The organism is Candidatus Nitronauta litoralis (genome assembly GCA_015698285.1).
Lineage (GTDB): Bacteria > Nitrospinota > Nitrospinia > Nitrospinales > Nitrospinaceae > Nitronauta > Nitronauta litoralis.
The window spans coordinates 3,745,633-3,803,303 of record CP048685.1 but is presented as its reverse complement, the minus strand read 5'-3'; the positions used below and the strand labels follow the sequence as shown (position 1 = coordinate 3,803,303).

The following is a 57,671-nucleotide window of genomic DNA, read 5'->3' as shown; positions in this document are numbered from 1 at the left end:
TTCAGGTAGCTTAAGCCTTTTTCGAAAAACTCGGTCTGCAGTTTCACAATACTTTTCCCGACTTTATAGATAGTTTGTCTACGCTGGTCAATGCTTTTAATTAACCATTGGGCTGCCCGGTATTTGCTTTCCAGATATTCCTTTGTCTGGTCTTCTGATGTGCTTTTCAGAAGGTCATGGTAATACGAACTGATCCGGACCTTGGGAACCCCTTCATCATTCAGAAGAACTTCATAGCCATCCTGAGTCAAGACCACGATGATGTCCGGCACGATATAGTCGATGCCCTCGCTCTGGAATTGCAGGCCCGGTTTGGGATCAAGTTCCTTTAAAGTTTCGAGGGTTGAAATGAGAGAATCAATGGAAATCTTAAGGCTGTTGGCAATTTTCTGAAAATGCTTCTGGTCCAGTTTTTCCAGGAAATTTTCAATCAAGTCAATCAGAATAGGGTTTTTTTCGGGCAAAGCATTGGCCTGGATTAAAAGGCACTCTTTAAGGGTTCTAGAACCAACGCCGACAGGGTCAAACCCCTGAATCACTTTCAGGACGGATTCAATTTTTTCAATTGGTGCCTTACTTATTTCAACAAGTTCTTCAAGGCCGATATTCAGGTAGCCATCGTTTTGGATATTGCCAATAATGCATGAGCCGATAAATTTTTCTTCATCGGTATCTACTGATAAATTGAGCTGCCAATGGAGATGGTCGTGCAGGGTGGGTTCTTTTTTGCATGTGGCTTCAATACTGGGAGGCTCGCTGGAATGGTCCGCTGGAACGTGTGGCTCATAGTTGTCCTGAAAATATTCCTCCCATTCCATATCCTGGTCTTTTGATGATTCACCTTCCTGTCCTATGTCTTCGTGTACAAGAGGCTCGGTATGTTCAGAGCCCGGATCCAGTTCCTGGGTTGCCGTAGCGTCGCCCTCCAGATCTGACAAGCCAGGTTCAAGTTCTTCCTCAGTTTCCTCGGGTAAGGTCTCGTCTTCGTCTTCTTCCAGAATTTCTTCCAGAACGGGGTTTTCAATCATTTCCTGCTGGACCAGCTGGGCCAGTTCAAGACGAGCAAGCGGCAATAGTTTGATTGCCTGCTGAAGCATGGGCGTCATGACCAGCTTCTGGCTCATTTTGAGGTTGAGCTTTAATTCCATGCCCATGTCAGGTCATCCTCATAGAGAAAACTGCTCCCCGAGATAAATCTGTTTTACTTTTTCATCCTGGGCCACAGCGTGAGGCAGGCCTGAAGCAATGATCTGGCCTTCACTGATGATATAAGCTCGATCAGTGATGCTGAGTGTTTCCCTGACGTTGTGGTCCGTAATCAGAACTCCGATGTTGCGAGCCTTGAGTTGCTGCACGATTCCCTGAATATCCGCAACGGCAATGGGGTCGATTCCAGCAAATGGTTCGTCCAGCAAAATAAAACCTGGAGAGGTAGCAAGAGCCCGGCTGATTTCCACACGGCGTCTCTCCCCACCCGACAGAGAATAGCTCTTGGCATTTTTTATATGGAGGATGTTGAATTCACGAAGAAGGGAGCGGGCCATTTTTTTCCTGTCATATTGGCTGAGGTCCTGGGCCTCCAGAACGGCAATGATATTTTCTTCAACTGTTAGCTTGCGAAACACAGAAGGCTCCTGGGGGAGATAACTGATTCCACGCTTGGCCCGCTGATACATTGGAAAGGCGGTAATATCTTCATTGTCCAGCAAGACCTTGCCGGAATCCGGACGGGTAAGCCCTACCGTCATATAAAAGGTAGTGGTTTTTCCAGCCCCGTTAGGCCCGAGGAGCCCTACGATCTCTCCTTGTTTAACCTCGATACTGATTTGATTAACGACGCGTCGTTTCTTATAGGCTTTGACTAAATTAACCGTTTTGAGGGTTTTCACGACTAGCGAGGGTTTAACGCCGTTTTACCCCGGGGGTTGGATCGGGGTTTTTGCGTTGGATGGTTGTTTGGATAAGATTTAATACGGACCTGACCGTTTGCCTGAAAACGGTCAGTATCCAGAAAAAAAATCATTTCCCTGCCCTCAATGATACTGTCGCCTTCCCAGGCCTTGGCCCGGGGATTTCCTTTCAGGGTTATAGTCTGCTCTTTGTCTAAATAGGTAGCTCGATTCCCTTTTGCCCGACGGTCACCACGCCGGACATCAACATTTCCAATAGCGATGATTTTATCCAGTTGTTGGCCTTCCCCTAAAGATGCGGTGCTGGGATTTGTGTCTTTTTTGTCGGAATGGTTATAGATTTCAAGAATATCCGATCGTATAGATAGATCTCCCCAAATAGCGAGTACATTTCCGGAAAATATAATTTTTTGCCCCCGTTCTTCCGAGCGCATGCGGTCCGATGTTATTTCAATGGGTTCTTTTTTTTCGGAGAGAGATGACTTTAACCCTCTATCCTGAGCATTTACTGGAAGAGTGAGGAGGAGAATAAGCCCCCCCCAGAGGAGGCAGGTGATTATTTTAAAATAAATTGAGGGCTTCATTTAAATATTTTCTGATCAGTTTTGTTAAACCGGGTCTGGAATTCCTCAAGAGTGGCCGTGAAATGGACATTGCCTTTGAGATCAATCTCCTGTGTGTCATTGTTCATATAGCCCGAATCCGCTGAAATGGTGGACTGTTGATCGTTTTCCATATTGAGAACGACCTTGACATTTTTTAGCTTTGTGATTTTTTTCTCAGTATCTATCTGAGCAAAATCTGCCTTTAATTCCCAGTCTTTACGGCCAAGTATCTGATGTTCAAGTTTAAAGTTTTCGATTTCAACATCGACCCCTTTTTCTTTAATTTTGACTTTTACAGGCGATCCGGACCCTTTATAGTTTGCAAACAGGTTATAACCGGCATAGCCGCCAACACCTAACACCAGAAGAACCAGTAACAATCTGATTTTATTGAGCATGGGAATCAGACCCTTTTTATGCAAATGGTGTACCTAGCAAAGAGGATGCCATAGGGGGAAATCATTGTAAAGAAAAAATGGGATGGGTATCGGACTGGTAATTTATCGGAGTAATCTCAAATTTTCTGGCTTCATCTTCCATACATTGAATATCAATCTCCAGCCTTGACTGGATCCCAAATGGAAGGAGGTTATTGTCCTGATCACCGGGAGGTTTTAATTTTTCTGCCCACTCGACGATGCAAACCCCCTCATCCGAGAATACCTCATCCAGTCCCAGTTGGTCGAGTTCTTCGAAAGATTCGATTCGATACAGGTCCAGGTGGAAAATTGGGTAGCGCCCTTCATATTGATTGATAAGGGTGAAAGTGGGACTTCTGACATATTCTGTTTCCGGAAGTCCCAGACCTCGTGACAAGCCCAGCGTCAGCGTAGTTTTTCCCGCACCCAGATCTCCGAACAAAAGGACGCAGTCTCCCGGCTCGAGGCATTTCCCAATTTGGATTCCCAGGTCAATGGATTCTTCTGCCGTTTTCGTTATGAACTGCATCAGCCCAAGGCCTCTTTGATGGCAGTCGGCAGGTGATCAATAAGGTCTCCTGCAATAAGTGATCGTTCTGACAATTGACGAGTGTAGATATCCCCAGACAGCCCATGCAGATACACTCCCGCCAGGGCAGCTTTTTCAGGCGGCAAACCTTGTGCGAGGAACCCGCCAATTAAACCTGTCAGGACATCTCCCGACCCTCCAGTGGCCATCCCGGCGTTTCCCGTAGGATTGATCCGAATACGACCATCCGGTAGGCCGATAAGGGAGTGTGCTCCTTTTAGAACAAGGATGACTTTAAATTGCGTACAAAAATCCTGAACGGTTTTTAGGCGGTTCTTCTGGATAACGGGTGTGGACAACCCTGTGAGGCGCGACATTTCTTTTGGATGTGGAGTCAGGATAGTGCCCTTTGGTAGCTGATTGAGCAGAGACTTTTTCTTTCCCAGTAGATTGAGCCCATCGGCGTCTATGACCATAGGGCAGCTAATTCCGGGCAGCAAGGCTTCCAGATATTTCAATGTGGAAGGCGAGGTCCCAAGCCCAGGCCCGATCGCCAGTGCATTTTTTCCTTTCAGAGCCTCAAGAGTTGGTTCGGCTGCTTTTTCTGCCATTGCTCCTGTCCCCGTTTCAGGCAAAGGCAGGGACATCACTTCCATGGGATGCCATTCCTGCGAGGGAATCATAGATTCCGGACAGCCCAGAGTGACAAGCCCTGCGCCTGAATGTAACCCGGAGAGTGCAGTCAACCCAGCGGCTCCTCCCTTACCCTTTGATCCTGCAAGGATCAGAAGGTGTCCATAGGTCCCCTTGTGACTGTTTCGTTTTCTTTCAGGGAAACAAGCCAGGATGTCTTGCGCTTCCAATAACGAAACGCTTTCTTCAAAACCGTCCATAACAGAGTGAGGAATTCCAATGTCGATCAACTCAAGTTGTCCCATAGCTTCAGCCGCCGGAAATAAAAAATGGCTGCGTTTGTAGGCTCCCAGCGCCAGTGTCAGATTTGCCTGGATATGCGGGCCGGATAACTGACCCGTATCAGAGTCGATTCCTGACGGGATATCGACGGCTACGGTGAATTTTCCCAGGGTATTCAATTGCCGGATTACTTTGGCAGCGGGCCCCTCAACTTTTCGAGTGAGTCCTGTTCCAAAAACCGCATCGACTACTATTTGGGTGTGGCGCATGGCATGAGACAGTTCCCGGGAATTTCCTTTACCCGTTTCATACAATGGGACTTTCATATTGCGGGCTACCTCGGCGTTGGTGCGCGCATCCCCTGCAAGGTCCTTGATTTCCCCAAGTAGAACCACCTGGACATGAAAGCCTTTTAATAGTAGGAGGCGGGCGATCACAAAGCCATCGCCTCCATTATTGCCCTTCCCACACACCACCAGCACTTTTTTTCGTTTGAGATTATCTATCTTTTTTTCCATAGCACACACGATTCCGGCTCCCGCATTCTCCATAAGGACAATCCCGGGGATTCCAATATCCCGTATGGTCAAAGAATCGGCTTTGCGCATTTCTTCGGCTGTGAAAATATTTTTCAATGGAAGACCTTAAAAAATTTTCTCTCTGAGTTTTGCTGGTTTATACACCCATGGTATAGGAAAAACCGGGTTCAGGTAACAGTTTCATTTCCTCCAGGTTTGGGATAAGACCATGGAGGACACCGAACTCGCTGGGGCAGGTGAATCCCAACTCTATTTTATCCTCATGGCTCAGGAAATCATATTGTTCCTTGTCCATTAGAAACACTGTATTAAAAAACAGCCTCTCGATTAATTTTTCGAACTGGATGTTTTTACCTTTCATTTCTGGGCACAGTCTTAGTTTTTTTATTAAGTCATCTGTATTGTACAAATATACTTGCCGTTTCAGACAATCATAGAGCAGGCAAAAGTGGTATGTGTTCATCCTGTACCAGGTTTTTTGATCATTCAGCCCTTCAATTAAGATGGCGAGAAGTCTTTGGACCATTGAAGACTTTGCGAATTTGTGGGCTTTCGGGTAAAAATTTTCCAACTCTTCAGGGGGGAGACCTTCCTGGCAATGGTCAAAGTTTTCGAGATAGCTCAGGTCGTCTTTGAGTGACGACTCAATAAACTTTGACAGGTGTAAAGCCTCGTTTAATGATTTCACCGAATTTGAAAAGGGGTTGGGAGATGATTCATTTTCGTAGATATTGGTTTTGAAGATGAGCATGGTTTATTGATTATTAACGACGCCTGAAAACAGTGAACCTCTTATGAAACGGGAACTTTAAATGAGAGGTCAGCGTAAATAGGGGTTTCCCGGGTAGATATCAAGTTCCATTTCTGCTGGAGTGGGAGGAATTTTATTGATGACTTTCTGCAGGGTTACATCTTCATCATCCGGTGATGCTTCAGGGATGGGTAAGACACCCAGCAGGCTGTGGTCAATTTTACCCAGGCGTAACCGGTCTTTTGTGGACATGCTGTTAAAGCGACCCGGGTCAATAAGAAATGCAGTGTGGAAAAAATATTCGTTAAGGAATTGATTAAAGTTAATAGGTTGCCCCTTGAGTTCAGGCATCAGGTTTTCCCTGAAATTTCGGTCACCATAACTGTAATCCTCGACCAGTTCCATAAGCGTGTCGTAAAGATAACAAAAATGATAGCAATTCATCTGGTACCATACCCTGTGATTCAGGAGGGCTTTGAGCAATCGCTTCGACATCCGGTTTAGAATTGCCGGGGTTCCGAATCTGCTGGCATTGGGGAAAAACATTTTGATGCGCTCAGCCGCCAGGGGGGGCGGCATTTTCTGGAGTTCAATGAACAGACTCCGGTCATTGGCAAGAGAAGAAAAAATGAAGTTGTAGGCTATTGGTTTTGGGCCCTCATTATCACCTCTTTCAATTCCAAAAGGAGCCTTTCGATTGAATGAGTAATTGATAAAATAAATGTTTTTTTTGAAAATCAACATGTGGGAATTGGCATTGAGTTACATCAAAAATTAAAATGACGGACAGTTAGTATCCTACAGGTTTTTATTCCAGTTTTGAAGGTGAGGTCGATTTGATCGATTCCAATGTAAAGAAGGCATTAAGTGAATTGGGGATGCCGAAGCAGGCTTTGGACCAGTATTTACGTTTGTACGGAAAATTTCTTTCGGGACCCTCGTTGGTGCAGGACTGGTCAGCTGTTTGTACACCGGACAGTTCCCATTTATTTCCTTATGAGAATCTTGAAGACCCTGATGCCGGCAAAAGTACTGAACTCCACAAGAAACTGGTGGTGCTGAAGTTAAACGGTGGACTGGGAACGAGCATGGGATGCCAGGGGCCCAAATCTGCAATTGTTGTTAAAAATGGAAAGTCGTTTCTCGAGCTAATTGGAGATCAAGTCAGGCACCTTCAAAGTAAGGCCTCTGTAGCATTAAGCTTGATGAACAGTTTCTACACACACGATGAAACTTTAAAACTGGTTGAATCTTTTTTTTCAAAAATCCCCCTGACATGTTTTCAGCAAAACAGGTTCCCAAGGATTGATGAAAAATCACTTTTGCCCCTCCAACTGGAAAGTTTTGGAGAGAATACCTGGTACCCTCCGGGACATGGGGATTTGTATTGTTGCATTGAGGAGCAGGGGCTTTTGGACGGCTGGCTCGATGAGGGGAAAGAAGTTTTGTTTGTTTCAAACGCGGACAATCTTGGGGCAGCTGTAGACGAAAAAATTCTAAACCATATTGTTAAAAACAACATTCCCTTTCTTATGGAACTGACCCCCAAGACCACTGCTGATTTAAAAGGCGGAACGGTTTATCAGGATCAAGGTCGTTTGAAACTTCTGGAATTAGGAAACGTTCCTCCGGAGCATGTGAAGGAATTCCAGGGGATGGAAAAGTTTAAGGTTTTTAACACCAATAATATCTGGATTCATTTGCCCTCACTAAAAAAGAGACTTAATGAGGGCTTGATGGATTTGCCGATTATTGCCAACCGTAAAACAATCCAGGGTGAAAAGGTGATTCAACTTGAAACGGCAGTGGGTGCCGGGTTGGAGTGCTTTAAAGATTCGGTGGGGCTGGTGGTTTCCCGCTCCCGGTTTGCTCCAGTAAAAACCACCAGCGATTTATTGCGTGTGCAATCGGATATTTATATTGAAAGAGAAGGCAACCTTGAACTCAATCCGGAAAGATGTCTTGAGGGGTTGCCAGAGGTTTCTTTAAATGGTCCCCTGGAAGATACCCGGGATTTTGAAAAGCGGATCCCGGTAATTCCCGGGATGCTGGAATTAAAAAGGCTGGAAATAGAAGGGGATGTGATTTTCAAAGGTAGGGCCACCTTACAGGGGGTGGTCCAGTTGAATGGAACTACGAAGCCCCTCGTAATTGAGGAAGGGGCGGTTCTAAAGGACTGTGTATTGCGAAACTAGCCAATATCAACCTAACTTATTCATTTTAAAAGGGCTATCCTTGTTTCTGTGGATGAAGATTTGGTTTTTATTGTTTTCTTTTTTTTTGGCGGGGAATACGTAAGGTATATGAGGGAAATGCGATATATTGAGTAGGTGTTTGGTTGGTTAAAAATGTAGGAAAACGGGAAGAAATGGGTTGACTTGATCCTACGTAAAAGTATACTGATTTATATTTTTCTGTTCCGCTTGGATTATTAATCCAGGTTGAAATGCAGGAAAATTAAAACAATTAAGGCTATATTTTTCCGGAGATTTTGATTCCGGGGAATTAACTATAGTTGAGGATTCTGATCTCAATCTGGACTGAACGTGAGGGAATGTCCTGAAAGGTCAATAAGAGTCCGATCGCTACCTCGTCTTTTTACTAATTATGGGTAAGGGAGGAAACTATGAAAAAGTTCACGTTGGTTTCTATCATGACGGTTGTTGCTCTGTGTTTTGCTATGACGGCATACGCTGGTACCATCAATCCTGGGGACAAAACCGAATGTAACAATGCCAACAGCATCACTCTGGAAGCCCAAGGAACATCTAATGCTGGCGACCGCAGTAATGCGAACGCAGTGGTTTGGAAATCTGTAAATGCCACTACTGTTCCGATCACCTTGGGACCGGCTGAGCACAATGGTTTTGAAGGTGAGCGCAAAGTGGGCATGGCCAACAAGCACAGCATGGGCCATAAAAAAGTTGTCCTGACCAAGCAGAATGAGTTCAGCCGTGGCGACTCCATCGGCGATATCAGTGGTCTGGTTCGGATCACAAACACCGGTACGGTTCCGATTTCTGTAACCTGCGGTTAACTCCTAAAAAGAAAAATCAGCCGATCTGCCGAAAGGCAGGTCGGCTTTTTTTTATTCTTTTTCTTACCAGAAGTAAAACCCGATAAAACCCGCCAGCAGGATTCGGTAATAGATAAAAGGTGTGAGTCCTACCCGTGCTACTACTTTCAGCAATAAATGAATGGCCAGATAACCCACCACAAACGAAACTGCAAATCCAAGGAAAAGCTGGTAAGAGGAAAACAGGAACTCTGTTGACTCTGATTTAAAAAAGAATTCGAAAGTTTTTAGCGACCCGGCTGCTGTGATAATGGGAGCTCCCAGCAGAAATGAAAAACGTGCAGCTGCCTGATGATTCAACTGCGTCAACAGGCCGGCCGCGAGGGTTACACCAGATCGGGACGTTCCTGGAAACAAAGCCAGGGCCTGTGCGCATCCGATAAAAAAAACCTGCTTTGGAGTAAGACGATGCACATCAGGAGTTCCTTCCTGTAATTTTCCACGTTTGTCAATTACCCAGAACACAATAGACCAGGCAAAAAGGCTGCAGGCGACAAACATGGGTGACCGCAGGTTGGCTTCGATCCAATCGTCGGCTGCCAGACCTAATATACCTGCTGGAAAGGATGCCGCGATAATAGACCAGGCAAGTACCCGGTTTTTTTCGCCTTTTGGGCCGGGCAAGAGACCCAGGAACAGCCCCCACAGATCCTTTCTGAAAAAGATTATAATGGAGAGCAGGGTGCCCAGGTGCAGCATCGCATCCATAGCGAGTCCCTGATCCTGGAACCCGAGAAGTGCAGGTGCCAGTATTAGGTGACCGGAGCTGGAAACAGGGAGAAATTCTGTTAAGCCCTGAACCAGACCGAGTATAATGACATTCCAATCGTTCATATAGTCCCTTAAAAAATCTGCAAAAAAGTTTTAGGTTTTATAATATTTGAAATTTTGAGCTCCGGGTTAATTTTTTTTCCACGCTCTGCTTTTTTCGAGAGTCAAATTGAACTTACCTGAACAGAAAAAGAAAAATATTTGGGTTGCCGTCATCGTTATTGTCGGTTTGATCGCTCTCAGTAATCAGGCGTTAACGATGAAGGACCCGGAAAACACTTATCCGAAGAGAATTAAAAGAGCACTTCGTCTGTTTTTTAATCCAGCCGAAAATAAACTTGAAGAACATTTAATTGGGAAGGGGATCGACTGTGAAAACCCGGCCGATCTTTATCGTGAAGCGGCTGCTGCAACGGTTGTACTAAAGACCGAAGAAGGGCTTGGTGCCGGGGTTTTTATCGGCCCGGAGTTGATCGTCACCGCCAAACATGTTGTTGACAGTCCAAAGGTCACAGCAAATCTTCCCAATGTTCTGGATGATAATCTTGCGAGACCTGGACGTTCTATTCCTGTTGAACAGGTGATTCCTGTCGACGGCCTGGATCTTGCCTTCATCAAGACACGCGGCCGAAGCTCCAATTGGCTTCTTCTGGAAACGGGGATACCAAAAGATTCGGAGCTAATGGTTGTTGGGCATCCCAATGGGAAATACTACTCCCTGCAAAAAGGGAGGATCAAGAAAAAAGGGAGAATTGAGAAAACTCCTTTTATTTTCTTCAAGGACAACGAAGTGTTTTTTGGGAATTCCGGTGGCACTATTGTCAGTTGTGAAGGACGATTAGTTGGAGTGGTGAGTATGATGTCGGACTATGATAACAATCTCCTGAAACAGGGGATAGGAATCAATGCGCGAACGATTGCCCAGTATGCAGGAAAAAAGGGTTTGCCACTTCCTTCCGGATCGAAAAGTATGGATACGGAGCCCACAATTCGATAACAATTGCCGGGATTCGGTAATTGTGCTAAGGTGACTTCGTTTTGTGTTAAGCTTTAAAAATAAAGGGTTAGAGCTGATTTTTTTGCATTTTGCTTTCCGATTTCCCCCAGAAACAATCTTAGACAACGGCGCCCCAAAAAATCTTTGAGATTCTGGTTTAATGTTTGAGCCAGAGTTTGAAAGGGAAGGGGAATTGATATATTCAATAAATTGGTAGTGTGTCCCTGAGCTTTAACAGGGAATCTTTAGAAAATAGACCTTAGCAAAAACAATGAAAGAATTTCCAAGAATAAAACGCCTCCCTCCCTACGTCTTCAATATTGTCACAGAACTTAAAATGGCGGCCCGAAGGCGGGGCGAAGATGTGATCGATTTCGGGATGGGAAACCCCGATTTGCCCACTCCCCCACACATTGTCGAAAAACTGGTGGAAGCCGTACAAAAGCCACCGAATCACAGATACTCGCAATCAAAAGGAATCCCCAACCTTCGTCTGGCTATCTGTAACTGGTACAAACGAAATCATGGGGTGGAACTGGACCCCGAAACGGAAGCTATTGCGACTATTGGATCGAAAGAAGGGATATCGCATTTAGCGATGGCCGTATCGGGACCCGGGGACTCAGTTCTGGTGCCGACCCCGACATACCCAATTCATACCTACGCTTTTATTCTTGCGAATGCCGATGTGGTGAGTGTTCCGCTTAGCCGGGATGTCGATTTCTTTGAGGAACTGCTTAAAGCCTTCAAGGCTAATTGGCCACGTCCGAAAGCACTCATAATCAATTTCCCGCACAATCCAACGACCACCTGTGTTGATCTCGAATTTTTTGAAAAAGTCGTTGATTTCGCGCGGGAACACGAATTAATCGTGGTGCATGATTTTGCCTACGCAGATCTTGTTTTTGATGGTTACCGGGCTCCAAGCCTCCTTCAGGTTCCGGGTGCCAAGGAAGTCGGGGTTGAATGTTTTACCCTGTCAAAAAGTTACAACATGCCTGGCTGGCGAGTCGGTTTTATGGTCGGAAATCGTGATATTATCCAGGCACTGGCACGGGTGAAAAGTTATCAGGATTACGGCATGTTTCAACCAATTCAGATTGCTGCAATCATTGCACTTAACGGTCCGCAGGATTGTGTTGAAGAAATCCGGCAGGTCTATAAAACCAGACGCGATGTTTTGTGCGAGGGCCTGAACCGCATTGGCTGGAACATTGAACCTCCCAAGGCATCTATGTTTGTCTGGGCTGAAATCCCGGAAGGCTTTCAACATATGGGGTCTCTGGAGTTTTCAAAAATGCTGATCGAAAAAGCAGGTGTGGCGGTATCACCGGGTATCGGGTTTGGAGAGGGTGGGGATCAATTTGTCCGCATTTCTCTTGTAGAAAATGAACATCGAATCCGACAGGCGGTTCGGGGTATTCGTGAAGCGCTTTAATATTTGTGAAAGAAGAGATGACGACTATTTATCTTTACAGGAATTTTGATGGACTCAATTAAACTTGGAATTATTGGATTTGGTACTATCGGTTCCAGTGTAGTGAAAATTCTCCAGCAGAATGGGGATCAGATAAGCCAGCGGCTGGGAGCAAATCTTGAGCTTGTAAAGGTTGCAGATCTTGATATCACGACCGACCGGGGGGTCGCACTTCCTCCTGGAACTCTGACAACTCAAGCGGAGGAGGTGTTCGACTCTCCAGATATCGATATTGTGATTGAACTGATGGGAGGTTATGAACCGGCCCGGACTTTTGTACTCAAAGCCATGGAAAATGGAAAGCATGTTGTGACTGCCAACAAGGCTCTGCTTGCCTTACATGGCGACGAATTGTTTGGGGCAGCAGAAAAGTCTGGGGTTGCACTTTTATTTGAAGCGGCTGTAGGTGGGGCAATACCCATTATCCGTTCTATCAAGGAAAGTTTTGTTGCCAACAAGATTCAGGCGATAGAAGGGATTGTCAATGGTACTGCCAATTACATCCTCACCAAAATGTCCGATGAAGGGTTGCCTTTTGACCAGGTGTTAAAAGAAGCGCAGGCCAAGGGGTTTGCGGAAGCAGATCCAACCTTTGACATTGAGGGGATTGACTCTGCGCATAAAATTGCAGTGCTCACGCGGCTGGCCTACGGAACTTCTGTCAAGTTTGATTCCATCTACACGCAGGGAATTAGCAGTATCAGGCAGGAGGATATCGAATGTGCCAGTCAATTTGGCTACCGTATCAAGCTGCTGGCCATCTCAAAATACGACGGCAAATCTATTGATGTCCGGGTACACCCCGCTATGGTGCCTCAGGGTAAACCAATTGCAAATGTAAACGGGGTATTGAATGCGGTGCTGGTGTGTGACGATTGTATGGAAGAAAACATTCTTGTAGGTCATGGCGCAGGTGGACTGCCAACAGGTAGCGCCGTTATTGGAGATGTGGTGGATATCGCACGAGATGTGATCGCGGGTTGTAAGGGCCGCGTTCCACCCCAGTCTTATCCAATGGGATCACTAAAAGAAATTCCCCTGAAAAATATTAATGAGATTGAAGGGGAGTATTTCCTGCGGTTTGTGGTTAAGGATCAACCGGGAGTATTGTCGAAAATTTCAGGGATCCTGGGACAACATGAGATCAGTATAAGAACCATGATCCAGCGTGAGCGGTGTATAGAAGGTAGCGGGGTTCCTTTGGTGCTGATGACACATCAGGCTCTGGAAAACAATGTCCAGAATGCACTCAAGGAAATTGACGTCCTTGACATTGTTAGTGAAAAAACAGTTTTAATTCGAGTTGAAGAATGAGTGAACCGACTGAGGTATCAAAGGGAGTTTTCAATGCCTGGTTTCAATGTATGAACGGGTGTTCAACCCGGCATGCATTGACGGAGATTATTTACAAATGTCCGGAATGCGACAGCCTGCTTGAAGTCGTTCACGATATGGAGGCGTTGAAGACACGGTCAGCTACTGATTGGAAGAGGTTGTTCGAAGAGCGTTATCGAAAAAACGACTGGCCTTACGGATCTTCTGTTTGGGGGAAGAAAGAGTTGGTTTGCCCGGTTGTGGACAATGAAAATATTGTTTCAACATATGAGGGAGCAAGCAATCTCTTTTGGGCAGAACGCCTGGGGAATGAGCTGGGAATGAAGGACTTGTGGGTTAAGCAATGTGGTATGTCTCACACGGGTTCTTTTAAAGATCTGGGTATGACGGTGCTTGTTTCTATGGTCAAGCAGATGCGTTCCGAAGGTCAGAATATCAAGGCAGTTGCTTGCGCTTCGACTGGCGATACCTCGGCTGCCCTCGCAGCATATTGCGCAGTTGCGGATATCCCTGCGATTGTTTTCCTCCCAAAGGGAAAAGTTTCTTTGACCCAGCTTATCCAGCCGATTGCACACGGAGTTTTGACCTTGTCTCTGGATACAGATTTTGACGGATGTATGAAGGTCGTCCAGCAGATAAGCGCCGGTAATGAGATTTATCTTGCCAATTCGATGAACAGTCTACGAATTGAAGGGCAAAAAACCATCAGTTTCGAACTGGTCCAGCAATTTGACTGGGAGGTTCCGGATGTCGTCATTGTTCCAGGGGGCAACCTGGGTAATGTGAGTGCAATTGGTCGAGGATTCAAAATGTGGTATGACCTGGGGATTATTAACAAGCTGCCACGCCTGGTGTGCGCGCAGGCTGAACGGGCAAATCCTTTGGCGAGGTGTTTTAAAACAAACTATGAAAAATTTGAACCAGTGCAGGCACAAACCACGCAAGCCAGCGCGATTCAGATTGGCAATCCTGTAAGTGTTATGAAGGCGATCCGTGCTCTTAAAGAATTTGATGGGGTAGTGGAAGATGCAACGGAGAATGAATTGTCCAATGCAGTGGGACGTGCCAACCGAACGGGGCTTCTTTGTTGCCCACATACCGGGGTTGCTCTGGCGGCTCTTGAAAAACTGGTTAAACGGGGTGTGATAAAGAAAAACGAACGTGTGGTTGTTATCTCCACTGCCAATGGTTTAAAGTTTACCGACTTTCTGGCTAACTACCATGGAGAGAGAATAAAAGATGTCAAAACCGAATTTCCGTTTAATGAAATCAACTTACCGCCGGACATTGATGTTATCCGGAAGACTATAAGTGAAAAACTGGAGCGACGGAATTAACCGGGATCCTTTGGGTCCTCTGAAATAATTAATTACATTCCTTGATTAACAGGGATTAAAATTTGGAAAGAGCAGGTTTTCCTTGGCAGATGAAATTGAAAATTTAGCGATCATTGGTTCGGGACCGGCGGGTCATACTGCCGCAATCTATGCAGCACGTGCAAACCTTAATCCTTTTATGTATGAAGGGTATGTTAAAGGTGGATCGGCTGGAGGGCAATTGACAACAACTACGGATGTAGAAAACTATCCGGGTTTCCCTGAAGGGATCAATGGCCCTGAACTCATGCAATTATTCCGGAAGCAATCCGAGAGATTCGGCACCCGGATGGTGGGAGAAGACGTGCAGGAGGTGGACTTCCAGAATCGGCCGTTCACCATAAAAGGTGACTCCACAACGGTCAAAGCCCATTCCGTAATTATTTCAACCGGGGCCACTGCCCGGCGTCTGGCAGTCCCTAGTGAGGAAAAACTGTGGAACCAGGGTATATCTGCCTGTGCGGTTTGTGATGGGGCTTTGCCTTTTTTTAGAAACCAACCTCTGGTGGTTATTGGTGGGGGAGATACGGCCGTTGAAGAAGCAACGTATCTGACAAAATTTGGCTCAGTCGTTTACCTTGTGCACCGTCGCGACGAGCTTCGTGCTTCAAAAATCATGCAGGAACGTGCGCTTAATAATGAAAAAATTGAAATGGTATGGGATTCAGTTCTGGAAGATGCCATTGGAGATCAATTTGTTACGGGTGCAAGATTAAAAAACCTGAAGACCAATGAACAACGAGAACTGGAAGCCGCTGGAATATTTTATGCCATAGGCCATACTCCTAACACTGAAATCTTCAAGGGGAAAATTGACCTTGAGGACTCCGGTTACATAAAGATCAAACCGGGAACGCAGGAGACCAGTGTTGAGGGTGTTTTTGCTGCGGGGGACGTACATGACCACAAATACCGACAGGCCGTAACAGCCGCGGGGACCGGCTGTGCTGCGGCTCTTGAAGCGGAGAGATGGCTGGGTGAAAAGGGTCTTGCCTGATTAATTCCATTTTATTTCATTTTTGACCCAGACTTTTATCGATATATATTTTGTGCTTGAACCCTAATTGATCTGGTGCCTATGGCCGACAAGCGTGCATTTCCCAGGAAAGCCATTGAAGCGAAGGTGGCTTTGGTAATGGATGGCCGGAAATTTTCCGCTGTGGTTATTGATATTAGCGTTAAAGGTATGTTGCTTGAGTTCGACCAGCCTTTGGAAATTGAAAAATGTTTACAACTGAATTTACTTGAGCACGAGGAGATAAGCTCCTGCATCCTTGAGGGACAAATTGTTCGTTGTGAAAGGAGGGAGCAAGGTAAGTTTGTTGTGGCTTTTTCACTCCTGAACCCCGATGATAAATTTATGATGGATGCCCTGGCTTATATTCATCAAGGTAAAATTTAAAAATGTGCCGTGAAAAATGGAAGCCAACTCGTTACTTGAAGATATAGGGGGACGTCCCACCCTGGAGCGTGTCCATAAAGTTTTTTACGATAAATTGTATGCACACCCCTGGCTAAAACAATTTTTTGAGGGGATTAACCAGAAGGTAATCGAAGATCAGCAAACTGATTTTATGGTTTCGAATATGGGGGGAGGCAAAGTGTATAGCGGACGAATCCCATCCATGGCTCACCGGCATATGTTTATCACGGAAGAGTTGTTTGATCTTCGTTCCAATATCCTAAAAGATAGTCTTGAAGAGTGTAATGTGCCTGTTCCATTGGCAGAGAAATGGATTCGAATCGATTACGCCTTTAAACATTCCCTGGTGAAATCTGATGTTTCAGAATGTGAGCCCAACCTCACCCCCAATGGGTACGGAATCATCGATATTAAAAAGCCCTGACCCGAAAACGTTCTGTTTCCAGAGAAGCCTTCCCCGTATTTTATTCCCTGATTTCTCCAAAAGTTAAAGTTTATTTTTCCCTTGCTTGACCGGGAGACGAGTGGGTTTTATTTATTTTTAGGCAAACAAAAATGATCCAGGAGATCGATTATGCGATTTGATAAATTAACCCTTAAGCTACAGGAAGCTGTGCAAAAGGCGCAGGCCCTTTGCGAAAAAGAACGGCATCAGGCCATGGAAGTGGAGCATCTTACTGCCACTTTGCTTGAAGATCCTGATTCATTAGCTAATGTTCTACTGAAAAAAACAGGCATTGAAGTTGCCCGTATCAGTGAAGAACTGGGCTCCAGGATCGCAAAATTCCCTCGCCTTGAATCTTCCAACTTTCAAGTCTACCTCTCTGACTCGTTCAAAAAAATAATGGATCATGCCTTCAATGCAGCCCAGCAATTGCATGATGAGTTTGTCAGTGCGGAGCATGTCATTATTGGCATTCTTGAAGAAAAAAGTCATCCAGTTGCCAAAATTCTGTCTTCCCATGGTTTGACTTCTGAGAAAGTTCTTCAAGTACTCACAGAAATCAGGGGATCCCAGAGGATAACCGACCCGTCTCCTGAAGAAAAATTCCAAGTCCTCGAAAAGTATTGTATCGATTTAACAGAACGTGCACGATCTGGAAAAGTGGATCCTGTAATTGGTCGAGATACTGAAATCCGGAGAGTGGTCCAGGTATTGTCTCGCCGGACAAAGAATAACCCGGTATTGATTGGTGAACCCGGGGTGGGCAAGACGGCAATAGTTGAAGGGCTTGCTCAACGGGTGGTTCATGGCGATGTCCCCGAAAGCCTCAAGGACAAACGAATCATCTCCCTTGACCTCGCATCTCTTATAGCGGGAACAAAATATCGCGGGGAGTTTGAGGATCGACTAAAAGCCGTTCTAAAAGAGATAAATGGGTCCGACGGTGAATTAATCTTGTTCATTGACGAACTGCACACTCTGGTTGGAGCGGGTTCGGCGGAAGGTTCCATGGATGCTTCCAACATGCTGAAACCTGCATTGGCAAGAGGCGAACTGCATTGTGTTGGTGCGACAACTCTGGATGAATACAGAAAACACATTGAGAAAGATGCAGCGCTGGAGCGGCGTTTCCAGCCTGTCAATGTGGGTGAGCCCAATGTGGAGGACACTATTTCAATTCTCCGTGGGCTTAAGGAAAAGTATGAAATTCATCACGGAGTCAGGATTCAGGATGCTGCGATAATTTCAGCAGCGAAACTCTCGCACCGTTATATTTCTGATCGCTTTCTTCCTGATAAAGCGATCGACCTCATTGATGAAGCGGCTTCCAGTTTGAGAATGCAGATCGATTCTGTTCCTGTTGAGGTAGACCAGGTTCAGCGTCGTGTGACTCAACTTGAAATTGAGAAAGAAGCCCTGAAAAAGGAATCCGACGGAAAATCGCTCGAGCGGATAAAATCAATTGAGGAAGAAATCAGGAAACTAAATGAAGAGGGCGACAAAAAACTAAAGCAATGGGAAGAAGAGAAAAAACTGATTAGTGAGATCAGGGATTTGAATGAACGTATGGAATCGGTGAAACTGGAAACCGAACGTGCTGAGAGGGAAGGGAATTTGGAAAGTGCCGCTGAACTGAAATACGGAACTCTTCCTCGGTTGCAAGGAGAATTTGAAAAAGCCAAAGCACACCTTGCCCAACTGCAGTCTCAAAATAAAATTCTGAATGAAGAGGTCGGGGAAGATGAGATCGCAGAAATAGTTTCGCGATGGACGGGCATTCCTGTTGAAAAGATGCTTCGGTCTGACAAAAAACGGTTTCTTGAAATGGAGCAGGCCCTTCATAAGCAAGTGGTGGGGCAGGAAGATGCTGTCCGTCTTGTATCCCATGCCATTCGTCGGGCACGTGCCGGTCTTCAGGATCCAAACCGGCCCATTGGTTCCTTCTTGTTTCTGGGACCGACGGGTGTGGGTAAAACCCAGTTGGCACGATCTCTTGCTGATTTTCTGTTTGATGATCCCCAGGCTATGGTGCGGATTGATATGTCCGAATTCATGGAAAAACATTCCGTTGCCCGGCTTATTGGGGCCCCTCCCGGTTATGTGGGTTATGACGAGGGTGGCTACCTGACGGAACGAATCAGGCGAAAACCATACTCTGTCATTTTATTTGATGAGATCGAAAAGGCGCATCCCGATGTCTTCAATCTTTTTCTCCAGATTCTGGATGAGGGACGTTTGACGGATGGGCAAGGGAAGACGGTCGACTTTAAAAACACAGTAATTCTGATGACATCCAACATTGCAGGGAAAATGATTCAGGATGCTGGATTGCAAATGGCTCATCTAAAAGAGGATGATGTGGATGAATGGGATGCCGGCTATGAAAAAATTCAGGAGTCGGTTCGGCAGGAATTACGGAATCATTTCCGGCCGGAATTTCTCAATCGCATAGATGACATGATCATCTTCCGGAGCTTGAGGCGGGAGCAGATATTCGAGATAGTCGATATCCTGTTGGTTGATCTTCGCCGGAGGCTGGCGGAGCAATCCATCACGCTCGAGTTAACGAATCGATTGAAAGAGTTTCTTGCAGACAAAGGATTCGATCCGGTTTTTGGGGCGCGTCCTCTCAAGCGGGTATTGCAAAAATTTGTCCAGGATCCACTTTCCGTGAAGATGCTGGAGGAAGAGATTGGTGAAGGTGATTCTTTGTCCGCAGACCTGGAAGGAGATAAAGTGGTTTTCTCAAAGGTTTGACGGAAGCTGATCAAACTTCCAGCAGGCGTTGGTAAAAGGGGTGGTAAATGGCTTTCTTTATGGGCCGGGTTTCTCCAAAGTTTCTTAGGGCTTTTTCATAGCCGTCCAACTGCGGCCGGTGGCGTTGAATTTCATTTTTTAAAAACGCCTCCAGGTCGCTGCCTTCGTGGAGTCCTGTTTTATAATCTATAATCCACCTTATATTTTCTTCAACAAAAGTTCTGTCCAGAATACGTGTTTCAATTGTTCCTTTATTTGAATAGGTTAGTGCGTATTCGTTTTGTGGTTCGTCATGTTGATCCAGGACCCAGCGACCTGTTTCGTCTTCAAGGGTGGCCTTCAGGGCATTCAGACATTGTTCATTGGCCCAGTTCAGGTCACGGTGAGTTAACCCCATTCCCTTGAATGCAGTGTTCACCCTGGGTTCCCACATCCCCAGTTCCTCTTCCGTGTTTGGGCTGAATCCATTTTCTGCAAGACTTTGCAGGCATCGATGAAGCACTGTGCCAAGACATCTGGCCCGCAACCCAGCCCATTCAAATGAAGGCTCTTCCACTTCTTTTATGAGTATTTCTTTTCCCGTGGGGAGAGTTTCAGGAATTTCAGGGAGCTGAAACAAGTCGGGCATTCTCTTTAGAACATTTGGGTAAACTGGCCTGCCATCTTTCTCCGCAGTGCTGGCTGACGTATCCTCAGTTTTTTGCCAGTGTTTTGAAATGTATGGCCACAGCAGGCCAAGAGGAGATCCCGAAGATGGAGTCGTGTCTTCTTTTTTAGTTGGGGAGACATTGCCAAAAAGGTGGAGTTGACATTTAGCGCGCGTGGTTGCGACATAAAGAAGGCGAGCCGCTTCTGATAAATCCTTCTGAGAGTTGATTTTTTTAATATAGCGATAGAGGAGAGACGGGTCTGTCCCCGTTTCTTCTATCGGTGCCAATAAGAGCGATTGCTTGTGTGGAAGCCAGAAAACAAGTCGGTTTTTATCTGGTTGCGTTTTCCTTCCAAGTCCTGGGAGAATGACAAAATCAAACTCGAGACCCTTGGCTTTATGCATGGTGATCAATTGAAGATTACTTTCATCTGAGGCGGCTTTTGAAAAAATAGTCTCGAGCCGGTTTTCAAAAGCCTGTAAATTTATTTCGTCCTGGGAGTCCAGAAAACTTTCCAGTTCATCAAAAAAAGTTTCGATATCCTCCTGTGAAGTGCCGGGTATGCAAGCGGGTCCCCCAAGAGAAATCCACAAAGCTTCCAGGGTATTTCTCACGCCGGCCGTTGACAGGTTTTCCAGAGCAGGTTTCATAGTATGGACAAAATGCTCAGCACGCGTTTTTCCATCGTCCGTGAGTTTGTCAAGCCTCTTTGAATCCAGCAAAAGAGACCAGACCGACATCCCCTTGGATTCCACACAGAGCTCATGCAGATCCGTCATAGTTAAACCAACCCAGGGTGTTCTCAAAACAGAAAGCCAGGCGATCCGGTCCATTGGCTTGAGAATGGCGCGTAATAGTGACAAAAGGTCGAGGACTTCCCAACGCTCTGATAGTGGATCAATATCCTCAGCCCGGTAAGTGATTCTCCGATCACGCAACGTTCTTATGATTTGCTGTAAATGCCGTTTGGCTCGGGCCAGAATTGCTATGTTTTTACCGGGATATTCTGCTGAAAGGGTCTGAATGAGGTCCGCCACATCACAAGCTTCTTTTTCGAAGTCACCTTCCTCATAACAATGATATTGCACACCTGGTATTCCAAGTTCTTCCTGAAAAGCCTTGGAGGGGGAGTAACTGATTTTTCCGGAATCCGGATTTTCCTTTTTTGGGAAAACTTGCTGGAAACAGTCATTCACCCAGGCCACCAGATTTTTTTGTGAGCGAAAGTTTGTCGTCAACGTCAGTTTTTCGAGTGGGTAATCCCCAATGCCTTCATTCTGGGATTTAAGAAATATTCCAACCTCTGCATCTCGAAAACGGAAAATGGATTGCATAGGGTCGCCCACAATAAACAGACTTCGGCCGTCATCCGCTTGCCATCCCGCGGTAAGCCGTTTTAGTAGTTCGTACTGCTTAAAGGAGGTGTCTTGGTATTCATCGACCAGAATATGCTGGATTTTATAATCAAGATATTCAGTCAGGTCAGTAGGTAGCAGGTTGCCGTCCTGGTCGTAATCTCCCAGGGCATCAATGGCGGCCAGAGAAATTTCGGTGAAATCAGTCACTTCGTTCTTTCTGAAAATTTCACGAAGGGTGTTTTCCATGGGTTTCAGAATTTTGAACGTGGCTTCGAGTATGGCCCAGTCTTTGTTTGAAAAAGAAGAGTCTGGAATTTCTCTGAGATCATCCAGAACGGATTCAAGCTCCCGGTTATCAGACAAGTCTTCGAGAATTGCTTTGAAGGATTCTTTTTCATTTTTTAACTCGGTAGGAAATCCATCCTTTTTGTTTGGCTTTTTTCGAAAAGTTCCGCTTGAAGTGATCAATCTGTTGGCCAGCTCCCTCCATTTAGGAATATTGTCGGGCGTTGGATCTGGAAAAGATTTCAACCCGGTTAAAGAGGAAAGGGTATCCGGGTTTTGTTGATTGAGGTTCTCCGCACTTAAAGCAAGTAATGGGGGAAGAGTGGCTTTAACGGAGGCGGGAAACAATGCATCAGCAAGTTTCAATTGATCGCGCAAAAGATCGCTCAATGTGTTTTCAAACCAACTTCTATGGAGGGAAGTGAGCTCCATAGAAGAAAAAAACGGGATAATCCATTGGTCGCGTTTTTCAAGGAGATACTGGATGCGATTAAGAAAATCGAGCTTGTTGTTATCCAGGTGCTTTAAAAGGGTTCTTATGTTTTCTCCTGTTTCGGAGTTTTCTTCCGCCATTTCCAGGATTCTTTTGGCAGCTTCTGCATAGGTTCCTCTTGAGAATTCTTCGGGATTCAGGCTCCCTCCCAACCTGGACTTAAGAGGCATATGATGGACAATCCAGGCGCAGAAGGAATCGATGGTTTGAATCTTTAGACGTCCAGGGTTATTGAGCAGGTTCCAGCCACACTTTCTATCTTGCTCAAGTACCTTTAATGCAAGTTCCCATGATGTTTGGAGGTGGGGCTCGGATGGTTGTTCTCTTTCTGCAGCTCTTTCAAGAGCACTGAATATGCGGGATTGCATTTCACCCGCGGCTTTTCTGGTGAAAGTCATGCAGACAATTTGTTCGGGTTGTTCCACCTGGCCTAATAGATTTAGGAAACGCTGGATCAATAATTCCGTTTTTCCCGATCCCGCAGGAGCCTGCACAATGAAGGACCGCGAAAGGTCGAGTGCCATTTTTCGAACTGTTAGATCGGCAATTTCCGGCATTTTATGCGGGGTCCTCCAGTCGCTGTTTAAGTTCTTCAACACGACAAAGTGAGGCGTGCTGACAATTTCGGCATGTGCCTTCATCGTCAATGGGGGAAATATCTGTTCTCCCGCTTTTAAAATCAAGGACGATTATCTTTAATTGGGTATGCCACCGCTCACACAATTCTTCCCAGTTTTCACATTTTGTTTGTTTCTTGATGGAAAGGGCTTTGAGGCCTTGAGATGGGATGAATTCTGAAGCCGCCGTGTGGATATTGAAGTCCCCTTTTTTGACTTGTCCGAAGGCAATGCCGTCTGGATTGAGGTGTATTGCGTATAAAGGGAGTTGGGGATCTCTGACAGGTTCTTTGAACCAGTTGCCGGGTGTGACTTTGCCGGATTTATAGTCGATTAATAATTGTCGGCCATCGGGAAAGGCATCGATGCGATCCGCACGATAGCTGAATCTTAAACCTTCAAAGTTGAATTTATTTTTTTTCTCCAGGGCGGATACCTGGAAGTCCTCACGATTCAATTCAAACTCCAGCCAACCTAAAACCAGATCCGTAACCCTCTGAAATTCCATTTCCTTGAAATGGGGTTGGTCTTTGAGAATGCGAATGTAATCATCTTTGACCAGAATTTTTTTTATTACATTTCCAACCAGATTGGATAAAGAACCCGAATTAAATAATTGTTCGAGTTTGCTGCGTGTTTTTATTTCTTTCCATACCAGCTCTAATGCCAGGTGAATAATGTTTCCTCGCTCCATAAGGTCGAAATCAGTTTCTGCAATTAAATACCGGTCTGCCAGGAGCCTGTAAATCGAGAAGGCACGGAACGGGCACTCCACCTGGTTTTTGAGTATTCCATACCCACCTTGAAAGTTTTCTAAAAACGCAGAGCTCGCCTGTATTTCGGGTGTGTCAGAAATGGACTCAAGAGGAGTGACCTTGATCTGGTCCTTGAGTCTGTGTGTCTCCTCAGAGATCATTTCTATTTCATGCAGTCCGGATAGTAATGGACTTGGTCTTTTCGGCTCCTGATTTTTAACAAGTGAATAACTGAAAACAACATGAGGTGAGGACTTGACAAGTCTGGAGATCAAGGTCTTCGCAAACCTGAATTGTCTTTCAGGAGAAGCATAAGGAAGCTCCAGTTTTTTCTGGAGTCTTGCGGGAAGGAACGGGTTGGGCCTTAAAGGTTCCGGTAATATATCGGCCTCACAACCGATGACCCAAAGGCTGTCAAACGTCTGGCCAGAAGACTCCAAAAGCCCCATCAGCTGTACAGGGGAATCCTCTGTCGATTGTTCCTGAAATGGCCGGGCCGGGTTGGCCACCATATTGATCAGGTAGGTTGCAGCCTCGGTCCTTGAGATATGCCCGAGGATAGGATCAAGCGTTGCCAATTCATCCAGACGACTTTCCCATTCCAGGTAGGCCTGAATTTCCCGTGAACTTAATTTGCGAAACTTTGCTGGCCAACCAATTCCTGCCAATACTTTTACGAAAACACGAGCCCATTCACTGGGAAGTTTTCTTGATTGGTATTTTTTGTTCTGTTGGAATTCTATCCATTTAGCCAAAAGTCTTTTAATGCTTTTGTACTGGAGGGAATCTTTCTGGGTTTTTCCTGCTGCCGGGAGGGTGAGATTGCGCAAGTTGGCGAGAGTCACCTCCTGTAATTTTTTATTGATCAGACGGGTTTCCAAATCTTCGACGACATTTTCATCATCAACTTCTGGAACAAGATAAGGGCTTTTTAAGGTCTGCAGCAGCCTGGGAAACGGGGCTGGAATTGAGGCTGAACTCAGGATGGTCAAGGCAGGTGGGAACATGGACTCTTTAATTAGAGGTTGTCCCAGAGAAACGTTGAAGGGTAGTTTGACCTCTTCCCAGGGAAAAATCGAATTGGGAGCAAGCTCCGCCATCAACTCTCGCTCAAGCGGTACTTTGACTTCGTCCAGACGGGTCGCAACCACTCCAATCCGACGGCCTTCCTTGTATTGTGACCGTATCCACCGTGCGCATTGGATGATTTCTGTTTTGAGGTCGCTGAAACGACGGACGCTGGCATTTTCACTGTTTGGAAAATCGGTGGGGGAGTGGTTTGAAATTTCTTCAGGAAAATAACTGACCTTATGGTCATCCTTTTCAAGAGCCAGAATCAGGCTTTTTGTTGCAGGTATTATTTCATCAAAGCCGGCCAGTATAATTTGATCAGGCAGTGTGATTTTCCCGGAAACGATGAGTTGAATAACTCTACCCATGACCTGGCTTTGATCAATGGCTCCTTGTTGTTGAAGAACACCTTCAAAAGCATTTTTCCAGCGAAAAAAGGATTGGGTCTCCTCGGTACCGGAAAAATTTCTTTCAGTTGCCGGGATTTCATATTGGTGCAGGAAGGCGTAAGCTTTTGCTGCATCTTTGGCTGCTCCCTTCAGGGTAAGCGGGTCGAGGGCGACAAACTCCCGGTCCGCTTCAAGCAGGGTTTCCCAAATAGTCTGGCTTTGCAGGGAAGATAAAATCCACCGGTCAGGCCAATTGGCTTGATAGATTTCATTCAACCAGCTTTGAATGGAAAAAATGGGTGCGGTGAGCCAGATGGTTTGGCCGTTATTTTTTCGTGCGTCTGCGTCCTGTAATTCAAGGTGCCGCTTTAATCGGTTGTTTACGGTAAGTACGAGGTGGTTTTCAGGGAGGGGAAATTTTAGGGTCATAGAAATATGATAAGGATACCTCTAAAAATGGTGTTCCAGGCAAAACGCTAAGGAGTGGCCTGGACCCAGACTTCCCCCTTGGTGGTGGTTTCTTTTTTCCATATGGGAGTGGTGCGCTTCAATTCCGCAATGGCCCATTCGCAGGCATCAAAGGCCTCTTTGCGGTGTTCACCAGCAGCAATTATGAGAACAATATTTTCACCAATATCGATGTGGCCGATGCGGTGGATGATGCTCATGTCGATGATTTTGTAATCTTGAATGGCTTTGACCCGTATTTCCTCCAGCTTTTTCTCGGCCATTTTAGGGTAATGCTCGAAATTCAGATCTGAAATACTTTCGCCTTTGTTCAATTCCCGTCCTGTACCCAGGAAGACAACAATCCCGCCGATATTCTGGGAGGATTTTTTAATCGTTTCGATTTCATCCGTGACGGAAAAATCTTCACGTTGAATCCTGACTTTGCGTTCCAATGTGGTGCTCATATGTTTACCCTTAATAGTGAATTAAATCCCGCCTGAAAACGGAGGGAGCAGGGCGACTTCATCCCCATCTTTGAAAATGTGGTCCGAGGCCACTACATCGTGGTTAGCTGAGACCATTATTTTTTTATCACGTACCAACTCTCCGATTTTAGGAAGGCTTGTTCCTATGGCATCACTCAGTTGATCCAGAGTGACCTGGGCGCCGAGATCGAACTGGTCTTCATCCTTGCCGGCCATTTGCCTGAGTTGGGCGAAATACTTAACTGTGATCATGAGTCCGTCCCCGTTTTATCCCGCTGGAAAGTGCCGGATTTACCTCCTGCTTTATAGGCGAGGCCGACATCTGCAATTACCATTTCGCGATCCGCTGCCTTGCACATATCGTAAATCGTGAGAGCTGCAATGGAAACGGCGGTGAGTGCTTCCATTTCCACTCCTGTTTTTCCACTGATTTTAACCGTGGCGTTGATGTCAATTGAAACGAGACCGGATTCCGCCTCGGGTTCATCGTTGATTTCAAAACTGATGTCGACACCGGTCAGGTTGAGGGGATGGCACATGGGGATCACTTCGGGAGTCTTTTTAGCTCCCATAATTCCTGCCACTTGAGCCACCGCCAGGACATCACCTTTTTTGATTTCGCCTTTCTGGATGAGCTCCAGGGTGGCGGGTTTCATGAGTATGCAGCCAGTAGCTGTGGCCACCCGCTCAGTGACGGATTTCTCCGAAACATCCACCATACGGGCGCGGCCTTGATCGTTGAAATGCGTCAATGGATTATTCATAGGGACATTTTACCTTAAAACCAGCTCTCCGGCGAGTTTGAAATGTTTTTTCAGTATTGGTTGATAGAAATGTGGGTTTTGTAAAGATTGGCCTATAATACAGCGTTTTTGTTTGTCTAAACTTATTTTGGGTTTTCGATTTGGCCATTGAGCACATTGCTATTGTCTTCTTGTCCAGTCTGTTCCATGCCATCTGGAATATTCTCACCCAGACCAGTCAGAATTCCCAGTTTTTATCCGGTTTGAAAGGGGTCTGGATCATGGGGGCCGGGCTGGTTCTCATGACCGTCAATGGTGTCGGACATCTACCACCGGAACTTTGGAAATGGATCATCATCTCCGGGGTCCTCCATGGCACCTATATCCTCAGCCTGTCCAAAGCCTACAACACCACCGACATCTCCTACGTTTACCCGATAGCCCGTTCTGCCCCTGTGTTTGTTCCCCTGTTTGCCTGGTGGTGGCTGGATGAACGCATAGGGCTCACCAGTATTCTGGCTATTGGAGCAATCCTTCTGGCGGTCTACATTCTGCATTTCAAAGGTAAACTTCTGGAAGGTTTCAAAAATGTCTGGGATGCCTTATGGCATAAAGACCTGCGCTGGGCTTTTATTACCCTGGGGTTGGTGGTGTCTTACAGTCTGGTAGACAAAAGGGGAATGGACCTTTTTCTCCACCAGTTTCCCGACCGCTCTTTTATGAACGGGATGGAGTTTTTCTTTTTTGAGGCCACCATAGGGTTTACCCTGTGCAACCTGTATCTGTTCATGAAACACAAGCCGCGAGAAATCTTTGAGGCCTGGGGGCAGGAGAAGGTTAAGGGGTTTATTGCGGGAATCACCACCGTTGGATCTTATGGTCTGATTTGCGTGGTTCTGCAGTTTGAGGCCGTCAGTCAGGTGGTGGCGGTGAGGCAGGTCAGTGTCATGATGGTGGTGTTGTGGGGAGTTTTCAAGCTCAAGGAACCTTTTGGCCCGCAAAGGATTCTGGCCGGAGCCCTGATCGCTGGAGGTGTTGCCCTCATTGGCCTTGATTGATTGTTGGACTTGAATGAAAAACCAAAATAAAGAATAAGGGACTGCCAAGATTAAAAAAGTTTAATGCATCTGTTCCGTTTGTGGAGATATCATATATAAAGGAATGGGCTTCTAATCACCTTTTAAGGAATTTGCGATGACGACGCGGAATATTTCAAAACATATATTTTCACTTGGACTGGCCGCTCTGGCCTGCGTGATGCTGGTGGCATCCCCGGCTGATGCGAAACGGGACCGAAAAACGAAAACCCTTGTGTTGGAGAACGGACTGGCTGTTTACCTGATGTCTGATAAGGACGTGACTCGCAGTGCTGCCGCTTTGTCCGTAGGAGTTGGCCATATTTACGACCCAATGGAGAAGCAGGGACTGGCACACTATCTGGAGCACATGTTGTTTCTTGGAACGGAAAAATACCCGGATGTTGAAGATTATAAAAAATACCTCAATGCCAATTCCGGTGCGAGCAATGCCTACACCAGTGATGACATCACCAATTACTTTTTCCAGGTTTCTCATGGTGCATTTGAAGGAGCCTTAGACCGGTTCAGCCAGTTTTTCCAGGCCCCATTGTTTAATCCGAAATATGCCGAACGGGAAGTTCATGCGGTAAACAGTGAATTTGATAAAAACAGGTTGCAGGATGGATGGAGAGCCAACCACCTGGCGCATCAAGTAACGGAACCCGGGCATCCCATGCGGAAATTTGGGATCGGAAATAAAGACACCCTCGCGGGGGATAATCGACCAGCCCTTCTGGATTTTTACGAGAAGTACTACTCTGCAGCGATTATGAAACTGGCAGTGTTGTCCAACCTTTCCCTGGCTGAGCAGGAAAAACTGGTTCGCCAGTTGTTCTCAAAAATTCCCAATCGGCCGGTCAAACTTCCAGAAATTGACCCCAATTTCAGGAAGCCTTTAAAAGATAAATACCGGTTGTTGAAAATTAAGACCATCAAAGATACTCGCAGTTTGAGTCTTGAATTTGCCACTATCAGATTATTTGATCTGAAGGAAAGTCGTCCGGCTACAATCGTAGGGTCTGTGATTGGGCATGAAGGTAAGGGGTCCCTGCTGTCCAAGCTCAAGGAGGAAGGGCTGGCGTTGGGACTTTCAGCAGGCGGTGGATATTCCCATCCTAATATCAATACATTTGATATCAATATCAGTCTTACACAGAAGGGTGAGAAGGAATATGAACGTGTCCTTGAGTTGGTTTTTTCTTACCTGAAGATGCTGAGGGAAGCGAAGTTTCAACATTATACTTTTGCCCAGAATCAAAAAATGATGGAAATCAATCACAAGTGGCGGGAGTTGCAGGAGGGCATGGGCTATGTCGCGGGTCAGGCGTCCCTCATGCAACGCTACGAACTCGAGGATATTGAAACCTTGCCATATCTCTTGATGAAAGAGGACCAGAAAAACTACATGGCGATTCTGGATACATTGCGTCCGGAAAATATGCTGGTGGCTTTAAGCACACAGCATGTTGAAACCAATAAGAAGGAACATTTCTTCGGGACTGAGTATTCACTGGAGCAGGTAGGCGGAGAAAAATTCAACAAGCTGAAGAATCCCGGACAGGTGGAAGGGATACATTATCCTCTTGAGAACAAATTTATTCCCAATGACCTGGTGTTGCATCCTGAAAACCCGCACCTTATTCGAGATGACGATCTGGCACAGGTCTACTTTCAGTATGACAACAGGTTTGAAAAGCCAAAAGTGTATCTCAAGTTTTTAATTGAAACGCCTCATGTCTATGACAATCCTGGAAATCTAGCCCGATCAAAATTGTACGAAGCGGCCATTATGGAAGGCTTGAATGAGATCACTTACCCGATCAGTCAAGCTGGCTTGTCCTACGCGCTTAGCCTTGAGAAAAAAGGAGTGGTGTTGGTCGTTGGTGGCTATTCTGAACGGGTGCAGGATCTGTTGAAATTAGTGGTTGGAAGCTTGCGTAAAATTACCATTGACGAAAACAAGTTTCGGGATTTAAAAGATGAATTTGTCCGGGGTGTTCAGAACAAAAAACTGGGACAAGGTTATAAACGGGCTTCCTATTTCAACAGACAAATCTGGCTGGCCCAGCAATTTACTGAAGAACAGCTTCTTGAAGGCTTGAAGGCAGCGACTTTTGATGAGATCAAGCAATATGCCGGGAAACTGTTCGACCGTGTGTATATCACCTCAGTTATTTATGGCAACTGGACAGAGGAGCAGGCGCGTGAATCGGTGAACCTGGTCATTCGGGAAATGGGCAGTAAGCCCTTGCCTAAGGAAGACAGATTTGAAAACAAGGTTGTCGTTTTGGGTGAATCGGAAAAGTTTTTATACAGTGAACAGGTTCCGGACAATAACAACGCGTTGTTTTATACCCTTCAGGTTGGCCCGCACAGTATGGAAAACTATGCTGTTTCCCAGCTTGTTGCCTCTGTTATTGAAAGTGATTTTTATACCCAGATGCGAACTAACCAGCAGTTGGGATATATCGTCTGGAGTTTTGGACAACGCCTTGAAGAAAGGCTGTTTTTAAAAATGATCATTCAGTCTGCCGGGTTTGGCCCTTTTGAACTGCAAAAAAGGGTGGAGGCCTGGATGGCGGAAGCAACAAAACTGTTCGATGGGTTAACTGATGAAGAATTCAACAAACACCGAAACAGTCTTGTTGTATCTCTTGAAAAGAAACCAGACAGTATCGCTGAAATGGCAGGAGAGCTGTACTATTTCGCGGCGGAGGAAGATGGAGATTTTGATTACAAAAGGAAATTGATTGAGGTTGTGAAGAAAGCTAAGAAAAACGATGTGGTCGCAGCGGCCAGGCGTTTATTCACTGATTCCAAAACTCCACGCTCTATCGTTCTGGTTCGTTCGCGTTCCAATCAGGATAGTGTGCCGGAAGGTGTGCTTACGAAGGTCGCCATGATCAAGGAAAAAAATAAGAACAGAAAATAAAAATAACAATTCAGAAAAAGAAAAAACGCTTTCGTAGGCTGCCTGGCAGACCTGTGAAGGCGTTTTTCTATTGAAAAATGGGGTTGATGGCTCGAATCTGGTTGCAGGTATTTAACTAATGGAGAAATAACATTTTAAAGCGACTTTTCAGATGGCTTCGTATCGGTCAGGCATTCAAGGATGCAAGGGTGTCGACTGATGCGGATAAAAAGCTTCGGGCTCAAAAGCTTCTTATTGAGCTGTTGGGAGAATCTCAAGGATTGCCGACCAAGATAGGGCAATTTTTAAGTATGAAAGAAGAAGCTGATGAGTTGCAAGAGGCCTTAAATGCCTCTGTCAATCCGATGCCGTGGGAAGAGGTCGTGGAGATTTTGAACCGTGAATACGGAGGAGATTTCCATACTGTTTTTAGAAATATAAAACCTCAGGCAAGACCGGCATCATTGGGGCAAGTCCACCCGGGGACTTTGAAAAACGGACAGCCTGTCGCCATAAAAATCCAATACCTGGGAATTAAGGAAAAAGTGGATTCGGAACTGAAAATTCTGGGATGGCTGCCCGGAATGGGGCCCATGAAAAAATGGGGAATGGATCTGGCGGGTTACATTCGCGAGCTTAGGGAACATCTGGATCAAGAACTGGATTACACCAGGGAGGCTGATCAACAGGTGCGGTATCGGGAAAAATGGGGTGATCGTTCAGATGTCATTGTTCCCAAAGTGTATCCGGAGTATTCCAATGAAAAAGTACTGGTGCAGGCGTTTGAAAAAGGGCAGACGTTGGAGAAGGTAATCGGGCTCCCTCAAGAGAAACGGCAGGAGATTGGGAAGATCTGGGTGAGCCATATTTTGTTCATGCTGTTTCATAAAGGAATTATGCATTCTGACCCCAATCCTCTAAATTTTGCTTTTCGCACCAAAGGTCGAAGCCCGGGCATTGTTTTATACGATTTCGGCAGTTTGTTTGAGGTGACGCAAAGTGAAAGGATGTTGTTGCTAAGAATCATTCTCGCCATTAGAAACCGTGAAAATATTGATCCGGCTCAATGTCTTAAGGGGCTGGGTTTTGATCTGGAAAAATTAAATGACATCCGGCACTGCCTGCCCGGGTTGCTTGCCGTGTTATTCGAACCATTCATTCAGGATGAGCCGTTTGATTTTGATGATTGGAATATAAACAAACGTTGGGATGATATTGTCGGAGATTTGAAGTGGTGGTTCCGTTCGGCGGCGCCGCCCAGGGTTATTTTTTTAATGAGAACGTTTCATGGACTCGTCAACCATCTGGGGAAATTGAAAGTTTCGATTTCCTGGTCATTTTTACTGGATGACGTGGCAGGGGATTTATTCGAGCAAGCAAGTGAATGGCCCCTTCCAGAGTTCGATGAAAATGAGGAGGCGGCAAACTTTGATGGGTTGTCTCGTTATCTTAAAATTGATGTTCGCAAAGGAAATGGGAATCGCGTGGAACTGACAATGCCTGCGCGAGTGGCAGAAAATCTGGAAGAAGTGATCGACCCGCCTGTATTGGAGTCGATTAAAAATCAAAATATTGACTTGGAAAGTGTCCAGAAGAGGATTCAACGTTCTGGATTTCAGTCCCAGATACTATTAGAGATGGAAGATTCTGTGCGGAAGGTAAAAGTATGGTTGGAATAGGGGGCCGTCAGGCGTATTTCAATTCATTGTCCAGGCAGGGGGTGACCTGTTTGGGGTCTACAGATTTGGTAACTATATCCCTTGTATTTCCAGCCTGTAGTTGTTCGAAATAAAAACGAACCTTTGCTTCGAGTTCTTTCCCGATGGCAGATTTGATATCTTCAGATAATCCCCAGAATTCTTTTTTGAACGGATTACCAAAACCTTTTTTTCTGGTTTTGTAAATAAATTGTTCATCCGTCCAGCCTGGTTTTTTATCTCCAGGAAACTCAGCATGCAGATGTTTGTAGATTCTTTCCTTGAGGTCTTTGGGGAAGTGTTCGCTTTCATAGATCAGGTTCTGGAAATCCGTTGCCAGGTGAATTTCGGCGGTTTCCAATTGGGGGAACCGATTGAACATATCATGGGGAAGGGTGGAGGCTCCATGCTGCACAGCTCCGGCCAGTTGATAGTGTTCTCTTGAAATTCGAGACAGGTTTTCCAGCGTATCAAAATCAAGTGCTACATCTGCTACGGTGCCATCTGGGAGGGGAACCCCTCCGTGCTCGGTGCCTGTCTGGATAGAAATTTTGCTGATGGTTTTGTAGTCCGGGTTGATCTTTGCCAACTGTTCATTGAAATTATCCATATAAGCACGCAACTCGGCCTCATTGCTATTTTCTTTTCCTACCTCCCCGATTTCACCTCCCACGGAAACCGTAACTCCTTCGGGCTCGTTTTCACGGACAAATTTGGTAAGCTCAACACCCACTTCAAAATTCAAGCGCTGTTGCTCTTTTACTTCTTCAGGGTCGAGGGTCACCAACGTAGAGGTGTCGATGTCAATGTTGTAGAAACCGGCGTTCAATCCTTCGAGAATGAGATCCTTGAGGCCAGAAACCTCTTTATTGCTGTCTTCATGATATTTTTTTGCATTGATTTGGAAGTGGTCGCCCTGGACAAAAACAGGTCCAACAAATCCTTCCTTAATAGCAGCTCCCAGGATGACCGCAATGAGTTCATGGGGTCTTTGGTGGGTGTACCCGATTTCTGACTTTGCTATTTCAAAGATGAAAGCTCCAGCATCCAGAGCCTGGGCCGTCCGAAAAATTGACCGGCTAAACTCATATGCCATTCCCCGGATATTGAGAGCAGGAACTGTGTACCCGCTATTTTCTCCACGGCCACGGGCATCATAAAGGCCTTGTATGGAGGCTGGAATAACACCCAGTTGTAAAGACAGTTTCTTGATAACGTACCGACAATATGCGCGTATTTCAGGAGACTCATTCAAAACCGAGTTTTCCACCAGGGAATCCAGGGGGCCAGACCTGAGAAGATCAGCGTTATTCAGCTCCACATCCCGGTCATTGAGAGTGGCAGCACCCTTTAATAGGTTAGCGATATCCTCTTTACTGGTGGGAACCATCGGAAACTCCTGTTTCTGAGTAAGTTGTCAATTTTGATGGCGGCTGGAAACGGGTTCCCAATATTGTCAAAATATCGCGGGGAACCCTTTTACTTTTCCATTTGCCGTGAGTTTTTCCCCAAAAGGCTGTATGTCTTGCTATTACTTTGGGGGAGACTACCTAAGCGGTAATAAGTCTGAAGGATTATAGCCTAAACAGGGTGCCTTGGGCATGAGAAAAATAGTAGTTAAAAAAGCTTTAAAAATCAAAGGGTTGAAAGCCTGAGTGCGCCGGTTGTTTGTAGCTTTCCTCACGGAATTTCTGAATCCGGGAAATCCAAATCACTTCAGACGGACAATCTTTGAAAATATCGTGGTTATAAGGAGTTGTGCTTGTTCTATAAAGGGGATTTTCAGTTGACACCCCCAATATTTTTGCTAGAATTTTCAAACAATTGCGCCCTTGCGCCTTGTCTTTGTTTAAAACCGACCTCTAAAGGGTTTAAGGGGCTACACTGTTAAAAGCTTTTGTCATTTGGGTCCTTGTAGGTTAGGACTCTGTAAGTGGTGGCAACGGGTCAGGTGAAGCCCGCCAAATAAAATACAGTCTTGAATTTCACTCACTAATTTAATTGGTGACGACTCAGGGAGATTAGTACCCCATGTTCAAAAATATTTATGTCCCCGTTGATAACTCGGACTATTCCAACGCCTGTATCGATATGGCAGTGGAATTCGCCAAATGTGGCGATACCACAGTTACGTCCAGCCATGTGTATGCGGCCAAAATGCATGACGTTCGCTTTCGCCAGATGGAGAGTGGACTTCCCGAGGAATACCAGGATGAGCAGGAACTCGAAAAGCAGCGTGCCATCCACGACCAGTTGATCACTAAGGGGATGGAAGTTATTACCGATTCCTATCTCGATGTTCCCCGCTTCAAGTGTAAATCCGAAGACGTCCCTTTTGTAGGCAAGTCACTTGAAGGTCGAAACTGGATTGAGCTTGTCCGGGATATCAAGGAATCAGATTACGACTTGGTCATTATGGGAGCGCTGGGTCTGGGAGCTATCAAAGATAGCCAAATGGGAACGGTAACGGAACGCGTGATTCGCCGTATTGAAACCGATACTCTCATTGTAAAAAATGTTCCTGAATTGCATGGGAATGACAACGGTAGTGGAAAAATTGTTGTGGCGGTTGATGGCAGCGGACACTGTTTTGGAGGGCTCAAAACAGGTATTGAGATGGCAAAAAAGCTGAACCGTCCACTGGAAGTGATCTCCACTTTTGATCCTTATTTCCATTACGCAATGTTCAACAGCCTGACCGGCGTCCTTTCCAAAGATGCGGCTAAGGTGTTCAAGTTTGAGCAGCAGGAAAAACTCCACGAAGACATTATTGATAAGGGCCTTGCAAAAATTTATCAGTCACACCTTGAAGTGTCCCGTAAGCTGGTTGAGGAAGAGGGAATGGAGTGCACCATCCGGCTTCTAGATGGAAAGGTCTTCGAAAAGATTCTCCAATACGCTCGTGAAGAAAAACCCTATTTACTCATTCTGGGTAGGATCGGCGTTCACAGTGCACCAGATATGGACATCGGAGGAAATACAGAAAACCTGCTGCGCATGGTTCCCTGTAATGTCTTCCTTTCCAGCAAAGTGTTCAAGCCACCGATCGACATGCAGGCAGAGGAAAGTATCGACTGGACTGCCGAAGCTAAAGAGCGTCTCAAGAAAATTCCAGGCTTTGTTCGCCCAATGGCGACTTCAGCAATCTTGCGCTATTCCCTGGAACGCGGTCACAGCATGATCACGTCCGCTGTTATCACCGAAGCGTGCGAAAATATCCTGCCGGCAGGAGCGATGCAGGCGATGTACAGCATTGGGGATCAAATGCGCGATAAAATGGATAAGGGAGAGGATCCACTGGAGGGCATGATTAAAGACCGACAGGAAATTCTCTACGAAAAGTTCCAGAAAGATGCTGAAGAGCATGCTGAAACTGATGGACGTGATGTTCCCGTCACTCTCAAGTGTGGTAGTTGTGGGGCTTACCATCCTTCAGATGTAGTTAAATGCAGCGTCTGCGGAGCGACTGACTCCAGTTTCGCCCCGGTAGACAAAGACCAGTTCACCCCAACAGACGAAGAAAGTAAGGACACGACCACTGTCACCACCTTCGATTCTGTTGAAGTTACCTGGACTCAGGAAGCCATCAACTTTCTGGAGGAGTTTCCGGAAGGCCACATCAGACGCCGTGCTCATGCGCGCATCGAGAAAAACGCCCGAGTGCAGAAAGTTTTGGAAGTGTCTCTTGAATTTGCCACCCAGATCATCAACGGCAAAGCGGTTATTAAGAAAGAGGAAAATGGGGCAAACGGTTCCGGTGGAAATGGCAATGGAGCGAATGATTCCAGTAAAGGTCTTGCAGGTGATGGCTCGGCAACCCAAGTGGCAACAGCCGAACCTGAAGTTTGCGACCTGGTAGCCGGTCAACCGGATGTGGACGGCTTTACTTGGGAGCAGGAAGCGATTGCGCGTCTCGAGCAGGTTCCAAAAGGGTTCATGCGAGACAACACCCGCACCCGTGTCATTGACTTTGCGAAAAAAGAAAACATCACCAACATCTCATACGAAACCTGCGTGAAGGGGATTGAGTATTCAGTTCAGGTGATGAGTGAAATGATTCAGAACGGGGCCACCATTGAAGACTTCCTTCCGGGAAAATAGGCCTTCATTAGTGCAGGCACCAACCCTGCCTGTACTTTGAATCCATTTTGTTTTCAGGATTTCCCTGTTGCTCCGGATAGTTTCCGGGGTAACAGGGTTTTTTTCTTTAGGCACCAAGCCACGCTCCTCAGTTTTCCTACCTCCTAACTATGGTCACTCAATCAGGATTTCAAATTTTCAAACGGCTGGTTACCTATCTGGTGCCTTACCGGAAGTTAATCATCCTGACGATGGTGACCTCGGTCATTATTGGTGTTTTATCAACATCTCCTGTCCCGATCATTCAAAAGATTTTTGACGACATCTTTCTTCAAAAAGATATGTTCATGTTGAAAGTGGTGCCTCTTTTAATGATTGTGGTCTATCTGGTCAAGGACAGTCTGCGGTATTTGCAGAGTATTATTATTCAACGAATCGGGTGGGAGCTGGTAGCCAAGCTCAGGGAGGATATGTTTCAGCATCTGCACAGGGTGCCTTATACTTTTTTTGAAGGTGACACGACCGGGGAATTGATGTCACGCCTGATAAACGACGTCAATGTGATGCTCCTGTCTATTACAAAACTTGTTAAGGACCTCATGCAGAATGGGGTTATGTTGATTGGTTTACTGGCCTGGGTGTTCTACATGAAATGGGACTGGGCTCTTTTTTCTATCATTGTGTTTCCCCTTGCATTGGGTCCCATTTCCATAATTGCAAAAAAGCTTCGCCGCCTTGGGCGTCGTGGGCAGGAAGTCCTCGCTACTATCAATTCCGCCATGCTTGAATCCTTTTCAGGGATCAAGATCGTCCGCGCCTTTGGTCTTGAGAACAAGGAACAGGAAAAACTCCGTCAGCATAACCAGGAGTTTCTTGGCATCATGCGTAAAGATGTCAAATACACTGAAATGACGTCTCCATTTATGGAAATGGTTGGGATTACCCTTGGGGCTGTCGTGCTCTGGCTGGGTGGAACCCAGGTTATTGAGGGTGAAGTTTCTCAAGGTGTTTTTATTTCATTTATCGTCGCTTTTTTTATGATGAATGATCCGGTGCGATTACTCTTCAAAACATACACCGAATCACAAAAGGCTCTGGCTGCGGCAGAGCGCGTGTTTCAGGTCCTTGACGAAAGGGAAGAGGCTGCTGACGATGGGGATACAGTGATTGAAAATTTTCAGTCCACCATTGAATATCGGTCCGTTTTTTTTGAATACCCGACACGTGAAGGGATGGTACTGAAAGATATCAATCTGACTATTCATAAATCCGATGTGATTGCCATTGTTGGGATGAGTGGTGCCGGCAAGACCACGTTGATGGATCTTCTGTTTAAGTTTTTTCGTGTTACCAAGGGAAGCATTCTCATAGATGGGATCGATATAAACAGGATCACCAGTAATTCACTCAGGCGGCAGATGGCATTGGTGACTCAGGAAACATTTTTATTTAATGACACGGTTTGGGCCAACATCGCGATGGGAAACCCTGGAGCTTCCAAAGAGGAAATTCTAAAAGCCGCAGAAGCGGCCCATGTTGATAACTTTATCCAAAACCTGGATGACGGTTATGACACCGTCGTCGGCGAACGTGGGTTGAAACTTTCAGGAGGGCAGAGACAGAGACTGGCCATTGCCCGTGCTATTCTAAGAAATGCCCCAATCCTGGTTCTGGACGAAGCCACATCATCACTGGATTCCGAATCGGAAAGACTGGTGCAGAATGCTCTTGAACATTTAATGGAACATCGGACGACATTTATTATCGCACACAGGCTTTCGACCGTTAAAAATGCAGATCGAATCATTGTAATGGAGCACGGAGAAATAGTGGGAGAAGGCAACCATGAAAAACTGCTTGCGGATTGCGCCCAGTACCAGAAGTATTATGAGATGCAATTTGCAGGTTGAATGGGGCTAAATAAATAATTAGAAAAAATTAAGCAAAGTAAAAAGGAAAAACCTTAATGAAGTTTGAAAACGTTTTTATCGAATCCCTTGGCTATCACCTTCCAGAAAATGTGGTGACCTCGGAGGATCTGGAACGGGAGCTTGCGCCGCTCTATGAAAAATTAAAACTTCCATACGGTCGTCTGGAAATGATGAGCGGGATCGGTGAGAGACGGTTCTGGGAAAAGGGGATATTCCCTAGTGAGGTGAGTTCCATAGCGGGTACCCGTGCCCTTGAAAAATCTTCGATCGACAAAAATGATATCGGAACACTCATTTGCGCCAGTGTTTGCCGGGACTTCCTGGAGCCTGCGACCGCGACGGTGATCCACCACAACCTGGAATTACCCCAGGACTGTATGGTGTTTGATATTTCCAACGCCTGCCTTGGGGTGATGAATGGCATGATTACCGTTGCCAACCAGATTGAATCAGGGCAAATCAAGGCAGGCCTTGTAGTGGCAGGGGAAAATGGTGGGCCACTGGTTCGGGCTACTATTGAAAATTTACTGAGCGATCCTGAACCGAATCGATCCAAAATCAAAACCGCTTTTGCTTCACTTACTATTGGGTCCGCAGCTGTGGCTGTGCTTCTTGTTCATCGAGACTTTTCTGAAAATGGACACCGTTTACTTGGTGGGGTTTCACGCGCCGATACAAGTCACAACCATTTATGTCGAGGTACTGAAGATACGGGTATGGGATTGACGGCACAGCCGTTGATGGAAACCGATGCGGAAACCTTGATGCAGGAAGGCATTCGATTGGGAGGGAAAACCTGGGAAATCTTTAAAAAAGAAATGGGTTGGTCTGGTGACGAAGTAAATCGGTCTTTTTGTCATCAGGTGGGTTCCCTTCACAGAAAATTAATGCTGGAGACATTTCAACTGGATCCCGCAAATGATTTCACAACCCTGGAAACTCTCGGTAATACCGGTTCCGCTGCACTTCCAGTGACCCTGGCGAAGGGAGAGGAGGCGGGTTTCCTTTCAACAGGAGATAAGATAGCCCTGCTTGGAATTGGAAGTGGATTGAATTGTATGATGCTGGGTGTAGAATGGTAGCGGAAGAGATTGTTGCCCCTTTTAAAGAAATATATCCTTTTAGATCTCATTTTTTAAAACTGGATTCATATAGTTATCATTTCCTTGATGAAGGGGAGGGCGATCCTCTTCTGATGCTCCACGGAAACCCTACCTGGTCCTTTTACTACCGGTCTCTGATTCGTGGATTGCAGCATCAGAATCGTTGTGTGGTTCCCGACCACATGGGTTGTGGGCTGTCAGATAAACCGCAGAACTATCCATACACTCTAGAGACTCATATACAAAATGTCGAAACGTTGGTCGATCATCTGAGCCTGGATAACATCACGCTGGTAGTGCATGATTGGGGTGGGGCGATTGGAATGGGGTTTGCCACACGTCATCCTGAAAAAATCAAACGGCTTATTATTTTTAATACGGCAGCTTTTATTTCGAACCGGATCCCGTGGAGTATAGATATTTGTCGCAACCCATTAATTGGTCCGTTTGCTATACAAGGGTTAAACGCGTTTTCCCGCGTAGCTTTGATTAGAGCAAGTAAAGTTAGTGGACGATTGGCCGGAAAAGTGAGTGAGGGTTATCTGGCGCCCTATAAAACGCCCGAGGATCGGATTGCACAACTGCGTTTTGTGCAGGATATTCCAATGACTCCGGATGTGAAAAGTTACCCTGTTGTTCAGGAAATTGAGTCGAGTCTGGGGAAGTTCAAAAATCATCCGGCTTTGATCGTCTGGGGATTGAAGGATTTTTGTTTTACCGAGCACTTTCTGGATCGATGGAAAATGATTTTACCAAACGCCGAGGTGCAGGCTTTAAAAAAGGCGGGCCACTATGTTGTTGAGGATGCTTATGAAGACATTATTCCGAACATGATCCGGTTTTTAAACAAACACCCTATTGATGCCAAATAAAAAACGGCTCCCCGAATGGGAAGCCGTTTGTATAAAACTATTTAAATTTTAGTAGCGGTAATGCTCAGGCTTGTATGGGCCTTCCACAGGAATACCCAGGTAGGCGGCCTGTTTATCAGTCAACCGGGTCAACTTGACACCCAGTTTATCAAGATGCAAGCGCGCGACCTCTTCATCCAGCTTTTTAGGTAATGTGTAAACTCCAACCTCATATTTCTTGTTGTAAAGCTCCATCTGGGCCAGTACCTGGTTGGTGAATGAGTTGGACATAACAAAAGATGGGTGCCCGGTTGCGCAACCCAGGTTCACCAACCGACCTTCCGCCAGCAGTATGATGCAATGGCCATCAGGGAAGGTGTATTTATCAACCTGAGGTTTGATTTCCTTTTTTACGATGCCCGGGAAATTGTTAAGTTCCTCAACCTGAATCTCGCAATCGAAGTGACCGATATTACAAACGATGGCGGTGTCTTTCATGTTTTTCATGTGGTCAATAGTGATGATGTCTTCGCAACCTGTTGTGGTGACAAAAATATCAGCTTCTTTTATTGCCTCATCCATAGTGGTCACTTCGAAACCTTCCATCGCCGCCTGTAAGGCGCAGATAGGATCGATTTCAGTCACGAGAACCCGAGCTCCAAAACCCCGCATGGATTGAGCAGAACCTTTCCCAACATCCCCATAACCGCCTATAGCTACAACTTTTCCTGCGACCATAACATCAGTCGCACGCTTGATACCGTCAGCCAGTGATTCGCGGCAACCGTAAAGATTGTCAAATTTGGATTTTGTTACTGAATCATTGACGTTCATGGCGGGAACCTTCAAGGACCCATCTTTGATCATTTTATAAAGTTTGCCAACGCCAGTGGTGGTTTCTTCTGAAATTCCTTTGATCTGTGCCAGCATCTCAGGGTGCTTGTCGTGGACGTAACCCGTGAGATCACCGCCATCATCCAGGATCATGTTGGGGCCATCATCGAAGAGCAGGGTTTGTGCTGTGCACCACCAGTATTCCTCTTCAGTCTCACCTTTCCAGGCGAATACTGGAATGCCCGCTGCTGCCATAGCGGCGGCTGCGTGATCCTGCGTTGAGAAGATGTTGCAGGAAGCCCATCGGACTTCTGCTCCCAGCTCTATCAGGGTTTCCATCAGAACTGCAGTTTGAATGGTCATGTGAAGGGAACCGGCAATTCTTGCTCCCTTGAGAGGTTTTTCCTTACCGTATTTTTCACGGAGCGCCATCAGTCCGGGCATCTCTTTTTCAGCAATTATAATTTCCTCACGTCCCCACTCAGCAAGGGACATGTCTTTAACTTTAAATTTTTCGGCCACGCCGACAGACGAACTCATGAAAGGCTCCTTTTTTTCTTAGTTGTGATTTTTGGTGCTGGATTTTGTTGTTTTCTTTTTTCCCGATTATTAACCCGGCGTTTCCTGTAAAGGAAGGAATATCAAGGAAACTCGGGAATTTGACGGATTTGACTGCAGGTAAATCAGCTAAATGACTGTTAATTATAGCAGATTTGGTATCCTTTGCCTAGTTTGGGGTGGAGAGAGTTTATTGGAGCTTACCTCACAGTTTTCCCGGTCTGAAATAAAATGGTTTTGGTGTGATGTCAGGTTTTAAATTTCAGAAATTCGAATGGTTTTGTAGAGAAAGTTTTTAAAACTTATAAACTTTTTATTTTCTTCCTGGTTTTCGCGGAAGTCCTCTTCACACACTTTTAGTTTTATCGCCAGTCCGGGAAGGTTGGTTTGATATTTGTCACGCGCGGTCTCGATAACATTTCTTACGGTATCGCGAGTTATTTCTTTTGATTTGAAGGGACGGTACAAAACAGTCCAGAAATTGTTTCCCTGATTTTCGATATGCTCCAAAAGTGAAGTGGATATTTCCTCATGAGCCTCAGGTTGTGTGTTCCACGGACTATCATCCTGACAAGCAGCTTCAATATCCTCGCGTTTAATGACAGGGCCTTTGCGGAAAAACAGGGCGCGTAGCAAGATATTTTTTAATTCCCTCACATTGCCTCGATAGTTTCGTTTTTTAAGAAACTCTATAGCCGGTTGGTCCAGATAAGGGGCAGGATCTTCTTCTTTAACTTTTCTATAGGCGAAATGCAATCGGCCCAGGAAATGAATCGCCAGGTCCTGAATATCATCGCGCCTTTCGTCGAGCGAAGGTATGCGGAAGCTGAGAGCATTTAATCTGTGAAAAAGATCTTCCCTGAACCGGCCCTGGGCAATTTCTTCTCCTAGGTTTTTATTGGTTGCTGCAATTAAAAATATTCTTGAGTGCCGAGGCTTGTTTTCTCCAAGACGGAAGAACACACCTGCATCCAGAAATCGCAATAACTGCACCTGGGTTTTGGGATCGGCATCCCCGATCTCATCCAGAAAAACAATGCCCCCGTCGGCTTCTTCCAGAATACCCTGCCTGTGTGAATCGGCTCCGGTGAACGCCCCTTTGTTATGACCAAACAGTTCGCTGTAGGTCAATTCCCCACTATAGGCTGCAATATTTGTTTTTTTTACAGGCAGTTCGAAGTCATTTCCGCCGTGCTTCCTGAACATTTCTGAAAGTCTTGAATAAATATTGTTGAAGAAAAATTCTTTTCCGGTTCCCGTTTTTCCAACGATCAGGAGCGAGGGCAAACCCATCACTGTATCCGATTGATGGCTTTCATCCCAATGCAGCATACGGTTTCCAATGGACTCGACTACCGTGTCAATTTGCTCAACAAGAGTATGGATTTTCCTGCTACGGCCAATGACATTACCGAGGTAATAAGAGGAAATCTTTGGATCGCGATATTCAATTTCCTGGCTTAGCGCCGATTTCTCCTGTTTGATTTCCTCAATCTGCTTCAGGTTGTGTACTTTTTGACTTATCAGACTGGCAATAATTTGCAGGATTTTTTTGTGCTCTTCAGTGAAATGGTTGATTCGAAAGCTGTCCTGGTTGATGACCCCCAAGACTTGGTTTTCAAAGAGGATGGGGACGGCCAATTCAGACCGAATAGCGGGAGACAGGCTTTTATAAAACCCCTGGGTCGAATTTTTATTCCTTACATCGCCCACCAATACTGGACGTGCCGTGTGTGCGCAGTATCCGTTAAGTGAGCGCGTGTCCTCGGGAAGGTCGTTGCCTCCGACAGCCAGGGGAGGGATTTTGTTTTTCTTCCAGTCGCGTGATTTGGCCCCAATGGTATTGCCTTCTTCATCTTCGATCACCAGCCACGATGTGTTGTTGACAAGTTTTAACAGGGAAATGGTCCCACAATCGGCACCCAGCAACTCGGAGGTTTTAGCCAGGATATTGCTTAAAAATTCCGGAAGGGATGTTTTTTTTTCGGAAAGCAGTTCCTCAATTTCAGATAACACCTGGATTTCAATATGGGTGGGATTCTGCTCCAGAATCAACTTCTCCACCATTGAAGCGTGCTCCTGCAAGAGCTGCGTTTCGAATCGGGTAAACCGGTATGGCTCACTGGTGTAATAATTGACCGCACAAATGAACTGGTTCGTTTCCTTATTAAATTTGGGGATTTGATAAAGCGAGACCAGGTTCAATTGTTCAACAATTTCTTTCCGTGGGAATTGCTCCTCCATCACGTTAGCGGTATAAACCTCAGAACGTTTGGGATCTAGAATGACAAGTCCTTTATCCTGGTCAAACTCAACAATCCTGCTGATAAGGTTTTGATCGTTAAGAACGCTGATCTGGTCCTTGTCGCTGTAAACCGGGACATGCTCCTTGTTCTGGCTGTATACAGTGAAAATTTCCACAAGGTCGGTCGAGCCATCTTGAATGGGCTTGTTATCCTGAAGACTGGAAGGGATTAGGACGGAAGCCAGAGTCAACTTTTCAATCAAATTGACAGCAGATCGCATCATCATCCATGCAGCTTCTTTTTTTTGTGCCCGGTTGATATGTTTGGAAAATGTCAGGATTTGCCGGAAGCGTTTGGCCTTTTCTATGCGCTCACTGATTTCAGAAAGAAAACCTGCAATACCGTCAATCGCTTCCTGGTCCAGAAACTGTCCTTCACGGTCCCAATCAAGACTTAAGGTTCCAATGGGTCTCATCTGGTAGGTGATGGGGAATACGACCATGCTTTTGATACCTGCAATGGTTTCAAATGGGTTTCGGTAGTTGGAAATCCCACCCGGAACTTTCCAGGAAACCATGACCGAATTTTCATAAAGAGCCTGCGAGGTGATGGATTCCCGGGGTGAAATATATTTAATTATCCGGTGGTTTTCCGGACGATCTTTTCCAGAAATGTACTGGCACACCAGCATTCCCTCGTATAGATCCTCGAGATACACCCTAACCGTATTGCACTTAAAACCCTTTTTAAGGCCAGTGGCTACAGTATGGAGAATTTCAGAAAGATGTTCTTTGTCGAATTGCTGCAGGGAGCGGGTCAGGTCGTCAAAAAGTTTTTTCATTATTAGGCAGGAGTGAGTAAAAATATTACACAGGTTTGTTTAGTATAACCAATTGAGATCATATTTCTACCGGAAGGTTGTTTTTTCAGCATGTGTCAAAAGTTCCCCAAATCAGGCAAAAAATGCCAAAATTTTGGTGTCATGGGGCGAAATATGAAAACCGGTCCCTTTGAGAAAAATTTAAAGCTTTATTTTATAACGGGTTATATGGTTATGGGTTTGTGGGTAAAAACTTCAATTTCGGCATATGATTTGCTTTATAAGGTGCAGGAGGCTTGTTCAATGTTATTAGACCGCATTTTATTCAACAATCGCACCCCTGCGGTGCTCAAAAAGGCCCTTGATTTCCAGTCTCAGAGGCATTTGCTGGTATCCAGCAATATCAGCAATCTGGATACACCGGGATTTAAGGCCAAAGATGTCAATTTTGAAGGCCAGTTAAGGCAGGCTATAGGGACCACGGGCGATTTGAAAATGGCCACAACCCACGGAAAACATATAGGCCCGGGAAATTCTGCCGTTAAGAAAATGAGTCCTGATGTATTTGAAGAACCGGACCCGGCCAAGTCCAATGGAAATAATGTCAATCTGGACAAGGAAATGATGAAACTGGCGGAAAACCAGATTGCCTACAATGCGACCACTCAGTTGCTAGGGAAGCGCGCATCAACCATAAGGGCGGCCATCACTGAAATCGCTCAATAGGGATCCCGGGAAGGGTAACCCTTTCTCATTGACAATCAGGGTCTTGAAGGATTAAGTTAATAAGGCTATGCAGGATATTACAGTAAAAACGAATCTGAAATCGGTGCTCAATCCAGGATTGAGTAACCTCGAAGCCAAACCGGCTGCCGCAGCGGGTGAGGGTGAAGAGGGTTCGTTTATTGAAACCCTGTCGGATTCGATCCAGAAGGTCAACGAGCTTCAGAAAGAAGCTGATGTGGCGATCGAAAAACTTGCGACTGGTGAATCCAACAGTGTGCATGGTGCTATGCTTGCCGTTTCAAAAGCCGACACTGCTTTTCGCCTGACCATGCAGGTTCGCAATAAAATGGTAGAAGCCTATCAGGAAGTGATGCGAATGCAGGTATAACGAGACCCGCATTATCCTGCTTCAAATGCCTGGCCGATTGGCCAGGTTTTTTTTTGCTTTCTAGTCGTGGCAGTGCGATTTTTGTGGGGGTATAATAAAAAGGAAGGTTCAAAAGAGAGCTTCGCTCTGAGCCTGCCGCCGGTGCTGATCCTTCTAATGGGAAACGGGCATTTGTTCCAGTAAAGCACATTAACAATTCATGGTTCCTGGAGGAATTGTATGAACATAAGAAAAAGTTGGCAGTGTCGTGTTATTTCAATCGCACTGTTTTTAGTTTTAACCTCGTCTTCAGTGTTTGCGCAATCCGGCGGACACGCCAGTGTCGGGCTGGGGCATGGGGAAGAAGGGTATTTGCACCTTCAGGAAATGATCAAGCACCTTGAGTTCAGTTTGAAAATGGATGATGCCAGCCCTCAATTGCAGCAACATGGAAAAGTTGCCCTTCAACATGCCAAAGAGGCTTTGAAGCACTACAACGAGGCATTGGCCCATGGGAATGAATCTCTTGGTAGACCCGCTCGCAACCAGATGATGGGGGAAGGTTCTGATCACAGTCACGAGGGTTCCGACCATGGAGGGCCACCTCCCGGAGGAATGGGGCAGGGTATGCCTTATGGTTATGGCGGGCCTCCCGGTGGTCATCAGGAAGGTTCAAATCATTCGCATGAGGGTTCTCACTAGGAATTCTGTTTTTCTTACAACCCGGATCCGCGTTGGCGGGTCCGGGTTTTTTTGTTTGATTTAGGGGAGGTGGCGAAAAAGGACTTACTCGTTTACAGCAGGAAAGATGCATTCTGCTGAATCATTTTTTGGGGAGTTTACCAGTTTTGATACCGGAAAATATTCAAGGGCATCTTCTTTAAGAGGATTCAGCAGAGATAAAAGATCCGTTTTCGAAGCAGCTTTCTGCATCCATTCTGAGTACTGATCGGGTTTTAAAATAACTGGCATGCGGTGATGCAGGGGAGTTAAGTACTCATTGGCTTCAGTTGTGATGATTGAGTACGTTTGCAGAGGTGTTTCCCCTTTGGTCCATTCTGACCAGATACCGGCGAGCGCGAACAGTTGTCCACCTTTCATATGAATATAATGCGGTGTCTTGCCATCCTCACCCGCCACCCATTCATAAAACCCGTCACAGGGAATCAGGCAACGTTTCGATTTGAAGGCATCGCGGAAGCTCGGTTTTTCCGCAACTGTTTCCGCACGGGCGTTGATCATGCGACTGCCCAGGCTTGCATCCTTGGCCCAGTGCGGTACCAGCCCCCATTTCATCAATTGAATTTCAAAACCATCCTGTCCCTCAGTCACCACAGGCAATGATTGAGTAGGAGCAATATTGAATCGTGGCCACGGCCCGATTTCAATCAGCGGTGATTTAAAATGCTCTGCAATTTCTTTGATGGATTTGGATAAGGAGTATCGTCCGCACATACAGGCTTTTTATATTTGAAAATAAATTCCCAAAACTTAAAAAGGCACCTTGAGGGGTGTCCTCAAAGTGCCTCTTTGTTTTGGTAGCGGGGACAGGATTTGAACCTGCGACCTTTGGGTTATGAGCCCAACGAGCTACCAGACTGCTCCACCCCGCAATGATCTGAATCATTTTCCGAGTGAGGTTTTATAATTAGCGCTAAACCGGGACTCGAAAAAAAACAGCAAGAGCGGTCCGAGTTTCCCCGAAGACCGCTCTTGTATAGTTCTGAATTATTCTTCGCTCAAATGAGCGTTCTTGCGGTCAGGGTTCCGGAAGAGAGACGTTTCGTTGGTCAAATCGTCCAATGCAGGGAACGTCTGATCTGGGTGGATTTTTGCGGCTTTCTCTAGAAGCTCTTCTTCTGACTCTTTTCGATCTACGTCAGGGATACAACAGTCTACCGGGCATACTTCCTGACAAGCTTCTTCACCGTGAAAACCCACACATTCGGTACAGAGATCCGGATCAATGTAATAAAAATCGATTCCGCCTTTAGTCCCATCGTCAATTGCCGTATTAGGACATTCGGGTTCACAGACACCGCAGTTGATACATTCGTCAGTGATGATTGTGGCCATAGTGCAGTTTCCTTCCAAAAATGAATTGAACTTATATGTAAAACTCTAAATTAGAAAATTGACAGCTGTTTAATTTGCTCTTTTTATTTATACATAAAAAGAGCTCCGAAACCAAATCGTCCCGGCCAAAAGAAGTGTATCTTAATCCAACGCTCATGGAAACTCAAATCCTTTAATTTGGAATCCCCTAAGCTGTTTCAAAGTAAGGTATTATAATGTTTCTTGGATTTTGTCAAGAAATTATGCGAGAGGTTATTTCTCTATTCGGCGTCATTATTCCATTTAACGAGCAGAATACGCGGTTTCTGCAAAACAGCTCTAATCCTGGACTGGAGTTGAGATTCTGAAAACCCTGAATTTCGAGTTGGCTGATGTTGATAAAAAAAATCCTGATTTGGACTCCAATACTCCTGGTTGCGATCCTTTTGCAGTCGTTCTTCTGGGTCCCCACCTATGACGACCAGGCTACGGGAAATCCCAAAAGACTCCTGCGGTACATTGAAGCTACAACGGGCGATGCACGGATATTGAATCCTATCCTGAGTGCGGACAGTGCCAGTAGCGATATCAATGAGCGTGTTTTTGATGGTTTGCTGGACCTTGATGACCAGCTGCGTTTGCGCCCGCGACTGGCTAAAAGCTGGGAACAGTTTGAAGAAGCTTATTTGATCTGGAACCCCAGTTGGGAACATCCCGACATAAAAACACCCAAGCAACTCGCCCGGCAATTGATTCGTCACTTGAAAGTAAATAAAGGTTGGCGCAGTAATTTAAAAAAGGTTGAAGTAATAAAAAGAGATGCCAGCGAAGGAAAGATTAAAGTAACCGAACGCGATGCAGAGGGTAGACCTGTTTTGGAAAATGGCAAACCTAAGAGAAAGTCTGTCGACTACAAAATTGAATCTCCTCTGGTCATAAACTTTACATTGAAAACCATCGACCAGGATTTTTTTAAACCCATCCAGAATTTTCTGGGCCAGGAATATTTTGACTCGTTTCCCTACCAGCATTTTATCCGCGCTAAAAATAACTCGAACCAGTTACAACTTGAATCTCAATACCAGGAACTGCTTCAAGTAACCGAGCATAACCCGGTCATTATTTTTGACCTAAAAGAAAATATTCGCTTCCATGACGGGCATGTTTTTGATTCTGGAGATGTGTTGTTTACTTATGAATCGATCATGGACCCCAGTAATCTTTCACCACGCCGTTCAGACTACGAACCCGTAAAAAAAGCGGAGCCCCTTGGGCCACACCAAATCAAATTCACTTACAAGCGTTTATTCTCTCCTGCTATCAATGCCTGGACCATGGGTATTCTGCCCGAGCATCTGTTGAACAAAAACGTTCTGGAGAAGGAAGCAAAAGCAAAAGGGTTGATTGGAAAAGACGCGGCTGCTTTCACCCTGCAGGACACGACATTTAATCGCCACCCTATTGGCACAGGCCCGTTTCGTTTTGTTGAATGGCAATCAGATGAGTTGATCCGCCTTGAAAGAAACCCGGACTACTGGGACGGTCCTCCGGAATTTGAAGAGTTTGTCATGCGGGTTATTCCGGATGCTCTGACGCGGGAACTGGAGTTTTATGCCGGAGCAGTGGACAACTATGACGTCGAACCCTATCAAGTCAAGCGGCTTGCCAATGACCCGAGGTATCAAAGCTTTTCAACGGTGGGTTTCAATTATTCATACATTGGATATAACCTGCGAAAACCTTTGTTCAAGGACCCGGAAGTCCGCCGTGCTCTGGGGATGGCACTTGATGTTGAAAAGATCATCAAATATGTGATCTATGAGCAGGGTGAGCGCGTGACAGGTCCTTATCCCAAAATCACCGACTGGTACGATCCGTCTGTCAAACCACTTCCTTACGACCCTGAAGGGGCAATTGAAATATTGAATCGGCTCGGCTGGGAAAAGAACGCGGACGGCTGGTTGGAGAAAGATGGTAAGGAGTTTGAGTTCAACCTCATCACAAACAATGGCAACCCAAGCAGGAAAGCCATATTGACTGTTGTACAAAACCAATGGCGCAAGATCGGGATCAAGTGCAACACCCAACTGTTTGAATGGGCGGTGTTCCTGAAAGATTTTGTCAATTCAATGAAATTTGATGCCTTGATTCTGGGGTGGAGTATGGGGATAGATCCCGACCTTTACCAGCTCTGGCATTCAAGCCAGACTGGGCCCAGGCAACTCAATTTTGTAGGGTTTGAAAATGAGAAGGCGGACGAATTGATTGTCAGGATCCGTCAGGAATACGATCACGATCGACAAATTGAGATGGCGCATAAACTGCATGCGTTGATTGCGAAAGAACAGCCCTATACGTTTCTGTTTGTTGGCAAAGCCGCCCGACTTCTCGACAAAAAGCTGGTGATCGTCGACCAGAACCCGGATGGAACAGAAAGCTATCGTAAAATCACACCGGTCAAGGGCGGTAATATCCGGTACTATTTTAATCAGTGGCGCAAGCTGCCCAAAGCACCGGAATTTGCAGCTTCTCAATAGAATCCTTTGCATAACTCCGAATCAAAGCCGTGTTTGACTTATAGCAATTTTGACAAAAAATCCGCCATCACGAATGACCGGGGGCAAGTTTTTTTCTCTAAGCATTCGTGGCCCGAAAGGGAGATCCAGAGGTTTTTCCCAGTTTCCTCCGGGCGTTGCCCGGCTGGATTGCATTGTCGCAAAGGCTCCTCGTAATGACGAACACTTTGTTCCAAAAATTTGCACTTATGCAAAGCTCTCCTCTCAATAGTCAGCGCAATCCTCTTTGATTCAGATAAACCTCGACGGTTCCATCTGTATTGCTTGAAACGGCAATGTCCATTTTCCCATCCTGATTAAAGTCGCTGCTGGTTAGCGCTAAAGGAGTGCTGCCTGTTACGTAGTCGCGAGTAGGAAAGTAAAATCCTCCTTCGCGGGTCCGGGTGATAAGTGAAAAGCTGCTGCTTCGGGAATTGGCCACTGCAACATCAGGTTTATGGTCACCGTCAAAATCTTCAGCGACCAATGAAATTGGACCACCTCCACCGGAAAAGGCTTCCGGTTCTTCGAATGTTCCATCCGCCTTGACCATCATGGCGTAAAGATTATCTTGAATGGCAGTGGAAAAAACCAGGTCCTCCGTTCCATCGCCATTCATGTCTTTCTGGATCAGAATCAAAGGGCGAAGGTTTAACGCAATTCGTTTGACCTGTTTAAAAGTACCCTCACCGCTTCCAGAATAGAGCCTTATGGAACTGGTTGTGCTGCTGCTGACTGCAAGAGCCAGGTCTGTATGACCATCCCGGTCAAAATCGCTCGCCACACCAGAGAGGGATCTCGACCCTGTCTGGTAAGTGTCCCCCTGTTTGAAGCTGCCATCTCCCACGCCCAGAAAAATCTGGACTTTGTTGAAGGTGAGGGTGACTGCGAGATCGAGAGCATCATCTTCATTAAAATTTCCCGGGATGATGGCCAGTGGAACTTTACCGGTCGGTATTCTTACGGGTTTTAGAAATTGCCGTTTCCCCCGACCCAACTGGACCAGGACAGCATCAGACCCCCTGGAGTTGAAAATGAGGTCGGGCACCTCGTCCTGGTTAACATCCGTAATCATGGCAAATGAAGGCTCAAGGCCGGTGGTCTGGGTTTGAGGGTCTTCGAAAGTGCCATCCCCCTTACCCCAGAGAATGGAAAGACTGTGTCCTTTGGAATTGCAAGAGATGATATCCGGAAACCCATCCAGATCAAGGTCTCCGGAGGCAAGATATCCCGGTCCCTGGCCTACCCGGGCGAGGTGGATCTTCCTGAACAGGTCCGGTGGCGGCTTGGCCTGGGGCAGGTCGCAAGATATGAGGCCAATAACGGCAAGGACCGATATTGGAATTTTGGTCAAAATAGTTTTCATATAGCCTAGTCCAGGGCGTTGACCGATGGTGAATAGGAGCCGGGTTTGTCTGGATGCCAAGCCCCCAACACCCTCATTTTACTTGCATTGAGGTCTTTTATATGACAATATTTCGGAAATTCAAACCCACCCCTCGCTCTGACTCACGGTGGTCAGGGCTTCAACCCGAGAGGAGATTCCTTTGCGTCATTATCAAACCGTAATTATTTTAAAGCCAGACCTTGATGAAGGTCATGTCGACCAGGCTGTTGAAAAACTAAACGAGCTTCTTGAGAAGTGTGATGGTAAAGACACCCGACTTGAAAAGTGGGGTAAAAAACGCCTGGCCTACCGAATCAAAAAAAATAAATTTGGTTATTACCTCAACTGGTTTCATACCTGCGACCCCAGTCGGATTGCAGACTTTGAAAAGGAACTTCAGTTGTATGACCTGGTTATCAAATACATGGTCATCCGGCTTGAAGAAAAAGATCTTGATCGCCTTTTGAAACCGATTGAAGAAACCGCGGCCGAAGAAGCCAGTGGCGAAGGCACAGAGAAAGCCGGAGAGAGTTCTGATAAAAAAGAACCAGAGAACAAAGAACAAGAGAAAAAAGAACCAGAGAAAAAAGAGGAATCACCGGCCTCAGCCTGAGTATCCTTTACCGACCATCCTGAACCCAACTAAATAATATGGCAAGTTACAACAAAGTTCTTTTAATGGGGAATTTGACTCGTGATCCTGAATTACGTTTCACCGCAAGTGGTGCGGCAGTTGCAAGCTTTGGTCTTGCAGTAAACCGTAAATACAAAAGCGGTGATGAGTGGAAAGAGGACGTGTGTTTTGTCGATATCACAGTCTGGGGAAGGACAGCGGAAAACTGCACCGAGTATCTTAATAAAGGCAGCGGTGTTTTTATTGAGGGCCGATTAAATTTCCAATCCTGGGAAGCTCAGGATGGTCAAAAAAGAAACAAACTGGAAGTGGTGGCCAATGTAGTTCAATTTCTTGGTAAATCCGGCTCCGGAAAACCCTCCATGGATATGGATGGTGGAGGAGGCGGAATGGGCGAGGGCGCCCCACCCAAAGACGACATCCCTTTTTAACCGTTTCATAATTTTCGCTAGGACAGTTAAATGGCTACAGGAAAAAAAAGAGGTTTTTTTACACAAAAAATTTGCCGGTTTTGCGCTGAGAAGATTCAGTACATTGACTTTCACGACATCAAGCTTCTCAAGCCTCTGATTTCCGAGCGGGGCAAAATTGTTCCCTCCAGGATTTCAGGAAACTGCGCAGGGCACCAGCGTCAGCTGACCGAAGCCGTAAAGAGGGCTCGAAATATCGCGCTGTTGCCGTTTTCGGTCGAATACTAGCCTTGCCCGAAGCACCAAACCCGGTCACGGTATTCTTACCGTTTGGCCTGTTCATGTTCATCATGCTCGGGTCGCTGATTGCGCCCAGCCTGGGGCTGATGTTGAGCCTGCTGATGCCAGCACCGTTGGTGTTGCTTTACCTTCAGCATGGAAAGTCCGCCGGAATGTTTGCCCTTGGGGCGGTTCTGGTGGTGTTGAGTTTGACCGCCGGCCTGAATGCAGCGATGGGATTTGCTGTTGCCTATGCTATCGTGGTGGTTTTTCTGGCAGAGGGCATCCGGTTTAATTTGCCGCCGGATAAAACAATTGCTGTGGCGGCTCTTTCAGCAGCCCTTCTATCCGGGATTTTGATTTGGATTACCTTGACCGGCGAAGGGCATTCGCCTGTAGAGTTTTTGCAGGGGAAGCTAAAGGTCATAGCAGAAGATTCCCTGAAAGCTTTTAAGGAGTCGGGCGCATCTGCTGAAGAAATGGCCCTGATGAAGGAAGCGACTCAGTATTACGTCTCTGCTATTTCAAGGGCTCCCGTTGCGATTCTGGTAGTCGGGGCCATGTTAACGGCAACATTAAACTACCTGTTGGTCCGGTCGCTTTGGTTGAAGTTCTACCCAGCCACGTATTTCCAGGATTCGGAGCCAGCAAACTGGATTTTGCCAGACCAGATAGTCTGGGGATTTATCCTCTCTTTTGGAACCCTGTTTCTTGGAGATGGGGCAATAAAGTGGGTTGGTCTGAACATATTCATAATTGTTCTGACCTTGTACTATTTTCAGGGACTGGCAATCGCCCTGTCCATTTTGAAGGCTAAAAAAGCCCACGTCGTTGTGTCCGGGATAGTTTTCCTCCTGGTACTGACGCAACCGCCGATGATAGGGCTGGCCATAGGGTTGGGATTGTTTGATACCTGGGTCGATTTCAGGAAAATAAGAAAGCCGGTCATTCCGGCGCAGGATGAGCCAGAAGATTACGAAGATTAAACTTTAAAGTAAAACCAGGAAACAACCCCGCATAACGGGCTGGAAAGGAATAGGTTATGAAGGTTTTGTTGAAAGAGGATGTAGAACACGTTGGTTCTGTTGGTGATGAAGTGGATGTGAAAGACGGTTTCGCACGAAATTTTCTGATCCCGAGAGGAAAAGCTCTTCACGCCACACCGAAGAATGTCAAAGCCTATACTCATCAAAAGATGGTGGTTATGAAACGCCTGAAGAAGTTGCAGGCAGGGGCGCAGGAAGTGGCAGATAAAATTGCTGCTCTGACCTGTACCGTAAAAAAGAAAGTAGGCGAACAGGGCAAGCTATTTGGATCGGTGACCAGCCAGGAAATTGGAGACTTTTTGCGTGCCCAGGGAGTAAACATAGACCGGCGAAGGATTCAGTTGTCGGAGCCGATCAAAAAACTCGGAGAATTTGAAGTCCCGGTGAAACTGCACCCGGAAGTGACCGGTAAAATTAAAGTTGTGGTTGAGTCTGAAGATCCTGAGCCGGAAGCTCCAGCCGCTGAAGCTGCAGAGGAGGTCGAAACCAATACGGAGGCCCCTGAAGAGGAAACAACAGCGGAAAAAGAAACGGAAGAATAAAATTATTTAAGACCATCCCGTCATGATGGTCGATCCATGTCATGAGTTTGAAATAAAAGGGAGTTGCGTTAACCCGCATTTAACCGGGTTTCCTGCTCCCTTTTTTAATGGAAATTTTGGTGTTATAAAGAGTATATGCCCAACCCAAATTCAGGGGATATTTCCCTAAGAAAACTTCCGCCTTATCTTGAAGAAGCCGAGCAATATGTTCTGGGTGCCTGCCTGTTTTCCCCGGATGGTATTTCACGTACGCTCGAAATCCTTGAAGAAGGCGATTTTTACAAAACCAGCCATCGTAAAATATTTGCCTGCATGTGTCGTTTGTTTGAGGCCGCTCAGCCAATCGATGTGCTGACCCTTGCTGAAACCCTGCGCAAGGAAAATGAACTCGACGATATAGGTGGACTTGACTACCTGGACTTTCTTGAAGGGCTGGTGCCGACATCAGCAGCGATTGCCCATCACGCCAAAATCGTCCGGGAAAAAAGGATTCTGCGCGACCTGATCGAGACGGCGACTGAAATTGTCACGAACAGTTACGATGACTCCGAAGAGGCGGAGACTATACTCGACCGGGCAGAGCAGGCGATCTTCCAAATATCTGAAAGAAAATCCAAACGCAATTTTTTCAGCCTGAAGGAAATCGTCAAAAGTAATTTTGATGCGATAGAAAAGTTATTCGAAAACCCGGGTACTGTGACGGGGCTTGAATCAGGTTTTAAAGATCTTGATCAACTGACCTCCGGGTTTCAGCCTTCTGACCTGATTATCGTGGCGGGTCGCCCCAGTATGGGGAAAACCAGTTTTGCGCTGGATATGGCCAGGTTTATTGCCACACGGCGAGGCAAGACGGTTGGATTGTTCAGCCTGGAAATGTCGAAAGAACAGATTGGCCTCAGGTTGCTTTGTTCAGAAGCCCGGATGAGCTCGGTAAAATTGAGGACCGGGTTTATTCCAAGTTCCAGTTGGCCCGATTTGACAGCCGCAGCCGGACGACTTTCCGAGGCACCCTTGTTCATTGACGACAGTGCAGACCTTTCTACACTTGATTTGCGTGCTCGGGCCCGACGTTTAATGGCAGAGCACAATCTGGGGATAATTGTCATTGATTACCTTCAGCTAATGCATGGTCGGTCTGGTACTGAGAGTCGGCAATTGGAGATTTCCGAAATTTCCCGCGGGATCAAGGGGTTGGCCAAGGAGTTGAATATTCCAATCATTGCGCTGTCCCAGCTCAGTCGTGGAGTCGAAAGTCGCACAGACAAAAGACCGTTGCTTTCAGACCTGCGTGAATCGGGGTCCATTGAGCAGGATGCGGATGTAGTGATGTTTATTTATCGTGACGAAGTTTACAATCCGGAGTCCCCGGATGTTGGCGTGGCCGAAATTCTGATTCGTAAACAGAGAAACGGACCTATCGGCGATGTGAGGCTGGCTTTTCAAAAAGAAAGTACCCGCTTCGACAACCTCAGTCATTTCGAGCAGGCTGCTCCCGAGTTTCAGGAGAATGCCGTACCCCCTACCATATGAGGAAACCTTGATTAAAACCTTTCAGACATTTCTAATATCTGTCCTACTAATGGTGTCTTCTCTAACTTTTGCGCAGGGGGAGACTCAGGAGTTTGCCCTCCCTCCCATGCAGATGGGTGAAACCCTGCTCAAGATGGGACAGTTTGAGGGTGCTGAAGCGATCTATTCAAAACTGTTTGAAACCGGTGCTGAAAATCCTTATGTGGTTCGAGGATTGGTAAAAGCAAAAGCGGGTTTGAAAAAGATTGAAGAAGTTACCGGATTTCTGGAGGAGTATTTAAAAAAGAATCCAGACTCATCCTCGGTCCTATACGGGTTGGGCCTTGCCAGTTTTATAAACAAGAATTCTGAAAAGGCGGAGTCTTATTTGAACCGGGCCATTGAAAAAAATTCACAGAACAGTCCGGCCTACAACACCCTGGCTGTTTTATATTTTGATAAGAATGATTATCAGAATGCTATTAAAAAATTGCAGACGGCAATTGATAAAAGTCCTGGAGACCTCCTGGTATATCGCAACCTTTTGCGCACTTATCAGGCAATGGGCAAGGAAGAGACATTTTTGAAAGAATTCGAGGCTGCCAAAGCGCAAAAGTCCCGCGCGAATACGTTGGGGTATGGTCGGGCTTATGCTGCTTATCTTCGTCAGGAGGGTTTCAAAGCTTATGGGGCTGGAAATGTAAACAAGACTTTTGAACAAATGACGGCCATGTTGAAGGTGTATCAGGACATCAAACATCCCACTGGAGAGGTTTCGGCATTGTTTAGTCTAGCTTTGCTGGAAGAAGAAAGAGGTCAGAAAAATGCGGCGTTAGAGCATTATCGGAAGCTTTTAAAAATCAACCCGGATCATATCCAAGCCAGGGAGCGAATTAAGGAAATTGAACAAGGAATTAAAAATCAGTAACTTACAGTAGCTACCGCTTGTCAGGCAAATCACCAGGTTTTTTTAAAACGAATAACCCTTGACAAAATAGGGGTTTAGGCGATATTCTGCACCCGTTTTTACCGTGCGTGACACTGTATCAATTAGGTAATTCTAAAAAATTCAAGGGGGTTGGGTGAAAAAAGACGAACTGACTATCGTTGTCTTTCCGGGAACTACCAGCGCACCAAAAAAGATTCAGTTATCAAAGAGGCTGATAAAAGCTGCAATAAGTTCAGTCGTATTATTGGTACTGGGTTTGATTGGTTCCACCGCATTCCTGTCTCAACAGTATTTCAAATACAAGGAAAGTGAATCTGAGCTTGCCTCACTCCGTCGCGAAGGTAAAATCCAGAAAATTCAGATTGAAAAGTTCGGGCATCAGGTCCGAAACTTCGAATCTGAGATGGCCCGTCTTGAACGTTTTGAAAAGAAACTCCGGGTAATAACAGCACAGGAAAATTCCACCGAAGTTGCTGAGAAG

The 57,671-nt window shown here is 46.0% G+C and carries 49 protein-coding genes and 1 tRNA gene (2 of these 50 only partly in view); 29 read left to right on the top strand and 21 right to left on the bottom strand.

Annotated features, from left to right (window positions below; translation table 11 throughout):
- From rpoN to G3M70_17380, 8 genes are all read right to left on the bottom strand, one after another.
- Nucleotides 1–1,154, bottom strand: partial view of an RNA polymerase factor sigma-54 gene (gene rpoN, locus G3M70_17415; protein ID QPJ63558.1) — the 5' portion only. Its footprint begins 349 nt before the window's first position; only the first 1,154 of its 1,503 coding nucleotides appear in the window; the start codon lies at nt 1,152–1,154; its stop codon lies off the left edge, out of view.
- Between the two features lie 12 nt (nt 1,155–1,166).
- Entirely contained in the window at nt 1,167–1,889 is a 723-nt protein-coding gene (lptB, locus tag G3M70_17410) for an LPS export ABC transporter ATP-binding protein (GenBank protein ID QPJ63557.1), read from the bottom strand.
- Between the two features lie 2 nt (nt 1,890–1,891).
- A complete protein-coding gene (locus G3M70_17405; protein ID QPJ63556.1) occupies nt 1,892–2,494 on the bottom strand; it encodes a hypothetical protein in 603 nt (200 codons plus the stop codon).
- Nucleotides 2,491–2,913 (bottom strand): LPS export ABC transporter periplasmic protein LptC, encoded by a 423-nt coding sequence (lptC, locus tag G3M70_17400; GenBank protein QPJ63555.1) that lies wholly within the window; start codon nt 2,911–2,913, stop codon nt 2,491–2,493. Before lptC ends, G3M70_17405 begins: the two co-directional genes overlap by 4 nt.
- A 61-nt stretch (nt 2,914–2,974) precedes the next feature.
- Nucleotides 2,975–3,463, bottom strand: a complete 489-nt coding sequence (tsaE, locus tag G3M70_17395; protein QPJ63554.1) for a tRNA (adenosine(37)-N6)-threonylcarbamoyltransferase complex ATPase subunit type 1 TsaE — start codon at nt 3,461–3,463, stop codon at nt 2,975–2,977.
- A complete protein-coding gene (locus G3M70_17390; GenBank protein QPJ63553.1) occupies nt 3,463–5,013 on the bottom strand; it encodes an NAD(P)H-hydrate dehydratase in 1,551 nt (516 codons plus the stop codon). The genes tsaE and G3M70_17390 overlap by 1 nt, the downstream gene beginning before the upstream one ends.
- Before the next feature lie 40 nt (nt 5,014–5,053).
- Complete coding sequence (locus G3M70_17385) at nt 5,054–5,668, bottom strand: hypothetical protein (protein QPJ63552.1); 615 nt, start codon at nt 5,666–5,668, stop codon at nt 5,054–5,056.
- A 69-nt stretch (nt 5,669–5,737) separates the two neighbouring features.
- Nucleotides 5,738–6,247: a hypothetical protein gene (locus G3M70_17380; protein ID QPJ63551.1), complete on the bottom strand. Its 510-nt coding sequence runs from the start codon at nt 6,245–6,247 to the stop codon at nt 5,738–5,740.
- 257 nt (nt 6,248–6,504) lie between these two features.
- Between G3M70_17380 and G3M70_17375 the strand changes: the two genes are divergently transcribed.
- Both G3M70_17375 and G3M70_17370 read left to right on the top strand, forming a co-directional pair.
- On the top strand, nt 6,505–7,863 hold the full coding sequence (locus tag G3M70_17375; protein ID QPJ63550.1) for a UTP--glucose-1-phosphate uridylyltransferase: 1,359 nt from the start codon (nt 6,505–6,507) through the stop codon (nt 7,861–7,863).
- Between the two features lie 431 nt (nt 7,864–8,294).
- On the top strand, nt 8,295–8,705 hold the full coding sequence (locus G3M70_17370; GenBank protein ID QPJ63549.1) for a hypothetical protein: 411 nt from the start codon (nt 8,295–8,297) through the stop codon (nt 8,703–8,705).
- A gap of 63 nt (nt 8,706–8,768) precedes the next feature.
- Here the strand turns inward: G3M70_17370 and G3M70_17365 are convergent, their stop codons facing one another.
- On the bottom strand, nt 8,769–9,578 hold the full coding sequence (locus tag G3M70_17365) for an undecaprenyl-diphosphate phosphatase (GenBank protein ID QPJ63548.1): 810 nt from the start codon (nt 9,576–9,578) through the stop codon (nt 8,769–8,771).
- Between the two features lie 106 nt (nt 9,579–9,684).
- On the opposite strand from G3M70_17365, the gene G3M70_17360 reads away from it, so the two are divergent.
- The 8 genes from G3M70_17360 (at nt 9,685) to clpB (ending at nt 19,325) form a co-directional block, all read left to right on the top strand.
- Nucleotides 9,685–10,512 (top strand): trypsin-like peptidase domain-containing protein, encoded by an 828-nt coding sequence (locus G3M70_17360; GenBank protein ID QPJ63547.1) that lies wholly within the window; start codon nt 9,685–9,687, stop codon nt 10,510–10,512.
- 271 nt (nt 10,513–10,783) lie between these two features.
- The gene (alaC, locus tag G3M70_17355) at nt 10,784–11,950 is read left to right on the top strand and encodes an alanine transaminase (GenBank protein QPJ63546.1); all 1,167 of its coding nucleotides are present in this window, start codon (nt 10,784–10,786) and stop codon (nt 11,948–11,950) included.
- Nucleotides 11,951–11,998: 48 nt separating this feature from the next.
- A complete protein-coding gene (locus G3M70_17350; GenBank protein QPJ63545.1) occupies nt 11,999–13,303 on the top strand; it encodes a homoserine dehydrogenase in 1,305 nt (434 codons plus the stop codon).
- Nucleotides 13,300–14,661 (top strand): threonine synthase, encoded by a 1,362-nt coding sequence (thrC, locus tag G3M70_17345; protein ID QPJ63544.1) that lies wholly within the window; start codon nt 13,300–13,302, stop codon nt 14,659–14,661. The genes G3M70_17350 and thrC overlap by 4 nt, the downstream gene beginning before the upstream one ends.
- Before the next feature lie 82 nt (nt 14,662–14,743).
- Nucleotides 14,744–15,697 (top strand): thioredoxin-disulfide reductase, encoded by a 954-nt coding sequence (gene trxB / locus G3M70_17340; protein QPJ63543.1) that lies wholly within the window; start codon nt 14,744–14,746, stop codon nt 15,695–15,697.
- A 75-nt stretch (nt 15,698–15,772) separates the two neighbouring features.
- Complete coding sequence (locus tag G3M70_17335) at nt 15,773–16,102, top strand: PilZ domain-containing protein (GenBank protein ID QPJ63542.1); 330 nt, start codon at nt 15,773–15,775, stop codon at nt 16,100–16,102.
- Nucleotides 16,103–16,118: 16 nt separating this feature from the next.
- Nucleotides 16,119–16,547 (top strand): group 1 truncated hemoglobin, encoded by a 429-nt coding sequence (locus tag G3M70_17330; GenBank protein QPJ63541.1) that lies wholly within the window; start codon nt 16,119–16,121, stop codon nt 16,545–16,547.
- Between the two features lie 150 nt (nt 16,548–16,697).
- Nucleotides 16,698–19,325: an ATP-dependent chaperone ClpB gene (gene clpB, locus G3M70_17325; GenBank protein QPJ63540.1), complete on the top strand. Its 2,628-nt coding sequence runs from the start codon at nt 16,698–16,700 to the stop codon at nt 19,323–19,325.
- A 10-nt stretch (nt 19,326–19,335) separates the two neighbouring features.
- Here the strand turns inward: clpB and G3M70_17320 are convergent, their stop codons facing one another.
- The 5 genes from G3M70_17320 to moaC are packed head-to-tail and all read right to left on the bottom strand — an operon-like array spanning nt 19,336 to nt 26,642.
- Nucleotides 19,336–22,794, bottom strand: a complete 3,459-nt coding sequence (locus tag G3M70_17320; protein QPJ63539.1) for a UvrD-helicase domain-containing protein — start codon at nt 22,792–22,794, stop codon at nt 19,336–19,338.
- A complete protein-coding gene (locus G3M70_17315; protein ID QPJ63538.1) occupies nt 22,670–25,372 on the bottom strand; it encodes a hypothetical protein in 2,703 nt (900 codons plus the stop codon). The genes G3M70_17320 and G3M70_17315 overlap by 125 nt, the downstream gene beginning before the upstream one ends.
- Before the next feature lie 47 nt (nt 25,373–25,419).
- Nucleotides 25,420–25,857: a molybdenum cofactor biosynthesis protein MoaE gene (locus G3M70_17310; protein QPJ63537.1), complete on the bottom strand. Its 438-nt coding sequence runs from the start codon at nt 25,855–25,857 to the stop codon at nt 25,420–25,422.
- Nucleotides 25,858–25,878: 21 nt separating this feature from the next.
- Nucleotides 25,879–26,130, bottom strand: a complete 252-nt coding sequence (locus G3M70_17305) for a MoaD/ThiS family protein (GenBank protein ID QPJ63536.1) — start codon at nt 26,128–26,130, stop codon at nt 25,879–25,881.
- The gene (gene moaC, locus G3M70_17300; protein ID QPJ63535.1) at nt 26,127–26,642 is read right to left on the bottom strand and encodes a cyclic pyranopterin monophosphate synthase MoaC; all 516 of its coding nucleotides are present in this window, start codon (nt 26,640–26,642) and stop codon (nt 26,127–26,129) included. Before moaC ends, G3M70_17305 begins: the two co-directional genes overlap by 4 nt.
- A gap of 140 nt (nt 26,643–26,782) precedes the next feature.
- Here moaC and G3M70_17295 point away from each other — a divergent pair, with 140 nt between their 5' ends.
- The 3 genes from G3M70_17295 to G3M70_17285 all read left to right on the top strand — a co-directional run bounded on the left by G3M70_17295 (nt 26,783) and on the right by G3M70_17285 (nt 32,290).
- Entirely contained in the window at nt 26,783–27,679 is an 897-nt protein-coding gene (locus G3M70_17295; protein QPJ63534.1) for an EamA family transporter, read from the top strand.
- Nucleotides 27,680–27,815: 136 nt separating this feature from the next.
- Nucleotides 27,816–30,632, top strand: coding sequence for a peptidase M16 (locus tag G3M70_17290; protein QPJ63533.1), 2,817 nt, complete (start codon nt 27,816–27,818; stop codon nt 30,630–30,632).
- 188 nt (nt 30,633–30,820) lie between these two features.
- Nucleotides 30,821–32,290 carry a hypothetical protein gene (locus G3M70_17285; protein ID QPJ63532.1) on the top strand — a complete coding sequence of 490 codons (1,470 nt, stop codon included), beginning with the start codon at nt 30,821–30,823 and terminating at the stop codon, nt 32,288–32,290.
- A 7-nt stretch (nt 32,291–32,297) separates the two neighbouring features.
- On the opposite strand, the gene G3M70_17280 is transcribed toward G3M70_17285, so the two are convergent.
- Nucleotides 32,298–33,698: an aldolase gene (locus G3M70_17280; GenBank protein ID QPJ63531.1), complete on the bottom strand. Its 1,401-nt coding sequence runs from the start codon at nt 33,696–33,698 to the stop codon at nt 32,298–32,300.
- A gap of 641 nt (nt 33,699–34,339) precedes the next feature.
- Here G3M70_17280 and G3M70_17275 point away from each other — a divergent pair.
- The 4 genes from G3M70_17275 (at nt 34,340) to G3M70_17260 (ending at nt 40,294) form a co-directional block, all read left to right on the top strand.
- On the top strand, nt 34,340–36,409 hold the full coding sequence (locus tag G3M70_17275; protein ID QPJ63530.1) for a universal stress protein: 2,070 nt from the start codon (nt 34,340–34,342) through the stop codon (nt 36,407–36,409).
- Nucleotides 36,410–36,558: 149 nt separating this feature from the next.
- Nucleotides 36,559–38,298, top strand: a complete 1,740-nt coding sequence (locus tag G3M70_17270) for an ABC transporter ATP-binding protein (protein ID QPJ63529.1) — start codon at nt 36,559–36,561, stop codon at nt 38,296–38,298.
- A gap of 56 nt (nt 38,299–38,354) precedes the next feature.
- On the top strand, nt 38,355–39,401 hold the full coding sequence (locus G3M70_17265; GenBank protein ID QPJ63528.1) for a 3-oxoacyl-ACP synthase III: 1,047 nt from the start codon (nt 38,355–38,357) through the stop codon (nt 39,399–39,401).
- A complete protein-coding gene (locus tag G3M70_17260) occupies nt 39,395–40,294 on the top strand; it encodes an alpha/beta fold hydrolase (GenBank protein ID QPJ63527.1) in 900 nt (299 codons plus the stop codon). Before G3M70_17265 ends, G3M70_17260 begins: the two co-directional genes overlap by 7 nt.
- Before the next feature lie 48 nt (nt 40,295–40,342).
- Here the strand turns inward: G3M70_17260 and G3M70_17255 are convergent, their stop codons facing one another.
- Both G3M70_17255 and G3M70_17250 read right to left on the bottom strand, forming a co-directional pair.
- Nucleotides 40,343–41,647: an adenosylhomocysteinase gene (locus G3M70_17255; protein ID QPJ63526.1), complete on the bottom strand. Its 1,305-nt coding sequence runs from the start codon at nt 41,645–41,647 to the stop codon at nt 40,343–40,345.
- A 273-nt stretch (nt 41,648–41,920) separates the two neighbouring features.
- A complete protein-coding gene (locus G3M70_17250; GenBank protein QPJ63525.1) occupies nt 41,921–44,752 on the bottom strand; it encodes a GAF domain-containing protein in 2,832 nt (943 codons plus the stop codon).
- A gap of 282 nt (nt 44,753–45,034) precedes the next feature.
- Between G3M70_17250 and flgB the strand changes: the two genes are divergently transcribed.
- The 3 genes from flgB (at nt 45,035) to G3M70_17235 (ending at nt 46,526) form a co-directional block, all read left to right on the top strand.
- A complete protein-coding gene (gene flgB, locus G3M70_17245; GenBank protein ID QPJ63524.1) occupies nt 45,035–45,457 on the top strand; it encodes a flagellar basal body rod protein FlgB in 423 nt (140 codons plus the stop codon).
- 67 nt (nt 45,458–45,524) lie between these two features.
- Complete coding sequence (gene fliE, locus G3M70_17240) at nt 45,525–45,845, top strand: flagellar hook-basal body complex protein FliE (GenBank protein ID QPJ63523.1); 321 nt, start codon at nt 45,525–45,527, stop codon at nt 45,843–45,845.
- Nucleotides 45,846–46,064: 219 nt separating this feature from the next.
- Nucleotides 46,065–46,526 (top strand): hypothetical protein, encoded by a 462-nt coding sequence (locus G3M70_17235; protein QPJ63522.1) that lies wholly within the window; start codon nt 46,065–46,067, stop codon nt 46,524–46,526.
- Nucleotides 46,527–46,610: 84 nt separating this feature from the next.
- Here the strand turns inward: G3M70_17235 and G3M70_17230 are convergent, their stop codons facing one another.
- The 3 genes from G3M70_17230 to G3M70_17220 all read right to left on the bottom strand — a co-directional run bounded on the left by G3M70_17230 (nt 46,611) and on the right by G3M70_17220 (nt 47,900).
- Nucleotides 46,611–47,279, bottom strand: coding sequence for an SOS response-associated peptidase (locus tag G3M70_17230; GenBank protein ID QPJ63521.1), 669 nt, complete (start codon nt 47,277–47,279; stop codon nt 46,611–46,613).
- 81 nt (nt 47,280–47,360) lie between these two features.
- Nucleotides 47,361–47,437: transfer RNA gene (locus G3M70_17225), tRNA-Met, on the bottom strand.
- 115 nt (nt 47,438–47,552) lie between these two features.
- Nucleotides 47,553–47,900 (bottom strand): YfhL family 4Fe-4S dicluster ferredoxin, encoded by a 348-nt coding sequence (locus G3M70_17220; GenBank protein ID QPJ63520.1) that lies wholly within the window; start codon nt 47,898–47,900, stop codon nt 47,553–47,555.
- 371 nt (nt 47,901–48,271) lie between these two features.
- Between G3M70_17220 and G3M70_17215 the strand changes: the two genes are divergently transcribed.
- Nucleotides 48,272–50,416, top strand: coding sequence for a peptide ABC transporter substrate-binding protein (locus G3M70_17215; protein ID QPJ63519.1), 2,145 nt, complete (start codon nt 48,272–48,274; stop codon nt 50,414–50,416).
- 250 nt (nt 50,417–50,666) lie between these two features.
- On the opposite strand, the gene G3M70_17210 is transcribed toward G3M70_17215, so the two are convergent.
- The gene (locus tag G3M70_17210; GenBank protein ID QPJ63518.1) at nt 50,667–51,800 is read right to left on the bottom strand and encodes a VCBS repeat-containing protein; all 1,134 of its coding nucleotides are present in this window, start codon (nt 51,798–51,800) and stop codon (nt 50,667–50,669) included.
- A gap of 181 nt (nt 51,801–51,981) precedes the next feature.
- On the opposite strand from G3M70_17210, the gene rpsF reads away from it, so the two are divergent.
- The 8 genes from rpsF to G3M70_17170 all read left to right on the top strand — a co-directional run.
- Entirely contained in the window at nt 51,982–52,434 is a 453-nt protein-coding gene (gene rpsF / locus G3M70_17205; GenBank protein QPJ63517.1) for a 30S ribosomal protein S6, read from the top strand.
- A gap of 38 nt (nt 52,435–52,472) precedes the next feature.
- Nucleotides 52,473–52,886: a single-stranded DNA-binding protein gene (ssb, locus tag G3M70_17200; protein ID QPJ63516.1), complete on the top strand. Its 414-nt coding sequence runs from the start codon at nt 52,473–52,475 to the stop codon at nt 52,884–52,886.
- A gap of 30 nt (nt 52,887–52,916) precedes the next feature.
- Nucleotides 52,917–53,153, top strand: a complete 237-nt coding sequence (gene rpsR, locus G3M70_17195; protein QPJ63515.1) for a 30S ribosomal protein S18 — start codon at nt 52,917–52,919, stop codon at nt 53,151–53,153.
- 2 nt (nt 53,154–53,155) lie between these two features.
- Complete coding sequence (locus tag G3M70_17190) at nt 53,156–54,130, top strand: DUF2232 domain-containing protein (protein ID QPJ63514.1); 975 nt, start codon at nt 53,156–53,158, stop codon at nt 54,128–54,130.
- Between the two features lie 56 nt (nt 54,131–54,186).
- Nucleotides 54,187–54,732: a 50S ribosomal protein L9 gene (locus G3M70_17185; GenBank protein QPJ63513.1), complete on the top strand. Its 546-nt coding sequence runs from the start codon at nt 54,187–54,189 to the stop codon at nt 54,730–54,732.
- 159 nt (nt 54,733–54,891) lie between these two features.
- Nucleotides 54,892–56,262 carry a replicative DNA helicase gene (dnaB, locus tag G3M70_17180; protein ID QPJ63863.1) on the top strand — a complete coding sequence of 457 codons (1,371 nt, stop codon included), beginning with the start codon at nt 54,892–54,894 and terminating at the stop codon, nt 56,260–56,262.
- A gap of 7 nt (nt 56,263–56,269) precedes the next feature.
- Nucleotides 56,270–57,169: a tetratricopeptide repeat protein gene (locus tag G3M70_17175; protein ID QPJ63512.1), complete on the top strand. Its 900-nt coding sequence runs from the start codon at nt 56,270–56,272 to the stop codon at nt 57,167–57,169.
- Between the two features lie 154 nt (nt 57,170–57,323).
- Nucleotides 57,324–57,671, top strand: partial view of a M23 family metallopeptidase gene (locus tag G3M70_17170; GenBank protein ID QPJ63511.1) — the 5' portion only. Its footprint extends 582 nt past the window's final position; only the first 348 of its 930 coding nucleotides appear in the window; its start codon is at nt 57,324–57,326; its stop codon lies off the right edge, out of view.

What these genes read in the sequence shown, in the direction of transcription:
- G3M70_17210 (QPJ63518.1), bottom strand. Translation starts at nt 51,800, where the DNA reads ATGAAAACTATTTTGACCAAAATTCCAATATCGGTCCTTGCCGTTATT.
- G3M70_17305 (QPJ63536.1), bottom strand. Translation starts at nt 26,130, where the DNA reads ATGATCACAGTTAAGTATTTCGCCCAACTCAGGCAAATGGCCGGCAAG.
- G3M70_17235 (QPJ63522.1), top strand. Translation starts at nt 46,065, where the DNA reads ATGAACATAAGAAAAAGTTGGCAGTGTCGTGTTATTTCAATCGCACTG.
- fliE (QPJ63523.1), top strand. Translation starts at nt 45,525, where the DNA reads ATGCAGGATATTACAGTAAAAACGAATCTGAAATCGGTGCTCAATCCA.
- G3M70_17380 (QPJ63551.1), bottom strand. Translation starts at nt 6,247, where the DNA reads ATGCCGCCCCCCCTGGCGGCTGAGCGCATCAAAATGTTTTTCCCCAAT.
- G3M70_17220 (QPJ63520.1), bottom strand. Translation starts at nt 47,900, where the DNA reads ATGGCCACAATCATCACTGACGAATGTATCAACTGCGGTGTCTGTGAA.
- lptC (QPJ63555.1), bottom strand. Translation starts at nt 2,913, where the DNA reads ATGCTCAATAAAATCAGATTGTTACTGGTTCTTCTGGTGTTAGGTGTT.
- alaC (QPJ63546.1), top strand. Translation starts at nt 10,784, where the DNA reads ATGAAAGAATTTCCAAGAATAAAACGCCTCCCTCCCTACGTCTTCAAT.
- G3M70_17370 (QPJ63549.1), top strand. Translation starts at nt 8,295, where the DNA reads ATGAAAAAGTTCACGTTGGTTTCTATCATGACGGTTGTTGCTCTGTGT.
- G3M70_17275 (QPJ63530.1), top strand. Translation starts at nt 34,340, where the DNA reads ATGTTCAAAAATATTTATGTCCCCGTTGATAACTCGGACTATTCCAAC.
- G3M70_17290 (QPJ63533.1), top strand. Translation starts at nt 27,816, where the DNA reads ATGACGACGCGGAATATTTCAAAACATATATTTTCACTTGGACTGGCC.
- G3M70_17280 (QPJ63531.1), bottom strand. Translation starts at nt 33,698, where the DNA reads ATGGTTCCCACCAGTAAAGAGGATATCGCTAACCTATTAAAGGGTGCT.
- G3M70_17265 (QPJ63528.1), top strand. Translation starts at nt 38,355, where the DNA reads ATGAAGTTTGAAAACGTTTTTATCGAATCCCTTGGCTATCACCTTCCA.
- rpsR (QPJ63515.1), top strand. Translation starts at nt 52,917, where the DNA reads ATGGCTACAGGAAAAAAAAGAGGTTTTTTTACACAAAAAATTTGCCGG.
- G3M70_17365 (QPJ63548.1), bottom strand. Translation starts at nt 9,578, where the DNA reads ATGAACGATTGGAATGTCATTATACTCGGTCTGGTTCAGGGCTTAACA.
- G3M70_17315 (QPJ63538.1), bottom strand. Translation starts at nt 25,372, where the DNA reads ATGACCCTAAAATTTCCCCTCCCTGAAAACCACCTCGTACTTACCGTA.
- G3M70_17310 (QPJ63537.1), bottom strand. Translation starts at nt 25,857, where the DNA reads ATGAGCACCACATTGGAACGCAAAGTCAGGATTCAACGTGAAGATTTT.
- clpB (QPJ63540.1), top strand. Translation starts at nt 16,698, where the DNA reads ATGCGATTTGATAAATTAACCCTTAAGCTACAGGAAGCTGTGCAAAAG.
- ssb (QPJ63516.1), top strand. Translation starts at nt 52,473, where the DNA reads ATGGCAAGTTACAACAAAGTTCTTTTAATGGGGAATTTGACTCGTGAT.
- G3M70_17255 (QPJ63526.1), bottom strand. Translation starts at nt 41,647, where the DNA reads ATGAGTTCGTCTGTCGGCGTGGCCGAAAAATTTAAAGTTAAAGACATG.
- G3M70_17330 (QPJ63541.1), top strand. Translation starts at nt 16,119, where the DNA reads ATGGAAGCCAACTCGTTACTTGAAGATATAGGGGGACGTCCCACCCTG.
- G3M70_17405 (QPJ63556.1), bottom strand. Translation starts at nt 2,494, where the DNA reads ATGAAGCCCTCAATTTATTTTAAAATAATCACCTGCCTCCTCTGGGGG.
- G3M70_17385 (QPJ63552.1), bottom strand. Translation starts at nt 5,668, where the DNA reads ATGCTCATCTTCAAAACCAATATCTACGAAAATGAATCATCTCCCAAC.
- G3M70_17185 (QPJ63513.1), top strand. Translation starts at nt 54,187, where the DNA reads ATGAAGGTTTTGTTGAAAGAGGATGTAGAACACGTTGGTTCTGTTGGT.
- tsaE (QPJ63554.1), bottom strand. Translation starts at nt 3,463, where the DNA reads ATGCAGTTCATAACGAAAACGGCAGAAGAATCCATTGACCTGGGAATC.
- G3M70_17250 (QPJ63525.1), bottom strand. Translation starts at nt 44,752, where the DNA reads ATGAAAAAACTTTTTGACGACCTGACCCGCTCCCTGCAGCAATTCGAC.
- moaC (QPJ63535.1), bottom strand. Translation starts at nt 26,642, where the DNA reads ATGAATAATCCATTGACGCATTTCAACGATCAAGGCCGCGCCCGTATG.
- G3M70_17350 (QPJ63545.1), top strand. Translation starts at nt 11,999, where the DNA reads ATGGACTCAATTAAACTTGGAATTATTGGATTTGGTACTATCGGTTCC.
- G3M70_17230 (QPJ63521.1), bottom strand. Translation starts at nt 47,279, where the DNA reads ATGTGCGGACGATACTCCTTATCCAAATCCATCAAAGAAATTGCAGAG.
- G3M70_17270 (QPJ63529.1), top strand. Translation starts at nt 36,559, where the DNA reads ATGGTCACTCAATCAGGATTTCAAATTTTCAAACGGCTGGTTACCTAT.
- G3M70_17260 (QPJ63527.1), top strand. Translation starts at nt 39,395, where the DNA reads ATGGTAGCGGAAGAGATTGTTGCCCCTTTTAAAGAAATATATCCTTTT.
- flgB (QPJ63524.1), top strand. Translation starts at nt 45,035, where the DNA reads ATGTTATTAGACCGCATTTTATTCAACAATCGCACCCCTGCGGTGCTC.
- G3M70_17215 (QPJ63519.1), top strand. Translation starts at nt 48,272, where the DNA reads ATGTTGATAAAAAAAATCCTGATTTGGACTCCAATACTCCTGGTTGCG.
- thrC (QPJ63544.1), top strand. Translation starts at nt 13,300, where the DNA reads ATGAGTGAACCGACTGAGGTATCAAAGGGAGTTTTCAATGCCTGGTTT.